The 55324-nt window shown below is 63.7% G+C and carries 56 protein-coding genes, 1 tRNA gene and 1 pseudogene (2 of these 58 running past the window's edge); 12 read left to right on the forward strand and 46 right to left on the reverse strand.

The genetic code is table 11. The features are described from left to right. The 21 genes from PJ259_RS08920 to PJ259_RS09020 all read right to left on the reverse strand — a co-directional run. Positions 1-157 carry the beginning of a glycosyltransferase gene (locus tag PJ259_RS08920; protein WP_271655504.1) on the reverse strand. It extends 3779 nt beyond the left edge of the window, so the window shows 157 of its 3936 coding nt (coding positions 1-157); the start codon lies at positions 155-157; its stop codon lies off the left edge, out of view. After that, positions 154-1185 (reverse strand): hypothetical protein, encoded by a 1032-nt coding sequence (locus tag PJ259_RS08925; protein WP_271655505.1) that lies wholly within the window; start codon positions 1183-1185, stop codon positions 154-156. The genes PJ259_RS08920 and PJ259_RS08925 overlap by 4 nt, the downstream gene beginning before the upstream one ends. Positions 1186-1310: 125 nt before the next feature. Next, positions 1311-2375: a pseudaminic acid synthase gene (gene pseI, locus PJ259_RS08930; protein ID WP_271655506.1), complete on the reverse strand. Its 1065-nt coding sequence runs from the start codon at positions 2373-2375 to the stop codon at positions 1311-1313. Next, on the reverse strand, positions 2372-3862 hold the full coding sequence (gene pseG / locus PJ259_RS08935) for a UDP-2,4-diacetamido-2,4,6-trideoxy-beta-L-altropyranose hydrolase (protein ID WP_271655507.1): 1491 nt from the start codon (positions 3860-3862) through the stop codon (positions 2372-2374). The genes pseI and pseG overlap by 4 nt, the downstream gene beginning before the upstream one ends. Next, a complete protein-coding gene (pseF, locus tag PJ259_RS08940; RefSeq protein WP_271655508.1) occupies positions 3850-4566 on the reverse strand; it encodes a pseudaminic acid cytidylyltransferase in 717 nt (238 codons plus the stop codon). Before pseF ends, pseG begins: the two co-directional genes overlap by 13 nt. After that, the gene (locus PJ259_RS08945; protein WP_271655509.1) at positions 4563-5183 is read right to left on the reverse strand and encodes a pseudaminic acid biosynthesis-associated methylase; all 621 of its coding nucleotides are present in this window, start codon (positions 5181-5183) and stop codon (positions 4563-4565) included. Before PJ259_RS08945 ends, pseF begins: the two co-directional genes overlap by 4 nt. A gap of 11 nt (positions 5184-5194) precedes the next feature. Continuing rightward, positions 5195-6346, reverse strand: a complete 1152-nt coding sequence (pseC, locus tag PJ259_RS08950) for a UDP-4-amino-4,6-dideoxy-N-acetyl-beta-L-altrosamine transaminase (protein ID WP_271655510.1) — start codon at positions 6344-6346, stop codon at positions 5195-5197. Then, complete coding sequence (gene pseB / locus PJ259_RS08955; protein ID WP_271655511.1) at positions 6343-7338, reverse strand: UDP-N-acetylglucosamine 4,6-dehydratase (inverting); 996 nt, start codon at positions 7336-7338, stop codon at positions 6343-6345. The genes pseC and pseB overlap by 4 nt, the downstream gene beginning before the upstream one ends. 119 nt (positions 7339-7457) lie before the next feature. Next, positions 7458-8756 (reverse strand): flagellar hook-associated protein FlgL, encoded by a 1299-nt coding sequence (gene flgL, locus PJ259_RS08960; protein WP_271655512.1) that lies wholly within the window; start codon positions 8754-8756, stop codon positions 7458-7460. An 11-nt stretch (positions 8757-8767) separates the two neighbouring features. Beyond that, the gene (flgK, locus tag PJ259_RS08965; RefSeq protein WP_271655513.1) at positions 8768-10807 is read right to left on the reverse strand and encodes a flagellar hook-associated protein FlgK; all 2040 of its coding nucleotides are present in this window, start codon (positions 10805-10807) and stop codon (positions 8768-8770) included. Positions 10808-10815: 8 nt separating this feature from the next. Next, entirely contained in the window at positions 10816-12033 is a 1218-nt protein-coding gene (gene flgJ / locus PJ259_RS08970; RefSeq protein ID WP_271655514.1) for a flagellar assembly peptidoglycan hydrolase FlgJ, read from the reverse strand. A gap of 12 nt (positions 12034-12045) precedes the next feature. Continuing rightward, complete coding sequence (locus tag PJ259_RS08975) at positions 12046-13146, reverse strand: flagellar basal body P-ring protein FlgI (RefSeq protein WP_017642015.1); 1101 nt, start codon at positions 13144-13146, stop codon at positions 12046-12048. A gap of 11 nt (positions 13147-13157) precedes the next feature. Further along, the gene (gene flgH, locus PJ259_RS08980) at positions 13158-13853 is read right to left on the reverse strand and encodes a flagellar basal body L-ring protein FlgH (RefSeq protein ID WP_059315608.1); all 696 of its coding nucleotides are present in this window, start codon (positions 13851-13853) and stop codon (positions 13158-13160) included. 21 nt (positions 13854-13874) lie between these two features. Continuing rightward, a complete protein-coding gene (gene flgG, locus PJ259_RS08985; protein WP_017642013.1) occupies positions 13875-14660 on the reverse strand; it encodes a flagellar basal-body rod protein FlgG in 786 nt (261 codons plus the stop codon). A gap of 46 nt (positions 14661-14706) precedes the next feature. Further along, positions 14707-15450, reverse strand: a complete 744-nt coding sequence (locus PJ259_RS08990) for a flagellar basal body rod protein FlgF (RefSeq protein ID WP_017642012.1) — start codon at positions 15448-15450, stop codon at positions 14707-14709. 169 nt (positions 15451-15619) lie between these two features. Further along, positions 15620-17143 carry a flagellar hook protein FlgE gene (locus PJ259_RS08995; RefSeq protein ID WP_271655515.1) on the reverse strand — a complete coding sequence of 508 codons (1524 nt, stop codon included), beginning with the start codon at positions 17141-17143 and terminating at the stop codon, positions 15620-15622. Between the two features lie 26 nt (positions 17144-17169). Then, a complete protein-coding gene (gene flgD / locus PJ259_RS09000) occupies positions 17170-17880 on the reverse strand; it encodes a flagellar hook assembly protein FlgD (RefSeq protein WP_059315610.1) in 711 nt (236 codons plus the stop codon). A 12-nt stretch (positions 17881-17892) separates the two neighbouring features. Beyond that, positions 17893-18330 (reverse strand): flagellar basal body rod protein FlgC, encoded by a 438-nt coding sequence (gene flgC, locus PJ259_RS09005; RefSeq protein WP_017642009.1) that lies wholly within the window; start codon positions 18328-18330, stop codon positions 17893-17895. 2 nt (positions 18331-18332) lie between these two features. Next, entirely contained in the window at positions 18333-18755 is a 423-nt protein-coding gene (gene flgB, locus PJ259_RS09010; protein WP_271655516.1) for a flagellar basal body rod protein FlgB, read from the reverse strand. Between the two features lie 224 nt (positions 18756-18979). After that, positions 18980-19807, reverse strand: coding sequence for a protein-glutamate O-methyltransferase CheR (gene cheR / locus PJ259_RS09015; RefSeq protein ID WP_026083954.1), 828 nt, complete (start codon positions 19805-19807; stop codon positions 18980-18982). A gap of 42 nt (positions 19808-19849) precedes the next feature. Next, the gene (locus tag PJ259_RS09020; protein ID WP_271655517.1) at positions 19850-20782 is read right to left on the reverse strand and encodes a chemotaxis protein CheV; all 933 of its coding nucleotides are present in this window, start codon (positions 20780-20782) and stop codon (positions 19850-19852) included. A 98-nt stretch (positions 20783-20880) separates the two neighbouring features. Here PJ259_RS09020 and flgA point away from each other — a divergent pair, with 98 nt between their 5' ends. The 4 genes from flgA to PJ259_RS09040 all read left to right on the forward strand — a co-directional run bounded on the left by flgA (position 20881) and on the right by PJ259_RS09040 (position 23432). Continuing rightward, positions 20881-21609, forward strand: a complete 729-nt coding sequence (flgA, locus tag PJ259_RS09025; protein ID WP_442964893.1) for a flagellar basal body P-ring formation chaperone FlgA — start codon at positions 20881-20883, stop codon at positions 21607-21609. 160 nt (positions 21610-21769) lie between these two features. Then, positions 21770-22078, forward strand: coding sequence for a flagellar biosynthesis anti-sigma factor FlgM (gene flgM, locus PJ259_RS09030; RefSeq protein WP_059315614.1), 309 nt, complete (start codon positions 21770-21772; stop codon positions 22076-22078). A gap of 60 nt (positions 22079-22138) precedes the next feature. Beyond that, complete coding sequence (locus PJ259_RS09035; protein WP_059315615.1) at positions 22139-22606, forward strand: flagella synthesis protein FlgN; 468 nt, start codon at positions 22139-22141, stop codon at positions 22604-22606. A gap of 91 nt (positions 22607-22697) precedes the next feature. Further along, positions 22698-23432, forward strand: coding sequence for a flagellar brake protein (locus tag PJ259_RS09040; RefSeq protein WP_271655519.1), 735 nt, complete (start codon positions 22698-22700; stop codon positions 23430-23432). Positions 23433-23471: 39 nt separating this feature from the next. On the opposite strand, the gene PJ259_RS09045 is transcribed toward PJ259_RS09040, so the two are convergent. From PJ259_RS09045 to PJ259_RS09085, 9 genes are all read right to left on the reverse strand, one after another. Beyond that, complete coding sequence (locus PJ259_RS09045; RefSeq protein WP_271655520.1) at positions 23472-24827, reverse strand: MFS transporter; 1356 nt, start codon at positions 24825-24827, stop codon at positions 23472-23474. A 44-nt stretch (positions 24828-24871) separates the two neighbouring features. Continuing rightward, positions 24872-25720 carry a glycosyltransferase family 2 protein gene (locus tag PJ259_RS09050; protein ID WP_271655521.1) on the reverse strand — a complete coding sequence of 283 codons (849 nt, stop codon included), beginning with the start codon at positions 25718-25720 and terminating at the stop codon, positions 24872-24874. 13 nt (positions 25721-25733) lie between these two features. Then, on the reverse strand, positions 25734-26090 hold the full coding sequence (locus PJ259_RS09055; protein WP_007160456.1) for an SMR family transporter: 357 nt from the start codon (positions 26088-26090) through the stop codon (positions 25734-25736). Continuing rightward, the gene (locus PJ259_RS09060; RefSeq protein WP_271655522.1) at positions 26087-26920 is read right to left on the reverse strand and encodes a sugar phosphate isomerase/epimerase family protein; all 834 of its coding nucleotides are present in this window, start codon (positions 26918-26920) and stop codon (positions 26087-26089) included. Before PJ259_RS09060 ends, PJ259_RS09055 begins: the two co-directional genes overlap by 4 nt. Then, positions 26920-27708, reverse strand: coding sequence for a hypothetical protein (locus PJ259_RS09065; protein ID WP_059316919.1), 789 nt, complete (start codon positions 27706-27708; stop codon positions 26920-26922). Before PJ259_RS09065 ends, PJ259_RS09060 begins: the two co-directional genes overlap by 1 nt. Before the next feature lie 5 nt (positions 27709-27713). Then, positions 27714-29345 carry a hypothetical protein gene (locus PJ259_RS09070; protein WP_271655523.1) on the reverse strand — a complete coding sequence of 544 codons (1632 nt, stop codon included), beginning with the start codon at positions 29343-29345 and terminating at the stop codon, positions 27714-27716. Then, on the reverse strand, positions 29326-30390 hold the full coding sequence (locus PJ259_RS09075; RefSeq protein ID WP_434774621.1) for an FAD-dependent oxidoreductase: 1065 nt from the start codon (positions 30388-30390) through the stop codon (positions 29326-29328). The genes PJ259_RS09070 and PJ259_RS09075 overlap by 20 nt, the downstream gene beginning before the upstream one ends. A 47-nt stretch (positions 30391-30437) precedes the next feature. Then, complete coding sequence (locus tag PJ259_RS09080; protein WP_271655525.1) at positions 30438-31460, reverse strand: glycosyltransferase; 1023 nt, start codon at positions 31458-31460, stop codon at positions 30438-30440. A 242-nt stretch (positions 31461-31702) separates the two neighbouring features. Beyond that, positions 31703-31779, reverse strand: a tRNA-Arg gene (locus tag PJ259_RS09085). A 261-nt stretch (positions 31780-32040) separates the two neighbouring features. Here PJ259_RS09085 and PJ259_RS09090 point away from each other — a divergent pair. Then, positions 32041-32355: an Arc family DNA-binding protein gene (locus tag PJ259_RS09090; protein ID WP_007160462.1), complete on the forward strand. Its 315-nt coding sequence runs from the start codon at positions 32041-32043 to the stop codon at positions 32353-32355. A 51-nt stretch (positions 32356-32406) separates the two neighbouring features. Here the strand turns inward: PJ259_RS09090 and mgtE are convergent, their stop codons facing one another. Then, on the reverse strand, positions 32407-33852 hold the full coding sequence (mgtE, locus tag PJ259_RS09095) for a magnesium transporter (RefSeq protein ID WP_423815048.1): 1446 nt from the start codon (positions 33850-33852) through the stop codon (positions 32407-32409). Between the two features lie 288 nt (positions 33853-34140). Here mgtE and PJ259_RS09100 point away from each other — a divergent pair, with 288 nt between their 5' ends. After that, positions 34141-34617, forward strand: a complete 477-nt coding sequence (locus PJ259_RS09100) for a DUF4124 domain-containing protein (protein WP_271655526.1) — start codon at positions 34141-34143, stop codon at positions 34615-34617. Positions 34618-34640: 23 nt separating this feature from the next. Here PJ259_RS09100 and pheA read toward each other — a convergent pair whose 3' ends face one another. The 4 genes from pheA to mtnA all read right to left on the reverse strand — a co-directional run bounded on the left by pheA (position 34641) and on the right by mtnA (position 40961). After that, positions 34641-35735, reverse strand: coding sequence for a prephenate dehydratase (pheA, locus tag PJ259_RS09105; RefSeq protein ID WP_059315624.1), 1095 nt, complete (start codon positions 35733-35735; stop codon positions 34641-34643). Between the two features lie 2 nt (positions 35736-35737). Continuing rightward, positions 35738-36823 (reverse strand): 3-phosphoserine/phosphohydroxythreonine transaminase, encoded by a 1086-nt coding sequence (serC, locus tag PJ259_RS09110; RefSeq protein WP_271655527.1) that lies wholly within the window; start codon positions 36821-36823, stop codon positions 35738-35740. After that, positions 36823-39654 carry a DNA gyrase subunit A gene (gyrA, locus tag PJ259_RS09115; protein WP_059315626.1) on the reverse strand — a complete coding sequence of 944 codons (2832 nt, stop codon included), beginning with the start codon at positions 39652-39654 and terminating at the stop codon, positions 36823-36825. Before gyrA ends, serC begins: the two co-directional genes overlap by 1 nt. 233 nt (positions 39655-39887) lie before the next feature. After that, positions 39888-40961 (reverse strand): S-methyl-5-thioribose-1-phosphate isomerase, encoded by a 1074-nt coding sequence (mtnA, locus tag PJ259_RS09120; RefSeq protein ID WP_271655528.1) that lies wholly within the window; start codon positions 40959-40961, stop codon positions 39888-39890. A gap of 118 nt (positions 40962-41079) precedes the next feature. On the opposite strand from mtnA, the gene PJ259_RS09125 reads away from it, so the two are divergent. The 4 genes from PJ259_RS09125 to PJ259_RS09140 are packed head-to-tail and all read left to right on the forward strand — an operon-like array spanning position 41080 to position 44558. Then, the gene (locus tag PJ259_RS09125; protein ID WP_271655529.1) at positions 41080-42405 is read left to right on the forward strand and encodes a TRZ/ATZ family hydrolase; all 1326 of its coding nucleotides are present in this window, start codon (positions 41080-41082) and stop codon (positions 42403-42405) included. A 33-nt stretch (positions 42406-42438) separates the two neighbouring features. After that, entirely contained in the window at positions 42439-43137 is a 699-nt protein-coding gene (ubiG, locus tag PJ259_RS09130; protein ID WP_059315629.1) for a bifunctional 2-polyprenyl-6-hydroxyphenol methylase/3-demethylubiquinol 3-O-methyltransferase UbiG, read from the forward strand. Between the two features lie 3 nt (positions 43138-43140). Then, on the forward strand, positions 43141-43812 hold the full coding sequence (mupP, locus tag PJ259_RS09135) for an N-acetylmuramic acid 6-phosphate phosphatase MupP (RefSeq protein ID WP_160923419.1): 672 nt from the start codon (positions 43141-43143) through the stop codon (positions 43810-43812). Between the two features lie 8 nt (positions 43813-43820). Next, positions 43821-44558, forward strand: a complete 738-nt coding sequence (locus tag PJ259_RS09140; protein WP_271655530.1) for a YciK family oxidoreductase — start codon at positions 43821-43823, stop codon at positions 44556-44558. Positions 44559-44567: 9 nt separating this feature from the next. Here PJ259_RS09140 and PJ259_RS22885 read toward each other — a convergent pair whose 3' ends face one another. From PJ259_RS22885 to selD, 5 genes and pseudogenes are all read right to left on the reverse strand, one after another. Continuing rightward, complete coding sequence (locus PJ259_RS22885; protein WP_442964894.1) at positions 44568-45431, reverse strand: methyl-accepting chemotaxis protein; 864 nt, start codon at positions 45429-45431, stop codon at positions 44568-44570. 21 nt (positions 45432-45452) lie between these two features. Further along, positions 45453-46520, reverse strand: a pseudogene (locus PJ259_RS22890) (HAMP domain-containing protein); the annotation flags it as partial. Positions 46521-46668: 148 nt separating this feature from the next. Next, positions 46669-46959 carry a hypothetical protein gene (locus tag PJ259_RS09150; RefSeq protein WP_007160474.1) on the reverse strand — a complete coding sequence of 97 codons (291 nt, stop codon included), beginning with the start codon at positions 46957-46959 and terminating at the stop codon, positions 46669-46671. Between the two features lie 78 nt (positions 46960-47037). Continuing rightward, on the reverse strand, positions 47038-48138 hold the full coding sequence (gene mnmH / locus PJ259_RS09155; protein WP_271655532.1) for a tRNA 2-selenouridine(34) synthase MnmH: 1101 nt from the start codon (positions 48136-48138) through the stop codon (positions 47038-47040). Further along, complete coding sequence (selD, locus tag PJ259_RS09160; RefSeq protein ID WP_271655533.1) at positions 48138-49172, reverse strand: selenide, water dikinase SelD; 1035 nt, start codon at positions 49170-49172, stop codon at positions 48138-48140. The genes mnmH and selD overlap by 1 nt, the downstream gene beginning before the upstream one ends. 343 nt (positions 49173-49515) lie before the next feature. Here selD and PJ259_RS09165 point away from each other — a divergent pair, with 343 nt between their 5' ends. Then, complete coding sequence (locus PJ259_RS09165) at positions 49516-50706, forward strand: CynX/NimT family MFS transporter (protein ID WP_237140527.1); 1191 nt, start codon at positions 49516-49518, stop codon at positions 50704-50706. Here PJ259_RS09165 and PJ259_RS09170 read toward each other — a convergent pair. From PJ259_RS09170 to PJ259_RS09195, 6 genes are all read right to left on the reverse strand, one after another. Next, on the reverse strand, positions 50703-51398 hold the full coding sequence (locus PJ259_RS09170; RefSeq protein ID WP_271655534.1) for a DUF4892 domain-containing protein: 696 nt from the start codon (positions 51396-51398) through the stop codon (positions 50703-50705). The genes PJ259_RS09165 and PJ259_RS09170 overlap by 4 nt on opposite strands. Positions 51399-51518: 120 nt before the next feature. Then, on the reverse strand, positions 51519-52400 hold the full coding sequence (locus PJ259_RS09175) for an alpha/beta fold hydrolase (RefSeq protein ID WP_271655535.1): 882 nt from the start codon (positions 52398-52400) through the stop codon (positions 51519-51521). A 28-nt stretch (positions 52401-52428) separates the two neighbouring features. Next, positions 52429-52872: a hotdog fold thioesterase gene (locus tag PJ259_RS09180; protein WP_271655536.1), complete on the reverse strand. Its 444-nt coding sequence runs from the start codon at positions 52870-52872 to the stop codon at positions 52429-52431. Positions 52873-52892: 20 nt separating this feature from the next. Then, positions 52893-53348: a phosphohistidine phosphatase SixA gene (gene sixA / locus PJ259_RS09185; protein ID WP_271655537.1), complete on the reverse strand. Its 456-nt coding sequence runs from the start codon at positions 53346-53348 to the stop codon at positions 52893-52895. Then, on the reverse strand, positions 53345-53644 hold the full coding sequence (locus PJ259_RS09190) for a DUF4389 domain-containing protein (protein WP_059315638.1): 300 nt from the start codon (positions 53642-53644) through the stop codon (positions 53345-53347). The genes sixA and PJ259_RS09190 overlap by 4 nt, the downstream gene beginning before the upstream one ends. A 31-nt stretch (positions 53645-53675) precedes the next feature. Beyond that, the gene (locus PJ259_RS09195) at positions 53676-54710 is read right to left on the reverse strand and encodes an NAD(P)H-dependent glycerol-3-phosphate dehydrogenase (protein WP_271655538.1); all 1035 of its coding nucleotides are present in this window, start codon (positions 54708-54710) and stop codon (positions 53676-53678) included. 376 nt (positions 54711-55086) lie between these two features. Here PJ259_RS09195 and fabA point away from each other — a divergent pair, with 376 nt between their 5' ends. Then, positions 55087-55324: the start of a 3-hydroxyacyl-[acyl-carrier-protein] dehydratase FabA gene (gene fabA, locus PJ259_RS09200; protein ID WP_007160484.1), read on the forward strand. 278 nt of this gene lie beyond the right edge of the window; the window shows 238 of its 516 coding nt (coding positions 1-238); its start codon is at positions 55087-55089; its stop codon lies off the right edge, out of view.

The raw sequence follows: 55324 nt of genomic DNA on the forward strand, positions 1-55324 counted from the left end.
AGACTTTGCTGCCGGCCTCGTCCACCACGTCCAGCAGGCCTTGGGACACATAAGGCGACAGGGTGAGGAGAGTCAGGGGACCGTGCCGGCTGAAGAACTCTCGCAGCACCGGCAATTGGTTATCCCAGAGGAAGGCAACGATGGCAGGGGCTTTCACGAGGGCGTTCTCCGTGCCGGAAAATACTGCCGCAGTAGCGGCGTCATCAGGGAATAGTCGAGGCCACGCAACAGTTCCTCCTGCTCGCCAGAGCCATGTGCCCAGGCTTCCAGGATCATCATGGCCTGCTGATCGATCGCTTCGGCGGCCTGCCACTCCTGCAATTGTCGCACCGCTGGCGTAGGCAGCAGGGCCAGCCAGTCCAGCTGCGGATAATGCCGCTGCAATACCTCACCGAGCATGAGCAACACCTGCTGGGCACGAAGAGAGGCGGTGACTTCGGCCTGACTCGCTGCCAGCACCTGTGTACCTGGCACCAGGCTCAGGTGATCGCGCAAGGCTTGGTCGCGCTGGGCTAGCTGCTGCAATACCGCGCCGGGATCTACCGGCACGGCGCATTTTTCCGCAGCGATTAGGCAGCGCCCGCTGGCCCGCGGTGCCAGCCTGGCGAAGACCTCCTGCTCCAGACGCAACGCCCAGGCCAACAGTGGCTCATCGCTGGCGAGCCAGGACAGTAGACGGCGCCACTTGTGTCTGTGATTCACACCGCGATAGAGCCAGGCGTTGTCCCAGAGCCCGGCATAGGGTTCGACGGCAATGACCGCAAGGCCCTGCGCGCTCAACTGGCTGATCAGTTCGCTGACACTGCAGTACGGCGTTCGCGGATCCTTAGCTGCCAGTCGCCGTCCGAAACTCTGCCAGTGCTCTGCAGGACGTACATCTAGGACCAGTCGACCGCCCTCTTCCAGGGCCGCGGCATACTCACGCCAGCGCTGCTCGGCCGGCACTTCGACCGGCAGCGCGGCATAGGCTTGCAGGTTATGGGTTGTGGGTATGGATAACTGCTCGGCGCTCAGCCGCCAGGGTTCGCTACCGGGATGCAGGTAGCGCAGAGCGAAGGCATCTTCCACCTGTTGCCGCAGCCGATCGATACCCGCATTACCAAATAGCCAGGGACCGTCGGAAAGTGGAAGGTCGGTCGTGGTCCAGTCCTGGAGTGACTGGCTGGGTACGTGTTGGAGGGTCATGGTTGACACCGTCTCCCAAAGAAAAAGGTTTCAGCCTCAGCCAGGCCGACGCCGGTATAGCGCCAGATCACTGCGCACCTTCACAGAATGGACGTCACCAGCAGGTCCTGGCGTAAACACAGGCACTACTGATCGCGCTCCTGGAGGTGATGCCAGTCCAGGGCCTGGCCCCGCTTGAGCGGTCCTCGAGCGACGCTATTCAGGACCCGCTCGAGGTGCCTGGGCGCCAGGCCCAGGCCGGGACGAATGGCACGGACATTGGCCTCGCTGAAGGACTCGCCGGCTGCCATGTCGCGTACCACATAGAGCGAGCGGCGGAAAACCAACGACTTGCGTTCGTCGGGCGTAGGTCCGTAGTGCACTTGCCCCAATGCCTGCCAGGCACGCTCGGTCTCCGCCACAAGGGCCTTGAGCTCGTCAGGCTCCAGCGAAAAACTCGCATCCACGCCGCCTTCCGCCCGGGACAGGGTGAAGTGTTTCTCGACCACGCTCGCGCCTAGCGCTACGGCGGCTACTGCCGCGCCTACGCCTGGCGTGTGATCGCTGAGTCCGATCTCGCAGCCGAACAACTCGCGCATGTGCGGAATGGTACGAAGGTGAGTATTGGCCGGACTGGCGGGATAGGTGCTGGTGCATTTAAGCAGGATCAGGTCACGACACCCGGCCGAACGGGCGGCCTCCACACATTCCTGCAGCTCGGCGAGGCTGGCCATGCCAGTGGAGATGATCAGCGGCTTGCCGGTTGCGGCGACGCGCCGAATCAGCGGTAGATCGACGTTCTCGAAGCTGGCGATCTTGTAGGCCGGGACGCCAAGGGACTCGAGGAAGTCCACAGAGGACGCATCGAAGGGTGTCGAGAACACCTCAAGGCCACGCTCGCGGGCGCGCCGGAAGATGGGCTCGTGCCATTCCCAGGGCGTATGGGCTTCACCGTAGAGCCGATAGAGCGAGGTCCCGGCCCAAAGGCTGGCCGGATCACCGATATGGAATTCGCCCTCGTCCAGATCCAGGGTCATGGTATCGGGTGTATAGGTCTGCAGCTTAAGGGCATGGGCCCCCGCGTCGGCTGCGGCGTCCACCAGAGCCAGTGCCCGGTCCAGGGACTGGTTATGGTTACCGCTCATTTCGGCTATGACGAAAGGCGGGGCGTCGCGCCCTACCGGCCGGTTACCAATACGCAAGGCAGTCATGATGAGATTCTCGGCAGAGAAAGCTGAAGTTGATGATCACGCAGCAGGAAACCTGCGCGCTGGAAAAGCTGAAGAGAGGCTAGGTTGCCTGGACGCACCTGTGCCTCTATGGATTCCAGATCGGTCCAATGACGCTGAACAGCCTGCTCGCCGCACCGCAGCAGGTGCTCTCCCCAACCCTGACCAAGGCGTTCGGGCAGTAGGTAGATAGAGACCTCGGCCCCCTGCCCCCGTTGACGGTCGTAGCGCAGTACGCCAACAGGCCCATCGAGCGTCTCGGCAATCAGCAGCAACCGCCGCTCAGGCTGGGCCAGCACCTGTCGCAGCCAGTCCTGATGCTGCTCCCAGCCGATAGGATCGGTATTGACGGAGGCCTGTCGCACCCGCTCGGCGTTGCGGCCACGAAAAAGCAACCGTGTATCCTCGAACGTCGCCGGACGCAGATGCAACTCCATACCCAACAGCGCCGTCGCTACACGGGTGGCGCCCCGGCCATCCACCAGCGTCCTGCCTCGGGCCGCTAGGCTCTGTCGGAGGCCTGGACTCGCCTGTAGCGTCTGCACGGCCGCACGATAGGCCGCGCCACTGACCTGCGCTGCATCGCCTAGGTACAGATGGGCCCCGGCAACCGCCAGGGCCTCGGCATTGGCGCGTTGATTGGGCGCCAGAGAGACGCAGAGACTGGGAATACCCAGGCAGGCCCGCTCCCAAGCCGTGCCGCCGCCGGCACCTATGCTCAGATCAGCTTTCCGTAGCAGGCCAGCGAAGTCTTCAACATGCTGCCAGAGCCGCCAGGTCGGACGTCCCCTGCAGCGTTCGACGAGTTCGGTCCAATGGGGATTGGCTGGCCCGGCGACGACATCCACCTGAAGCTCGGACAGGTCGGCAAGGGCAGTCAGAACCTTGAGGGTCTCCCCGGCCGCATCCACACCACCGAAGCTGACCAGGACACGCTTGATCGGGCCCTGGCACTCCGGACGTGGATTGGCGAAGGCCGGTCGCAAGAGGGCGAAACGAGGCCCCGCCAGAACATGTGCCACTTCCGGCAAGGCAATAGTCCGCATCTGCGCCGAGAGATTCTGGTCCAAAAACAGATCGACGGCATGGCGACGAGTATCCAGGTCATCAATGGCCATGACTCGCCGAGCTCGCAGACGTACGGCGGTCTCCCATTCGTGACCGAGCCCATAGTGATCCACCACGCACCAGGCAAAATCCAGCTCCGCTGGTAATGCCTTCCAGAGTGCCTCGATATCTTCCTGCCAGGGCAACGCTGCTTCAAAGTCGCTGCGTCGGTCCGGGACCGATAGCGCATGAGCTTCATAACCGCGGCTGGCGACCAGCGCCAGCAGGTCCCCCGGGCCGGAGCGACAGGCGAAATGTACCTTGCAACCCACCGCAGCCAGAGCGTCGGCCAGGGTGAGACAGCGCATAACATGGCCTGAGCCAAGCGACAGCGAGGCATCGCATCTGATCAGGATGTGCATGAGCGTTCCACGTCGGTCAGCAGAGCCTCATACAGCAGCTCAGCTCGCTGCCAATCATCGAGCGTATCGATGTCCTGCACCCGATGGCGCGGCAGGCGTACCGGCAACGAGTGCGGCGCATGCAGGGGCGCGCCCTGCTCCCAGGCTTCAGTGCGTCCCCAATAGAACTGGCCGGCATCGTGGAAGGCGGGTTCCAGATCCTGGGAACGGGTTTCATAGAATTCCGGATAGAGGGATTCGACACCACCATCCGCACGCAGGCGCAGGGCCCGCTGCACCGGCGAGGCAAAGTCGGTCACGGTGAAGGCATAGGCCTTGTCAGGATGCTCTTCGAGCAACTCCAGACCCCGCGCTAGATCCTCCGGGGTGACGAAGGGCGCGGTGGCGTACAGGCAGCAGGCGTAGGTAAAGACCTCGCCCTGCTCGCATAGAAAACCCACCGCATGCTGGATCACCTCGACGGTACCGGCATGGTCATCGGCCAAGGCGGCGGGACGCATGAAGGGTACTTCGGCGCCATACGCTCGTGCCACCTCGGCGATTTCGGCATCGTCGGTGCTGACGATCACCCGGGCGAACAGTCCGCTGTCCAGAGCGGCCCGGATGGAGTAAGCGATCATGGGCCGCCCATGGAACGTCTTGATGTTCTTGCGGGGGATGCGCTTGCTGCCACCGCGGGCCGGAATGATGGCGATGGCGGTCACGCCTGTTTCTCCAGCAGGAACCAGGAGATGTCATCGGCCGGGAACAGCGGGTCGCGGTGATAGGCGAAGCCATAGTCCAGCAGCCGCAGGTCGGCATGGCGGTCGAGCAGCTCACCGGCGAAGTCGCGCTTGAACAGTCGCTCGGCGTGGCCGCGATAGCTCACCTCCACCGGCGTCGGATTGTAGTACTCGGCAACCAGGATGAAGCGCTTGCTGGCCTGGTACAGCTTGTCGTAAGCGGCAGGCAGCAGATCCGGTGGCAAATGGATCAGCACACCCTTGGTGAAGGCCAGGTCGACGCTCGCAGTCACGGCATAGTCGAACAGCGAACCTTCCCAGATCTCGGCTACTTCCAGTGCCCGCGCCAGGGTACAGGCCTTGCCATTGAGCTCCACACCCTGCAGCTGGGCATGGGGCAACAGGGCCCGCAAGGCTTGCAGATTGAGGCCACGGTTGCTGCCCAGCTCGAGGACGCTGTCCAGGATGCCGGCACGGGCCAGGGCGCGGCCGAAGAAGGCCAGGCTGCTGGCCACGGCCGCAGCGCCGGCGTTGCGATCGACATAGGCGTCACCGAATTCACCCTGCCAGAAGCGCTCCTGGGCGGTCATCTCTCGCATTACTCTCTCCTCTAGTTCAACAGGGTGGCCAATGTTTGAACCACCCTATCCTGCTGCGCCTCGCTCAGGTCGGCGTACAGCGGCAGGCTCAGGGCCTGGGCGTAGTAACGCTCGGCCTCTGGAAAATCACCGGGCGCGAAACCCAGGGCGTGGTAATAGGGCTGCAGATGCACGGGAATGTAGTGCAGGTTGACGCCGATACCGGCGGCTCTCATCCCGGCGAAAACGTGAGCACGCTGGCCCCCATCCACCCGGATAGGAAAGAGGTGCCAGGCCGACTCGGCTCCGGCCTGGTCGCCGATGAGGCCGACCGGCACTTCTGCCAACAGCTCGCGATAGCGCTGAACCAGCGCGCGCCGGCGCGTGATGAAGGGCACCAGGCGCTCCAGTTGCGAGAGCCCCAGAGCGGCCTGGATATCGGTCATGCGATAGTTGAAACCCAGCTCCAGCTGCTCGTAGTACCAGCCACCCTGTGCCTGGTCCTGCAGCAGCCCCGGGTCGCGGGTGATGCCGTGGCTGCGCAGTCGCCGCAGGCGTTCTGCCAACGCGGCATCCTTGGTGGTGAGCAGCCCGCCTTCGCCAGTGGTGACGATCTTTACCGGGTGGAAGCTGAACACGGTGATGTCGGCCTGGGCACCGGAGCCCACGGGCTGGCCGGCATAACGTGCGCCTATGGCGTGAGAAGCGTCTTCGATCACCTTGAAGCCGTAGCGCCGCGCCAGGACCTGGATCGCGGCCATGTCGCAGCTCTGGCCGGCGAAGGCCACTGGAACCAGGATCTTCGGCAGGCGCCCTGCCCGCTCGGCAATGTCCAGCTTGGTAGCCAGCGCCGGGACGCTGAGATTGAGGGTGTGCGGATCGATATCGACGAAGTCGACATCGGCGCCGCAATAGCGCGCGCAGTTGGCGCTGGCGACAAAGGTATTGGGCGAGGTCCAGAGCAGATCGCCAGGGCCCAGATCCAGCGCCAGGCAGGCGATATGCAGGGCGGCCGTGGCATTGCATACGGCCACGCCATGCATCGCCTCACAACGCTGTGCCACCGCCTGCTCGAAGCGCTCGATCATCGGCCCCTGGGTCAGCCAGTCGGAGCGCAATACCGCAGTAACGGCCGCAATGTCCTCTTCGCTGATGGATTGCCGCCCGTAGGGGATGGCACTCATGGGCAGCGCTCGACCAGTTGGCGCAGCGCCACGACGTCCAGGTAGTCGGGATTGCTGTCGGACAGGTATTCGAAGCCTGGCTCGACCGGACGACCCTGCTCGCCCAGGCCATCACGGGAATAATCACAGGGCTGACTAAAACTCATCGCCGGGGTGATGACGTAGTGGCGCGCGAATTCCAGGGTATGGGGACTGTCATCCCGCGAGATCATCATCTCGTGCAGCTTTTCGCCTGGTCGGATGCCCACCTGGCGTTGCGGTAATTCCGGCGCCAGGGCAGTGGCCAGATCGACGATGCGCGCGGAAGGAATCTTGGGTACGAACAGCTCGCCGCCCTGCATGCGCTCGAAGCTGCGCATGACGAAGTCCACGCCCTCGTCGAGGGTGATCCAGAAGCGCGTCATGCGCGCGTCGGTGATCGGCAGATCCTCGGCACCCTTGGCGATCAGCTTACGAAACAGCGGCAGCACCGATCCGCGGGAGCCAACCACGTTGCCGTAGCGGACCACGGCGAAGGAGGTGTCGCGACTGCCAGCGATGTTGTTGGCGGCAACGAACAGCTTGTCCGACAGCAGCTTGGTGGCGCCGTAGAGATTGATCGGACTGGCCGCCTTGTCGGTGGACAGGGCGATGACCTTTTTCACACCGTTCTGCAACGCCGCGGCGATGATATTTTCCGCACCATTGACGTTGGTGCGGATGCATTCGGTGGGGTTGTATTCGGCGGCCGGCACCTGCTTGAGGGCGGCGGCGTGCACCACCAGATCGATGCCACGCATGGCCTGTTGCAGGCGCTGCTCATCGCGTACGTCGCCCAGGAAGTAGCGCATGCAAGGCGCGTCGAACTCCTGACTCATTTCGTACTGTTTGAGCTCGTCGCGGGAGAACACCACCACCCGCTTGGGTTGGTAGTCGCTCAACAGCCGCTTGACGAAGGCGCGACCGAAGGAACCGGTACCACCCGAGATGAAGATCGACAGGCCATCAAACATGTTGCTATTCCTTCGCGATGAGTCGAGCGGCCACCGCGGCGGAAAACCGTCGCGACCAGCCTATCGGAAGAGTAGCAGCAAAAAATCGGCCAATCTCGGTTGCGAGTCGGTAGGTTGTCTTACAGGTATTTGAACAGACTCAACTGCGCGATCTTCACGAAACTCTGCTGCGACGCCTGCAGCACCGTGTTCTGCAGGGCGTAGCGAGACAGGGCCTCAGGATAATCGAGATCCTGGAGATCGGACTGTACCGACTTGTTGACCAGGCTGACGTTGGCGATGAAATCACTGGTTGAGTCGATGACGTTGAGGCGCGCGCCGACCTTGCCACGTACCCCGTCGACCTGGGTGTAGGCCGTGTCCAGGTTGCTCAGGGCCACGGCGGCACTGTCACGGATCTGGTAAACCCCCTCGGTGCTGCTGTCGCCATTTTCCAATGCCTTGCGCAGGTCGGACACCACGTTGAGCAGGCTGCGCTTCTCGTTGGAGGTGTCGCGGGTGATCTTGAATTCGTCACCCGCAGCCGGGGCACCATTCATCTGCACCTTGACCCCACCGTAGCGGATGAACTTGCTGGCCTCCTGGGTGCTGTTCAGGCTGTCCGCCTTGAGCTGGCCGGCTGGCGGATTGGCCGGATCGTAGGCTGCCCATTCAGCCGCCGTGGGGGTCTTGGCCAGATCGTAGACGACATATTTCTTGTCATCGAGGAAGTGAATACCAATGCCATCACTGGCGACCGGCGGCGCGCTGGCCGGAAAGGTCGAGTCATAGGCACCCTTGTCCTCCACCAAGCCAAGCGAGATCCGTCCGGTACCCGTATTGGTCGCCACCTTGGTGGTATCCACCCGATTGGCGTTGAAATTGTTCTCGAAGGCGTCCTTGCCGCTGTCGCTGATGGGCACGAAGGTGGAGCTGGCGATCTGCACGCTGCGCTGGCCTTCGTCGCCGTTATAGCTGTAGGTGCCGTCGGCATTGCGCACATAGGGCTGGGTGTCGCCCATGGAGCCGGAGAACAGGTACTTGCCGCTGGCGTCCTTGCTGTTCATCAGGTTCATCAGCTCGTCTTCGCGCTGACCAACCTCCTTGGCCAGGGACGCGCGGTCGGTTGGGTCGAGGGCTCCGTTGCCAGCCTGGACCGCGATTTCGCGGATACGCGTCAGTACCGTCTCCACGGAGGTCAACATGGATTCCTGGGTGGTGAGGCTGTTCTTGGCCGCGGTCATGCCGGTGTTGTACTGACCGTTGAGCGCCTCTTCCTGGCTCAGTTGCAACAGCTTGATCGACGCTACCGGATCGTCCGCCGGAGTGAGGATCTTCTTGCCGGTGCTGATCTGCTCCTGGGAGCGACTGACATCGCCATAGTTGTTCTGCAGGCCGCTGATGCCGTTGTTGAACGCCTGGACGGTAGAGATGCGCATGGGCGGGTTCCTTATCTGAAGGCGCCGATCAAGGTGTCGAACAGCGACTGGGCGATCTTGATGACCTGCGCCGAGGCGCCGTAGTACTGCTGGAACTGGACGAGCTTGGCAGCCTCTTCATCCAGGTTCACCGCGGACAGGGAATCGCGATTGTCTTCCGACTGCTTGAGCACGGTCTCGCTGGCGGCCGAATCCACCCGCACCTGGGCAGTCAGGGTACCGACCCGCTCCACCAGGCCGCCGTAGGCATTGTTGTAGGTGGTACCGGTGGTGCCATAGCCGCCCATGGTGGTCTTGGTCTGCAAGGCCACCAGGTTCAGGGCATTGCGGTTGTCCGAGACAGCGCCACTGTTGGCGCCCAGGGTGAAGCTGTCACCATCCTGCGGGACGCCGCTGACGTTGAAGTCGTAGCTGTAGCTGTTGTTCGTGTTCGGGTCGGTGTATTGCAGCCGTAGCGTATTGGTCTGGCCCGAGGTCAGGCCGGTAGTGGACGGCGAGACGTAACTCAGGCTCGCACCGGTAGGCAGGGTCCCGGTCAGGTTGCCGGCGGCAGCACTGAAATTCAGCTTGATGCCGCCATTACCAAACAGCCGTCCCAGGTCAGCGGTACTGACCGGCGAAGGCGCATTCTTGAGATCGGGCTGGGTAATGGCCCCCGTACCGCGGTTGTTGGTGGTGCTGGCGGCCTTGGCGGTTCCGGCGAAGCCCAGTTGGCTGGACTGGCTCAGATCCACGCTCATCTGCGCCGCGCCGCGGCGAGTGGGTTGGAGGCTGAAGACGTCGCCCGCCTGGGCCTTGTTCAACTCGGACGCGGTGAACTGCACCTTGAAGCCCTGATCGGTGCCCTTGGCATCGGCGAAGGTCAGGGTGACCGGATCGGTCCCGCTCCGGGTTACGGAAATGCTGGTGCTGTCGCTGATGCGCAGCGCCTTGAAATTGGTGCCGTCGAAATCCAGCCGGTAGTCGCTTGGATTGAGCTTGGCGGTATCGGTGATGTTGAGTGTTGCGGTAGCCGAGCCGAAGTTGGTCGACCGCCCCATGACCCGCAGGCCGGTGCTCTGGCCACCGTTGACGTCGCTGAACAGCGCCGAACCGGCATTGCCCGCCAGGTCCAGGCCTTGCCCCAGCTGCTTGTTCAGGGTATCGGTCAGGGTCAGCGCCAATTGACCCAGGCTGTTGAAGGCATGGTCCAGCGCCGTGTCCCGGTAGGACAGCAGGCCCCCCATCTCACCGCCCCTGACCTGCGAAGTGATGATCTGCGAGGTACTGCCCGCCGTCAGGGTGACCTGATAGCGCGACGGATCGTCGTTGCCCGGCTGTGCGGCCAGGGTCGAGACGTTGCTGCCGACCACCAGTGGCTGACCGGTCCCCACGAAGAGATTCAGCGAGCCATCGTCCTGACTGATCACCTGCAGACCGACCATGCCGGACAGCTGCTTGATGGCCTGGTCGCGAGAATCGATCAGATCGTTGGGCGCTGCGCCCGCCGCCTTGGAGCGGGCAATGGCATCGTTCAGGCTGCCGACGCTCTTTGCCAGGGAATTGATCTGGCCGGTGAGTGCCGACAGCTGATCGTTGATCTGGCTATTCTGCTTGTCGATCTGGTCGTACAGGGTATTGAAGGACTTGCTCAGGCCCTGCGCCTGGGCGAGCACGGCCTCCCGCGCCGGGACCGAGGACGGATCCTGGGAGGCGGTCTGCAGGGTGGCGAAGAATTTCTGCATCGCCGGCGTGATACCGGTCGTGTTGTCGGACAGCAGGCCGTCGAGCTGGGAAATCTGGCTTTTGAAAGCCTGCAACTCGCTGTTCTGGCTGTTGGCCGTGCGGACCTGACTGGTGAGGAAATCGCTGGCGAGACGGCGCACATCCACCGTCTGGGAGCCGGAGCCCACATAGCCCGCTCCATTGAACTGGGCGATGTTGGTCTGCTGGATGGCCTCCTGCCGCGAATAGCCAGGCGTGTTGACGTTGGCGATGTTGTGGCCGGTAGTGGTCAGGGCGTTCTGCGTGGATCTCAGGCCCGACAGACCAATGGAAAGTAGATCAGCCATGGCTCACCTCAACCGCGGGACGGACTGGTGCCCAGGGAGGCGACCGTCTGATAGGTGTTCATGTTGCGGGCGATCTGGATCACCTTGCGTGCGTATTGCGGATCGGTGGCATAACCGGCCTGCTGCAACCCCTGCATGAAGCGCTCGGAATTGCCGTTGGTGGACAGCGCCTTGTCGTAGCGATCATTGCTCTGCAGGAAGTTCACGTAGTCGTGAAAGCTGTCGGCGAAGGAATCGTAGGTGCGAAACTTCGCGGTCTCGGTCACCGCCTTGCCGTTGACGAACTCCTGGGTCACCGCGGGAGCGCTGCCGCCATCCCAGCCGTGGGACTTGATGCCGAACAGGTTGTTGCTGTTGCTGCCATCGGCCTGCTTGACCATGTGCTTGCCCCAACCAGTTTCCAGCGCCGCCTGGGCGACCAGGTACTTGGGATCCACGCCCAGGCGCTTTGCCGCGGCCTCGGCCATGGGCATCATGGTGTCGACGAACTCCTGACGGGTACGGAAACGGGTCTTGCCGGTAGCGGCAGTGCTGTCCACGCTGGCGACGGCCTCGGTCGAAGCGGCCGGCTTGCCGGTTGGCGGCGTAGCCTGCTGGCGCCAGGCGCTCTGAGCGGCCGCGACTTCCTGGAAGCTCTGCTTGAGGGCAGCGCCCTGCTCAGCCGCGCCGGAAATGTTGGCGGCGGTACGCTCGGCCAGTCGCCCGGGCAAGGCAAGCCGGCGCGAATTGAGCGCGCTGGAATCGTCGCGCCCGGCGGCGACGGCATTCGCCGGCTTGAGGCCATGGCTCGCCACGTCGTTGAGCTTGGCATTGCGGCCAGCGGCCAGCTGGCCGTCGGTGGGCGCCGCCTGGCCAACCTGAGCGAAGGGATTGGGGCGGGCCGACGGCTGGGCGGTCTTGCTCAGCTGACGCTCCAGGACATTGGCCAGGCCGATACCGCCGCCATCCCGGGACAGGGAGACGGCCAACTGCTGGTCGTACATGTCCTGGTACTGCTTGGTGGTCTCGCTGGAAAAGGGGCTGTCCTTGTCCGCCAGCGCCTGGTTGGCGCTGCGCATGGACTTGAGCATCTGGTTCAGGAACAGCGACTCGAATTCGCCCGCGACTTTCTTGACGTTTTCCGCGCTGTCACGATCCTTACCCTTCATCTGGGCCAACCGATTCAGGTCGGTGAAGGCCCCCGAATCCTTGACGTTGCCGTAGTTGCCACCCAGACGAGATTCCATCGCCCGCTCTCCTTAGATTACGATCAGATCGGCCTGCAAGGCGCCGGCCTGTTTCAACGCTTCGAGAATGGCCACCAGGTCGCTGGGCGCCGCGCCCACCTGATTCACCGCTCTCACGATTTCGTCCAACGTGGTGCCCGGACCGAACTTGAACATCGGCTTGGCCTCCTGCTTGGCCTTGACGGTCGACTGGGGCGTCACCACCGTCTGCCCACCCGACAAGGGATTGGGCTGGCTTACCTGCGGGTCCTCGCTGATGGTCACGGTCAGGCTGCCCTGGGTCACCGCCGCTGGCGAGACCTTGACGTTCTGGCCGATGACGATGGTCCCGGTGCGGGAGTTGACGATGACCTTGGCCACCGCCTGCCCCGGATCCACCTCCATGTTCTCCAGGATCGAGATGTAGTCGACGCGCTGGCTGGGATCCACCGGCGCCGTGACGCGAATCGATCCGGCATCAACAGCTGATGCAACACCCGCGCCAAGTGTTTCGTTGATCTTGTCAACGATGCGTTTGGCGGTGGTGAAGTCGCTGCGATTCAGGTCCAGCGTGATGCTGTTGCCCTGGTCGAAGCCACTCGGCACCGGTCGCTCGACAGTGGCCCCATTGGGAATGCGCCCGGACGACGGAACGTTGACGGTGATCTTCGAACCGTCGCGGCCTTCGGCGTCAAAACCCCCGACCACCAGGTTGCCCTGGGCGATGGCGTAGATCTGGCCATCGATACCCTTGAGCGGCGAGAGAAGCAGGCTGCCGCCTCTCAGGCTCTTGGAGTTGCCGATGGAAGACACCGTGATGTCGATGGTCTGGCCGGGCTTGGAAAAGGCCGGCAGATCAGCATGGATAGATACCGCCGCGACGTTCTTCAGCTGCGCCGTGGTGCCCGGCGGCACCTTGATGCCGAACTGCGCCAGCATGTTGTTGAAGGTCTGCACGGTGAAGGGCGTCTGGGTGGTCTGGTCACCGGTACCGGGCAGCCCCACTACCAGGCCGTAGCCGATCAGCTGGTTGGTCCGCACGCCCTGGATGCTGGCGATGTCCTTCAGACGATCCGCCTGGGCCAGGGGCATGACCAGGGCCAGGGCGGCAGCGGCGATGAGGCTCTTGAACATGGCGCTTATCCTCAGAAGGGCATCAAGGGGCTGCCGAAGAGCTGGCTCAGCCAGCCCGGCTGACTGGCATCGGCGAAGGCGCCGGTGCCCGAATAGGTGATACGTGCATCGGCTACGCGGGTAGAGGACACGGTGTTGTCGGTGGCGATGTCGTCGGCGCGGACCATGCCCTGGATGCGCATGAGTTCGTTGCCGGTGTTGAGGGTCAACCACTTCTCGCCACGCACTACCAGGATGCCATTGGGCAGCACTTCGGCGATGGTCACGGTCAGCGAACCGGACAGGCTGTTGCCCTGGGCCGCCGTGGACTTGCCGGTGTTGGAGCGGTTACCGGAGAAACCGGCATCCAGACTCAAGTCGCCATCGGCCAGCGGATTGGGAATCTTCGGCTTGGCGCCAAACAGCGAAGTCAGCCCAAGGGTCGCCTTGGTGTTCTTCGCGATGTCGGAACTGGCGTTCTTGCTGGCCTGGGTCCGCTCCTGCAAGGTAATGGTGATGATGTCGCCGATGCGGAAAGCCTTGCGGTCGGTATAGAGATTCTGCTCGAACCCCGACTGGAAGATGGCGCCGTTGTTCTGTGCGGCTGGCACCGGGGTACGCGGCAGCACCGGGGCGTAGTAGGGATCGTCCGGCTTGGCGGCCGGGGCTACGCATCCTGCGAGTACGAGCGCTCCCAGGAGCGGGGCGACGGCGAATAGAGGTTTCATGGAGCGCGTCCTCACAGGGGATTAGAGCTGCTGGGTAACGAAGCCGAGCATCTGATCGGCGGTGGAAATGACCTTGGAGTTCATCTCGTAGGCGCGCTGGGTGGTGATCATGTTCACCAGCTCCTCGACCGTGCTCACGTTGGAGTTTTCCAGGGTGCTCTGCAGCACGGTGCCAAGGCCGTTCAAGCCTGGGGTACCGACCTGAGGCGCGCCGCTGGACGCGGTCTCGCTGAACAGGTTCTGGCCCACGGCCTGGAGGCCGCCCGGGTTGACGAACTGGGCGATCTGCAGGTTGCCTATGACCTGCGGCGCGGCCTGGCCGGCGGTGGTGACCGACACGGTGCCGTCTTCGCCGACGGTGAAGGTCTTGGTATCGGCAGGCAGCACGATGGCAGGCTGCAGGGCGAAGCCATTGGCGGTGACCAACTGGCCATCGGCATTGAGGTGAAAGGTGCCGTCACGGGTGTAGTTGATGGTCCCGTCGGGCATGGTCACCTGGAAGAAGCCATCGCCGTTGACAGCCATGTCCAGCGGCTGGTCGGTGGTCTGCAGCGAACCCTCGGTGAAGTTCTTCTGGGTGCCGACGATGCGCACACCGGTACCCAGCTGCAGACCGGAGGGAAGCTGGTTGTCCTGGGTGGACTGGGCACCGGGCTGACGGCGGATCTGGTACAGCAGGTCCTGGAATTCGGCGCGGTCGCGCTTGAAGCCCGTGGTGGACACGTTGGCCAGGTTGTTGGAGATGGTGGTGAGGTTCATGTCCTGGGCGGACAGACCGGTCTTGGCGACCCACAGTGACGACATCATGCTGGTATTCCTCGAAGTGCCGGTTTTACGTCGGCGCTAGCCGTTATCAGGAGAATTGCAAAACCTTTGCCATCGCCGCGTCGTTGTCTTCCGCGCTGCGCATCATCTTTACCTGCAGCTCGAACTGGCGGGACAGCGACAGGATCGAGGTCATCTCCTCCGCCGCATTGACGTTGCTTGACTCAACGAAGCCGGAGACCAGGGAGACGTTGGCATCCATGGGCGGCGCCGCCTGCCCCTGCTTCATGTGCAGCAGGCCATCGAGCCCCTTTTCCATCTGCTTGGTATCGGGGTTGACCAGCTTGATGCGATCGACCTGGGCCAGGGCGTTGGCCGCCTGACCGGAGCCGCGCACGGTGATGCTGCCGTCCTGACCGATTTCCACTTTGGAAGCGGGCGGCACGGCGATGGGACCGCCATTGCCGAGCACCGGCAAACCGCTGCCGGTCCGCAGCATGCCAAGGGGGTCGATCTGCAGGCTGGAGGTGCGCACATAGGCCTCCTTGCCGGAGGGATCCTGGACCGCGACGAAGCCCGGCCCCTGGATGGCCACGTCCAGGTCACGGCCCGTCTCCTGCAGCGCGCCAGGGGTGAAGTCCGTCGCCGGCCGCTCACTCATGGAGTAGACGCGCGACGGCATGGTCTCGCCGAACACCTGCATCGAGCGCGCCTGTTCGAGATCCTTGCGGAATCCCGAAGTCGAGACGTTGGCCAGGTTGTTGGCGTGGGCGCGCTGGGCCATCTCGTTCTGGCTGGCGCCGGTCATGGCGACGTACAGCAGCTTGTCCATCTGATCCTCCGACGGCGGCAGATTGCCGCCAAGCTTGCGTTCGGAGGTTCTTTAGCAAGCCCCGTTCCAAAAACTTAAAACCCTTTAAAATCAGTAGCCTGAAAATAGAAAAGCCTCCCGAGGGAGGCTTTTCCTGACGCCGAAGCGGCAAGCCGTCAGAGAAACGACATCAACGCAGGTTGATGATGGTCTGGGTAATGGCGTTCTCGGTCTCGATGGTCTTGGCGTTGGCCTGGTAGTTGCGCTGCGCCACGATCATGTCGACCAGCTCGGTGGAGATATCCACGTTGGACGCCTCCAGGGCACCGGACTGCAGCGAACCGAGGGTCCCGGCTCGGGGCGTTCCCACTACCGGCTGACCGGACTCCGCAGACTCGGTCCAGGAGGTCTTGCCCATGGGCGTCAAACCCTGGACGTTGGCGAAGTTGGCCAGGATCACCTGTCCCTGCACCTTGGACTGACCATTGGTGTAGCGAGCGAAGATCTGGCCGGTATCGTCGATTTCCAGGCCGGATAGCTGGCCAGTGGTGTAACCGTCCTGATTGACGCTGTTCACCGCGAAGGCAGTGGAGAATTGCGTCGAGCCCCGCGGATCGAAGGTGAAACCGCCAGTATTGCCCAGGGCACCGTTCCAGCTGTAGTTGGCCGGGTTGCCGCCATCGGAGATCGCCGGGATCCAGCCACTGCCGCTCGAACCGGTGGGATCGGCGGCGAAGGTGATGATGTTGGTCTTCGGATCGACCGAGACTCCCGACGAAGACGAGGTCACGCTGCTCAGCTTGCCAGCAGCATCGAAGGTCACGCCAAAGCTCTGCGGCTGGGTACCGTAGGCGGCCACGGCCGCAGCTACCGACGCCGGTGTCGCGCCAGCCGCCGCGGCAGCGTTGTTGGCGATGTTCTTCACCTGGGGCGTTGCCCCGGACATGTTGTTGACCGCATTGGCGACACTGTTGGCCGTGGCACCGGCAACCCCGGCTGCGGTGTTGGCGGTCTTGGTGGCAATACCGGGATCCAGCGGGTTGCGCCCGTCGATCAGCACCTGCATGGACCACTGGTTGGTCGCCGGCGCCGGCGCCTTGACGAAGTATTGCGACATGACGTGCGAGTTGCCCTGGCTGTCATAGATGTTCAGCGAGGTCGAGGAGTTGTAGGTCTTCGGATCCGAGGGATCGAAAGGCGTCAGCGTCGGCGGCGTACTGGTCGAGTTCAGGTTGAACTGCTGAGCGATCTGGGTAGTGGACTTGGGTGCCTGGCTGGCAGTCTCGACACGCAGGTCGCTGCGCACGCCGGGCTGCAGCAGCCCCTGCGCATTGGTGGTGTAGCCCTGCAGCTTGTAGCCATTGTTATCGACGATGAAACCGTTCTTGTCGGTACCGAAGTAACCTGCCCGGGTGTACTGGACGGCGCCGTTGTTGCTGGTCATGAAGAAGCCGTTGCCATTGATGCCCATGTCCAGGGCATTCTGGGTGGAGTCGATGGTGCCCTGGTTGAACAGTTGCCCAACGTTGCCCAGCAGCACACCGCTACCTTGGGCATTCTTGCCAGTGCCCAGTACGGAGGCCGCATAGAGATCCTGGAACTCCGCCCGTGACTGCTTGAAGCCGACGGTGCTGGCGTTGGCGATGTTGTTGCCGGTGATGTTGAGGTCACTGGACGCGGCCTTGATGCCGCTCAAACCGATATTGAAAGACATGCTGGATTCCTCTTGTGTGCCGCGCCTTACTGGCCGACCGCCTGGACTTTGGAGATACCGATGCTGCCGACGCCGGCAAGGTTGAGTGTCATTTCGCCGCCGTTCTGCCCCAGCGTCACGCTGTCGACATTGGCCGGCAAACTGGTTTTCATGGCCTCGGTCTTGCCATCCACACTGGCCTGGGCCTCGAAGCGATAAGTACCGGCATCCAGCTTCTTGCCGCTGGCATCGGTACCGTCCCAGGTGAAGTTCACCAGACCACTGGTTTGCTGCCCCAGATTCAAGCGGTTCACCTGGTTGCCAGTGGTGTCATAGACGTTGACCCAGACGTTCGGGCTGGACGCCGTCAGGTTGAGCGCGCCCTTGAAGTCCTCGCTGGTATCCACCTTGACCTTGTCGCTATCGACGATCACCTTGCGGCCGACCAGGGTAGAAGCCTGCAGTGCTTGGGAGGACTGACTACCGGAGAGGATCGAGCCGACGCTGGTGTTGAGGTTGGTGATGCCCTCGACGGTACTGAACTGCGCCAGCTGGGCGATGAATTCGCCGTTGCCCTGGGGCTCCAGCGGATTCTGGTTGTTCATCTGGGCGACCATCAGCTTGAGGAACTCGTCCTTGCCGAGCTTGCCGCCCTTCTTGCCGTCGCTGGCAGTCGTCTCAGCGGTAGTGCCTGTCTTGTTGATCGAGTACTTGTCGAGTACCGATTGAGCGGTGGAGTTGGTCGTACTGATGGCCATGGCGCCGATTCCTTACTGACCGAGGGTCAGTACCTTCTGCATCATCTGTTTAGCGGTATTCATCATTTCCGCGTTGGTCTGGAAGGCGCGACTGGCCGAAATCATGTCGGCCATCTCCTCCACTACGTTCACATTGGGGTAATAGACGTAGCCTTCCTTGTCCGCCATGGGATGATTGGGCTCGTAGCGCTTCTGCACCTCGCTCGGATCCTCGACGATACCCTTGACCTCTACCCCGACACCGGCCTGGCCCTGGTCGTCGAACAGCGAAGCACCGCCCTGGGCCGCGTTGAACTGGGCAGCGAACACCGGATGCCGCGCCTTGTAGGTCTGGTCGACGCTGGAGGAGACGGAGTCGGCGTTGGCCATGTTGCTGGCCACGGTGTTGAGGCGAACGTTCTGGGCGCTCATCCCGCTACCGGCGATGTTGAACAGCGAACTCAGGGACATGGCTATTCTCCGCGCAGGGCCGACATCAGCCCCTTGAACTTGCTATTGAGCAGGGTGAAGCTGGCCTGGAAATTCATCGCGTTCTCGGCGTAGTTGGCCTGCTCGACCTGGGCATCCACGGTGTTCTGGTCCACCGACGGCTGGGTAGGGATACGATATTTCAGCGCGGCATCACCCATGCCCATGTCGAAACCCTCGGCGGCGATATGGCGGCTGTTGGTGGTTTCCAGCTGATAGTGTCCGGAAGCCCCGGAGGCATTCTTGGCCGCCTGCTCCGCCAGCACAGCACTGAAGTCCAGATCCCGCGCCTTGTAGCCTGGGGTATCGGCATTGGCGATGTTGTTGCCCAACACCTCGGCGCGCTGAGAACGGAAGTTCAGCGCCTGCTCGTGCAACCCGAGTGCTTTGTCGAAACTGATGCTCATGTCGAGAGACCTTTGACGTGGCTTGCAAGCGATTTAGCAAGGCCCGTGCCAGTCTCTAAAACCCTTCTAAATCAAGGGTTCCATTCAGAGCGGCAGTCAGAATGGCCGCAAGCGGCAAGGTTTTTCCGCCGCCGTTGCCGGCTACGGGAGCCAGGGCGGCAAAACTTTGGCGCAAAAAGAAAGGGCAGACCTGGGTCTGCCCTTGGGGATGTCCATACAATGGCCTACTTGGCCTTGTAGATGATGCCCGGATTGCACTGCACCATCTGATAGAGATCCGGCAAGCCGTTGAGGGCTTCGGACGCACCCAGGAACAGATAGCCGCCCGGCTTGAGGGTGGCATGGATGCGGGTGAGGATGTCCTTCTTCACGTCAGCGGAGAAGTAGATCAGCACGTTGCGGCAGAACACCATGTCGAACTTGCCGAGGCTGGCGTAGCTGTCCAATAGATTCAGAGCGCGAAATTCGATCCGACTGCGAATCGCCGGCTTGACCGCCCAACGATTTGGCTGCAACACGTCGAAGTAGCGCTGCAGGCGTTCCTGGGACAGACCGCGACCAATCGCCAGCGAATCGTATTCACCGGACTTCGCCGCAGTGAGAATGGCGCCCGAGAGATCGGTCGCCACGATCTGCATACCGCCACGCCCCTGCCCTGCCGCGCTGCGCTCGAATTCGTCCATGGTCATGGACAGCGAATAGGGCTCCTGCCCCGAGGAGCAGGCCGCCGACCAGACCCGCAGGCGCTGGCCGAAGGTATTCTTCGTCAACTCCGGCAAGAGGCGGTTCTTGAGTACCTCGAAGGGATAGGTGTCGCGAAACCAGAGGGTTTCGTTGGTCGTCATCGCATCGATGACCTTTTCCCGCAAGCCGCCACGGGGCTGCATCTGGATGCGCTGCACCAACTCCGACAACGTCTTGATCCCCTCGGTCTCCATCAGCTTGTTGAGCCGACTGGAGACAAGGTACTGCTTGTTGTCACCGAGCAGGATCCCGCTGGATTTCTCGAGGAAATCACGAAAAAGCACAAAATCCGCGTTGACTGCTGACACTGCCGCTCCGCCTTCTGGATACCGGGATAGAGACGCCTTCACCTAGTGACTGTCGACCGCATTGATGCGCTCGGCTACCCGGGAGGCAAGATCATCGGGACGGAACTTGGCCAGGAAGTCGTCCGCGCCGACCTTCTTGACCATCGCCTGGTTGAAGACGCCGGACAAGGAGGTATGCAGCAGTATATGCACTTTCTGCATTCGCGGATCATGACGGATTTCCGCCGTGAGGGTGTAGCCATCCATTTCCGGCATCTCGATGTCGGAAATGATCATCAGCAGCTCCTCTTCCGGACGCTTGCCTTCGTCGACCATACCCTGCAGGTAATTCAGCGCCTGACGACCGTCATTGAGCGAGATCACCTCTACCCCGACGGTTTCCAGGCAGCGACTCACCTGCTTGCGCGCCACCGAGGAGTCGTCGACGATCAATACCCGCTTGGTGATGGCCTTGGCCTGTACCACGTCGCTAATCACGCCGGCCGATACGGTCTCGACGGACGGTGCCACCTCGGAAAGGATCTTTTCCACGTCGATGATCTCGACGAGCTGATTGTCGACCCGGGTGACGGCGGTCAGGTAGTGATCACGGCCGGTGCCCTTGGGCGGCGGATTGATGCCTTCCCAGTTCATGTTGACGATCCGCTCCACCGAACGCACCAGGAAGCCCTGCACCTTGGTGTTGTACTCGGTGATGATCACGAAGCAGTTGTTGATGTCTTCCAGGCCACGACGACCGGTGGCCATGGCCAGGTCGATGATGGGGAAGGTGCCGCCACGGATGCTGGCCACGCCGCGCACCACCGGGCTCGATTTCGGCATCACGGTGAGCTTGGGGCACTGCAGCACCTCCTTCACCTTGAAGACGTTGATACCGTAGAGCTGCGAGCCGTCCAGGCGGAACAGCAGTAGCTCCAGACGGTTCTGGCCCACCAGTTGGGTACGTTGGTTGACTGCGTCCAATACACCAGCCATTTGGCGACTCCTCTCGTTGCCTCGGACCGGTTGGAAAACTCGGCACAGGGCTTGCTTAGATGTGACTCATGAAGATCGAAGCGACGTGTTTCCGACCTATGAAAACCTCTTGCCGCTGGGCTGCGAATCTCATGTTGATCCTGGCATGCCTGGGCGGAAAGGCCTATGCAGAAGGCGACTACACCTCATCTGACGAACTTATCGGCGCTGTCGAAAGTTTTCTTGAGGAGCGCGTGCAGGAATATTTACTGGACACCCATTCCGACGCCCGCCATGAAACCCAGATCAACTCCCTTGATCCCCGCCTGCGCCTCGCCGCCTGCGACAAACCTCTGACGCTGTCGCAACAGGGCACTCCTGCGCCGGTGGGCCGGATCAACGTCAAGGTACGGTGTGAAGGCAGCAGCCCCTGGACGGTGTTCGTGCCAGCCCAGATCAAGCTCTATCGCCCCGTAGTCGTCACCTTGCAGCCCCTTCTACGCGGCACGGTGCTGGACACGAGCAACGTAGCCCTGGTCGAACGGGACGTCGGGACGCTGACACAGGGCTACCTCACCAGCCTGGAACAGGTAATCGGGACCCAGCTGAAACGTCAGGTGGTCAGCGAGCAGGTGCTGGCGCCCTCCTTTATCGAGCAGGCCGAACTCATTCGCAAGGGCGAACAGGTGGTCATCAATGCCCGCAGCGCCTCCTTCAGTATTCGCATGCAGGGTGAAGCCCTGTCCAATGGCGCCAAGGACGAAGAGATTCGGGTACGGAATCTGAGCTCCAACCGGGTGATTCGCGGTCGGGTGGTCGATCAGGGACAGGTGGAGGTAGCGCTTTAGCGGAGGAGTCAAAAGGAGTACCTTGAGCGTCAGCATCCTGAACCTCTGCGCCCCATCCTGTCGAAGGATGTGAACCGGCGCACAGGTCTACGGCTAAAGTTTCGGCGGGGTACGCCGATAAGCCGGGTATGCGAACGAGACGACACGAGGATCTCCACTCATGGCTCTAGATATCAATCGCCTGAATTCGTCCTCTACTGCGGGCATAGGCAATACCAAGGCCGCGTCCACCAAGGATGTGTCCACGGCTCAAACCAGCGACGTCAAGGCTACCAAGAGCACCGCCTCCGGCGAGTCGGTCAGCTTGAGCGCCGAAGCCAAGCAACTGAGCTCCCTGACGGCTGGGCTCAAGGATCTGCCGGTGGTCGACAGCGACAAGGTCAGCCGCCTGAAACAGGCCATCGCCGATGGCTCCTACAAGGTCGACAGCCAGAAGGTGGCCGACAAGCTGATGGCGTTCGAGTCCTGACGCCCGGTTCGGCATGGCCTTCCTGACGATCGCAACTAAGGTTCGAACGGAAAACGCGCCATGCCCAATGCTACCTTGCTCGACATCACTCGCCACGACATCGACCTGAGCGAGCAACTGCTGGCTTTGATCGAGCAGGAATTCCAGGCCCTGAGCGAGCGTCAGCTCGAACGGCTGGAGTCGCTGCTGGACACCAAGCAGATCCTGCTCAAGCAGCTCGATCAGCATGCCCAGCAGCGTACCGCCCTGCTCCAGGCCCATGGCCTGCAGGTCGATCTGCAGGGGCTGCAGGCCTATGCGTCCAGACAGCCCGATGGGGAAGAGCTACTGGCGGCTTCCAACCAGCTCGCGCAGCTCATGGAGCAGTGCAAGATCCGCAACGTGCGTAATGGCCAGATCATCCAGGCCAATCGCTTCGTGGTCGGCAAACTGCTCAACGTGCTGCAGGGCACTTCGGCTCCCACTTTGTACAATCGGCGCGGCAGCCAGACCGGTGGCGGTTATCAGCGCCCGCTGAGTTCGGCTTGATCACCGTCGTTTTTCCCGCACTGGCGTTTTCCGCTGTACAGATGGCCGTTAGCCATTATGCTTGCTGACCGCTGTCTACAGGAGTTCTCAGGTGCAAGGTGCCTCTGCTAGCCAAAACGCCCCCCAGCCACCCCAGGTGTACCGTTCCAAAGGAGAAATCCTGGCGTGCTTGCGGCCTGCGCAACAGCAGCACATCCCGCTGCGGATCACGTTCAGCCGACAGGATCAGCAATTCCAGAGTTTCGTCGTCGAGATCGACGAGACCAAGGGCCTGATCGCCTTGGACGAATTCATTCCGCGCGAGGCGGAGCGACTGCTCGAGCAAGGTAGGCCCTTTCGCGTGGACAGCTTTCATGAAGGCATTCGGGTGACCTGGCAGATCGATCGCCCCGTGCAATTCAGCGAGCTCGACGGCAACCGCTGCTACTGGGTCGAGCTGCCCAGCGAACTGACCTACCACCAGCGGCGCAATGCCTATCGGGTCAAGCTGCTCCTGACCCAGCCGGCCACGGCAGAACTGAGTCAGATAAACAGCCAAGTACAGCTACGTGGCCAGTTGATCGACCTGTCAGCTACCGGCTGCAAGCTGCGTTTTCCTGGCAACGTCACCCACCTGCTGCAACCGGGGCAACTGGTACAGAGCTTTACCGCCGAACTGCCAATCGGAGCCATCAACACCCCGATAAATATTCGCCATGTGGCCTGCACGGAGCGCATGGAACACAGCGAGGTCGGCGTCAGCTTCCACAATCTGGGCGGCGCCGCTCAACGCCAGATCGAACGCCTCGTCTACCAGCTGCAGCGAGAGAACCGCCGGTTCGAATGACCAGCCGGGCGCCCAGGACTGCTGGACGCCCCCCACCTCTCAGGTCGCCTTGGATTCAGGCGGGTTCTCCGGGAACTCGATCTCTTCCTGCAAAGGCGCCCCCTCCTCGGCAGGCTCCTCCTCTACGACCGGCTCAGTGTGCATCTGGTCATGCACCACCTGGCTATCGACCCGTGGATCCAGCGCGGCCACCAGGGGCGAGCTGGTCGATCCCTCGGGCATGGGCACGTGGCTCAGCGGCGCCTCCTCGACCAGATGCTTACCGGTAACTGCATTCGGACGGATCCGCCAGATCAAAATCCCGCCGCAGAGTACGACGAAGGCATAGAGCATGTTGGGTCCGACCAGATTCATCAAGCCGCCCACCAAAAGTGGCCCGATACAGGCACCGACGCCGAAGGTCACCAGCAGCATGGCGCTCAGTGAAACCCGCCGCTCACCTTCGATGTGATCGTTGGAGAGCGCTACCGCCAGGGGATAGAGCACGAATTGCAGCAGACTGACGATAAGGCCCAGAGGTAGCAACACTATCGGCGGCACCTTAGGCAGTACGGCCAATGGCAAGGCCGCGATGGTCAGGGCGATAGCGATACCTCGAATCAGCCAGCTGCGATCATGACGATCCGACAGCCAACCGATCGGCCACTGAGCGATCAGACCGGCGAAGATGCAGCACGCCATGAACAGACCGATGCGTTCGGTGGGCAGTCCCTGGGCGCTGGCATAGAGCGGGGCCAGGCCATAGAAGGAGCCGATCACCAATCCGGCTACCAGGGTGGTGGTCAAGGACTGCGGAATTCGCTGGATGAAGAAGGTCGGTTCCAGTGGCGCCGGCTTGAGCGGCGCCGGGTGGATCTTGCCGGTGACCGCCACCGGCACCAGACAGAGCGCATAGCAGATGGCGACCAGCATCAGCTTGTCGACGCCGAGATCGGGCGAGACCACCAGTACCACCTGCCCCAGCGCCAAGCCGAGATAGGAAGCTGTCATGTAGCCGGAAAAAACCTTGCCCCGCTCGCCGGGCCCGGCCTGCTCATTGAGCCAGCTCTCCAGCACCATGTACTGGCACATCATGCCCATGCCGATGAGCACCCTCAGCGCCAGCCACACGGGCAGCCAGGGCAACAGCCCTATGCCCAGCACCGCGGCGCCGACAACACCTGCGCAGGTCACATAGGCCCGGATATGGCCGACCTTGGCGATCAGCCGGTGCCCGAGCTTGCCGCCTATCACCAGCCCCGCGTAATAGGCGGCGGTCAAAGCGCCTACCCAAAGCCCTTGGACCTGATCGGCAGCCAGCCGCAGCCCCAGATAGGTACTCAGCAGACCCGTTCCGATCAACATCAACAGCGTCGCGAAATAGAGCCCGCGAAACGCCGACAGCACACGCACCATTGCCTACTCCATCGTCTCTTGCACATCAGGCAAGCGCGACGGGATCAGCTTCGTCGTTGCGCTGCCAGCTGGGCATCCGCGCCCAGGCGTGGGTTGTAGTGGCCTGCACAGGCCTTCATCAGTACCTGCAGCACCGACAGATTACCTCTGACGCTGCTGATCTTGGTGGGTACCTCGCCCTTCGGATAGCGCCGCACGGTAGGGAGTTCCACGCAGCGATAACCCAATTTGGGTACCCGATAGGAAAGATAGGCCAACAACTCGTAGGTGCTGAACTCATCGCGGAACGGCGCGACACGCGGATCCAGCAGCATGGCCCGGCTGTAGGCGCGGAATCCCTGGGTGGTATCGGTCCAGTGGAAGCCGGACGCCAGGCTCAGCATGGGCGCGTGGATGAAGCGGATGGCGAAGTCGCGGGACTTGGGCGTGTTCTCGGCCACGCCACCGGCCAGAAAGCGCGAGGCCTGGACGAAGTCGTAGCCCTGCTCGATGGCCTCGATGAAGCGCGGGATGGCATCGGGATCATCCTTGTCGTTGCCGTCGATGGTCACGATGCCGGTATAACCCTCATCGAGCACGAAGGCATAGGCGCAGCGCAGCTGGGCGCTGAGCTTGCCTGGCGCGGTCTTGACCAGCAGCCCGCGGACGCCCAGTTCCTGCAACCGTTGCGGCTCCAGCGAGCCATCGGTGCTGCCACCGTCGACGATGATGACATCGGCGATGTCGGCGATCTTCACCGCCGCCATGCGCCGCAGGAGATTGAGGATCCGCTCGCCTTCGTTGATGACCGGAATCACCACGCAATGCGGACGGCTGCGACCATTCCAGAAGGTCGTCGAATAGCTGGGTACCTGCCAGAGGGCACGCTCGGTGGCGGGAATTGCAGTAGTCATAGGTCCTCCAGATTCAACCGACACGGGCCGTGATGAGGGCGACACCGGCGATGATCAGGACGATGCCTGCCGCCGTGGTCCAGGGAAAGGCTTCGCGAAAGATCACCACCGACAGCAGGGCGACGCTGGCGATGGCCCCGGCGGTGAGTACCGGGTGCGCCACGTTCAGCGGCAGCTTGGCCAGCGCGGCGGCGTAAAGCAGGAAAGCCAGCCCATACATGAAAAGGCCAAGCCAGAACGGCCAGTTGGCCAGGGCACCCATGGGATCGCTCAGGCTGGGAAAACGCCGCGGCGGCAGCATGGCGAGCTTTACCAGCACGCTTGCCGAAGCATTGGAGGCGATGCCCAGGATCAGGATCAGCCACTTCATGCCGCGACCTCCGGCAGATCACGATAGGCCCGGATCGCGGTCTGGACGCCACGTTCCAGCGCCGCCAGGTTGGAGCCCTGCTTCGCCGGCAGCATCTCGATGCTGACCACCTGCTCCGGCAGACGCCGGGTCAGGGCGAAGGCGATACCTTCGTGGTTGGTGCCACCCTCCCCCAGGGTCACCAGATCCGGCTCGCTCGCGTGGACGTGGCCGATCAGCTCGGCATGCTCTTCGAGCACGCGCGCGGCATCTTCCTCGTTGATGGTCAGGGCACCGGTATCGAGTTGCATGAGGATCGCCGGGTGGTCCACCGCCCGCACCACGGCGGCCGTGGAATCGCTGTCGATCATGAAATTGGCGCCATAGCGCGGCGGATTCGGCTCCAGGCAGATCTGGACGCTACGGGCCGCAGCCACATCGCCCAGACGTCGGAAGAAGTCACGCGCCTGTGCCAGAGCCTCCTCGTCGCTCAGTCCGGTGCGATCCCGATTGCGCGGCGAACCGAACACCAGACGCGTCGCCCCCAGGCCTTCGGCGACCCGGCAGACCCCCTCCAGCTGGGCCAGCAGCGCACGCTGGACGTCGTCGCTACCAAAGACGTTGAGTCCCGTGGTGCCGAACAACAGCGCCTGCATGCCGGTGATCTCGATACCCCGGGCCTGCCATTCCTGGCGTACCCGCTGGATGTCCTGCGCGGTCGCCGTCTTGGGATCGGCGAAATACTTTCCGGGGGCGATATCGATGGCGTCCACCCGGTGCTGCTGCAAGATCTCGGCGACCATGGCGTCGTCGGCAGGATCCCAGGCGATATTAGAAATGGCGATGCGCATCACTGACCCTCCGCCTTGATGACCGGAGGTTCCGATTGCGCATAGGCTCGTACCGCGAGCAAGGTGTCGCGCGCGCTGTACTGATAGCCATCCCGGCCGCCGAAGACTTCGGCGTGCACACTGCGGAAATCGTAGCGCGCGGGCGTGCCCTCCAGCGTATTGCCGAAGTCGCGGCCGAAGCCCTGGCTGGCGATGTCCGCCACGCTGATGGGCTCGGCGGTCAGGTGCACCAGCTCCAGGCCGGCTGCCTGGGCGGTCTGGATGTCATAACCGAGATTGACCATCGGATAGAACTGGAAGACCCCACGGCTTTCCACCGCGTGCAGGTTGTTGTCGTTGAGCAGGTCGTAGATCACGTTCTTGCGCAGCCCCGGGCCGACCAGGCCGGGCAGGCGGACGATCAGCGCCTTGGGAAAATGCTCGCGGACGAATTGCTCCAGGCGATAGCGATTGGCGCCATAGGCGTGAAGTCCTTCTTCGTCCACCACGGTGGTTTCATCCACCCCGAGCGGCTGCTTGAAGACATCCACGGTGCTGATCAGCACGAAGGAATCACACTGGATCCGTGAAAGATGACCGATCAGTCCCTCGATCTTCTGCCGATCCGCCTCGGGATCGCGATTGGCGATCCACTTCTGCGCCGGGGCACCGGCACAGATCACTTGCCCATAGGGCTGATCGCCAATCTGCTCGATGTTGGTCGAGCGAAACAGCGCACCGAAGGCCTTCTGCTTGAGCAGTGTCGACCCCACGAAGCCGCTGTACCCTATCAATGCATCGGTCTTCATGTTGCTCACCCCTTGGTCTTGAATCTCAGGCAATAATCCGGCTGGCACTCCTCGACGGGATAACGCTCGTCTAGGTAGGCCTTGAGCCGTGGAAACTTATCGTGCATGGAAAGGTTGTTCAGGTTGAACGACCAGAAGGTCGTGGAATACACCACGGCTGGCGGATCGGCGTGTTGCAGGTCGCTGATCAGGTCCGCTTCGTAGGGCGGCGTGGCATAGACGGGATAGATGTACTTGGTGCAGGCCGGCAGGTCGGTAACGCCATTGATGACCCCGTTGTTGGCCAGGTCGAAGACGCAGTGGGCGCCGCTTTCCAGCAGACGGCGCGAAGCCCATTGCACCCCGGGCGTCGCCAGCGCGGCGTCATCCGGCAAGGCAGCCAGTTCCGGCACCCAGGCAAGCCCCTGGGCCCACACCCGCTCGACCGGCGACTTGTAGAGGTTGAACCCGGCCAGCAGCACCAGCAGCGCTGCCAGCGCCGGCAGCAGCAGCCGACGGCTGAACGCCAGCAGCGCACCCGCCAGCAGCACCGCGAAGAACGGCGAGGGATTGAGCCCGACCAGGCCGAGCAATACGGCGGCGGCAATAGCGACCGCTGCTGCCCGGGGATGCGCTGAGAGATCCCAGCCGCCGTTGCGGGCCAGGCGGTGACGCCGGGCGGCATATAGCAGGCTCAGCAAGGGCACCCAGAAACCCATCTGGATGTGCTGGAAGTCCGCCCGGTTGACCCCGATCTTGAAAAAGATGGCGAGCAGCACGGCCAGGGCCCCGATCAGCGGCAGATCCTCGCTCCAGCGCCACGGCCAGGGCAGGCAGCGGATCAACGCAAAGCCTGCCAAGGCCGTAGGCACCGCCAGCAGCAGACTCAGGGCAAGGGGCCTCGCAGTAAGGCCATAGCCCCATTGGGACGAGGTTTCCAGCAGGAAGGTCAGGTTCTTGACGTAGTCGGTCAGCGCGAAGAAATCGGTACCAAAGCCCAGCCAGGCAACGGTCCCCGCGAAAATCAGGATCGATAGTAGATGCCGCCGTTGCAGCAACAAGGCGAGTACTACCGCTGAGCCGATCGCCAGGACGCCGGCGATGCCACGGTCATAGGACCAGAACACATTGAAGCCTGCCGCCAGCCCCAACAGCACCTCGCAGATCAGGCGCTGCGGTGTGCTCGTCACCTTGCGGTGCAGGCAGAACAGGAACAGCGACAGCAGCAGGAAGAGATCGCGATAGCCCACGACCTGGGTCGCCAGGGCGCCGACGGCGACCAGCAGGATCAGCCGGGCACGGCCCCTGGGTAGCGGGCACAGCAGCACCGCCGTTCCCCACAGCAGCAGCGCCGCTCCGGTATTGCACAGCCCATAGAGGATCTGGGTCACCAGGAAAGTGTGCTGGGCACCGAACCAGCTTTGCGCCAGCCATACCGGGATGAAGTCCAGGCCACCGTGGATGGTGAAGGCGTGGGCGCCCGGCTGGCTGTGCAGCAGGGTCGGCAGGGTGGCGAAATACTCCCCCTGGTGGAAGGGATCGAGAATGACGCCCTTGCCGAACAGAAAGAAGTTGATGACGGAAAAGATCAGAACGCTGATGAAGCCGGCGACGCCGGACACCCCCCTGGGTGACGCTTCAGTGGAAGGGTTCAGCATCGAGGCGCTCCAGGGCATCGAAAATGTTGTCGATCTTGCCACCCAGCATCGAATAGCAACCGGGCAATTGGGAATGTTGCTCGAACAGGATGGGACGACCGTCGTCCCCTTCGTTCTTCATCAGGATGGTCTTTACCTCGAACAGCGAGTCCCGGTATTCCACGCGCGCCGCAGCCGACATGTAGCGGGCCACATCACGCACCATCCAGTCCGCGCGCGAGGCACGGTCATAGTCGTCGAGCAGCGCATAGGGATCGGTGCCGTTGGCGTCTTCCCAGTTCAGGTGCGGCGTATAGCGCACGTGGGACAGGGTATGCAGTCCGCGAGCGGGAAAGGGCATCATGGAAAAGAACGGACCGTCCATGACCGTCACGCCGAGATCGCGCAGCTCGGGCGGCATTTCCACCAGGGCCATCTCGGTGATCTCGTGGCGCAGGCGTGTGGTGGTACCCGGGAAATCGCCGCCGTATTGATTGAGGCCACTGTAGGTGCAGTTGAAGAGATAGCGGCAGTGCAGGTCTTCCTGCCCGCCAGCGTCGTTCACCACCTCGACACCTAGGCCACCCGTGTCGGCACGGATCGCCGTCACACGGCTCTTGAAGCGCAACTCGACCCCAGCGGCATCGAGTTCACGACTCACTTCGTCCGCCAATACCGCGGAATTGAAGGCGTATTCCTCGGTGAGATACACCGACTCGATCAACCTGTCGTCGAACAGCCGGGTCAACTCCTTGGGCGCCGGCTCGAGGGAGGCTTCGATGCCCTGACAAAAGCGCTCAAACTGCTTTGCCGTGACCTTGGAGTTGTTGCGGGCGATGGCATACAACTTGGTGAAATCTCGCACCACCACATCAGGGTAGTCGCGCAGGAAGCGCGGCAGATTGACCCGACTGCGAAAGGCCGTGACGAAACTACGGGGATAGTGGTAACCGTTATGAACACGCGCCTGATTGTTGTAAGAGGCACGTTTTAACAGCCCCTCCTCTCGCTCGATCAGAGTGACTTTCGCAAAGCCTCGCGTGCGCATCAGATACAGGGCGGTCATGGCCCCATAAAAACCACCGCCAATGACGATCGCATCTCTCATGATCGTCAGGCCATGCCGGATTGAGTTGCCGGTCTTGCGGCATTGCCGCCCTGCACCACTTCGACATTGAGCTTGTCACGCCGGGTCATCACTGCACTCGTGAACTCTTGAGCGACGTGATAGAGCGGGCCTTCATTGACTCGATGGGTCAACTGCAGGACATATTCGCCAAGCACCAGCAGTACCAGCGATATGAGAAAGAACATGCCGGACTGCTGTAATGAAATCGTCACCCAACCAGGCGCTACATCATCCTTGAACAAGCCGATCGCTATCACATAGAGGGAATAGAGCAGATTGGACAGTGCGCCCATGATGGACAGGAAACTGACCATGCGCATGGGTTTGCGGGTGGAGGACACCAGCAACCGTGCCCCGCGATCGAAACTACCGGACAGTCGCTTGGGCTTGGTACTGCGCGGCGGCATGCTGTATTCGAGATTGATGCGCGAGAAGCCTGCCGTGGCTGGCAGATGGCGATAGGTCAGCGCCGGCGCCGGATGCCGCAGGATATAGTTGATGACCTTCTTGCTGAGCATCCGGTATTGGGGAGCGTCCTTGGCCAGGTCGACTCCATTGAATTGCTTGTAAAGACTGTTGAAGCCCCGGGAGCAGAGACTGTAGGAGAGTGTCTGCCGAACTTTCTGCTGGTTGTTGGCAAATACCACGTCGACCCCATCTGCGGCCTGCTGCAACATATCGGGCAGGAAGGCGATGTCGTCGGTCTCCGGATCTATGACGACCGCGAAGTCTCCCAAGGCGTTTTCCAGGCCCACCCAGGCAGCAGTGTCGGAGTCCACTTCCTTCGTCAGGGCATATACCTGGAGGTTGGGCAGTCCACTGACACTGGTCAGTTGCTTTAATCGAGCTACGCTGTCATCAGAGGAGGCGTTGTCGACGATGATAAGTTCGTAGTCACTCACCAAGGGACCGATGACAGTGGCAGCGCGCTCCAAGGCGTCCTGCAACTCGGTCGCCTGGTTACGAACGACGAACACGACTGAAAGTAGGACGGGATAAAAGGCCATGACGAACCTCCAGAGGCGTTCCAGATTCTTGCAATGCAGACGGTTAGCCATCGGAGAGTACAGATAAATTCAGCGGGTTTTGTTCCGCTGCGCTAGGCTGTGATCACAGCCACAAATCGCTATCTGGAGAGCCTGGAAGTCGAACAAGGTCGCTGTTTTTGCCCTATCCTCCGAAACTGCTGTAACGGTTCGGCAAGGGCACTTGGAGAGTCGGACAGCGAGGAAAGGACTAGAAAGGAATCTGGTGTCCCAGAGTGGGGTCGAACCACCAACCTTCCCCTTAGGAGGGGGATGCTCTATCCAATTGAGCTACTGGGACAGGAAAGGGCGCTTATGGTAACGAGCAGCAGAAGGTTTGTCATGTTTCGGTTCGCATCGGCCAGAACGATGGGTTGGGACCGGCGGGCACAGGAAGTTCTTCAGCGGCTTTGCAATTTAGGTGGTACGTCGGTAAATTGACGTCAATAAAAATTGATACCTAGGGACAGGTCGTTACAGAGTCCAAGGTGCCGTGAGTGCTAGCGGAACGAGACGAGGGCTTATGCCTTCACTGATATTTGACTCCAGATGAAGTACCTCAATGACCCAGGCCATTAGATCCTACTCAAGCCGTACCGCTGATAAATTCGTCGTGCGTCTGCCCGAGGGCATGCGAGAGCGCATTGCAGATGTGGCCCGCAACCATCATCGCAGCATGAACTCCGAAATCATCGCGCGCCTAGAGCAGAGCCTGCAGCAAGAGGGCGCCCTTGGCGACGAACCTGGTTTACGCCTGGACAGCCCGGAGATCACCGCCAGCGAGCGGGAATTGCTGCAGCGTTTTCGTCAACTGTCAGGCCGACAGCAAAACGCCTTGATCTCGCTGATCGCCCACGACATCGACGCCGCTTCCTGACGGCGTCCAGGCTGCCCTGCGTCCGAGCAGCCTGTTGCAGCCCGCCCTGCCCTACATCAGGAACAGGGTGGCAAGCCCCAAGAAGATGAAGAAGCCGCCACTATCGGTCACGGCGGTGATCAGTACGCTCGACCCCATCGCAGGGTCGCGACCGAAACGCTGCAAGGTCATGGGAATGAGCACGCCCATGAAAGCAGCCAGCAGTAGATTAAGGGTCATGGCGCCCATCATCACCAGGCCCAGCGACCAGCTGCTGTAGAGATAGAAGGCTACCAACCCTATCACCCCACCCCAGATGACGCCGTTGCACAGGGCGACGCCCATTTCCTTGCGCAACAACCGGGTAGTACTGGTGACGCTGATCTGTCCCAGGGCCATGGCCCTCACGATCATGGTGATGGCCTGATTGCCGGAGTTGCCACCGATACCTGCCACGATGGGCATGAGCGCGGCCAGTGCCACCAGCTTTTCGATCGAGTCCTCGAACAGGCCGATGACACGCGAGGCGATGAAGGCAGTGATGAGGTTGGTGGCCAGCCAAGTCCAGCGGTTGCCTACCGATTTCCACACCGAGGCGAAGACGTCTTCGTCTTCACGCAGACCGGCCATGTTGAGGACTTCGCTTTCGCTTTCCTCACGAATCAGGTCGACCATTTCATCGATGGTGAGACGCCCGATCAGCCTGCCGCTCTTGTCCACCACGGGCGCGGAAACCAGGTTGTAACGCTCGAACGCCTGGGCGGCGTCATAGGCATCGCCGTCCGGATGAAAGGCCACCGCCTCCTTGGCCATGACCTCGACCACGAGCTTTTCCGGATCGTTGACCAGCAGCCGCTTGATCGGCAACACGCCCTTGAGGATGCTGTCGTTATCGACGACGAACAGCTTGTCGGTATGGTCGGGAAGCTCTTTGAGGCGGCGCAGGTAGCGCAACACCACTTCCAGAGCGACATCATCGCGGATGGTCACCATCTCGAAGTCCATCAGCGCGCCGACCTGGTCCTCTTCATAGGACAGGGCGGAACGCACCCGCTCGCGCTGCTGGGCGTCGAGGGCGTCCATGAGCTCGTGAACGACGTCGCGCGGCAGATCCGGTGCGAGATCGGCGAGCTCGTCAGCATCGAGCTGACCGGCGACCGCGAGAATTTCCTGATCATCCATGTCGGCGATCAGTGTCTCTCGGACAGCGTCCGAGACCTCGAGCAGGATTTCACCGTCGCGCTCGGTCTTGACCAGACCCCAGACGGTCAGACGATCTTCTTGCGGCAGGGCTTCCAGGATGAAGGCCACGTCGGCCGGGTGCAGCTCGTCCAGCCGGGCACGCAGCTCTTCGAGGCCTTCTTGGGGGATATCGGCGGGGGAAACGGGGCCGCGGTCCTGACCTTCACGGGCCTCGACAGCAAGGTCGTAGCGCTCCAGCAACTCGACGACCTGGGCGAGCCGCTCTTGCAGCGTCTCGTGGGGCTTTCTGATTTCTGCTTCGTTCACTACGGTCATAGCGCACTCCGGCCCGCCGGCGGAGCGCACCGACGAACCCTATCTCAACAACGGGACGAAAAAGGCGATTGAGTGTTGACTGGGTAAGTCCATAAGGGGGATGACCACTGCCCCGGCGGGGCTGACGGCGGGGATGATACACCGGACCGGTTGCAGGTGCGAACGCAAAAGGTTTTCAAAACAGCTATTTGCAAGGGCTTTGGCAGGGCATCAGGGCCACCCTTTCGGCCCTCGTCCGCCGACCCTTACTTCGCTAAGCTTGAGTGCCTACGTCAAGGAGGACGTCTCATGAAGAAGCTGCTCGCGCTCGGTCTGCTGCTGGGCTGCACCACCGCGCAATCGGCCACGGTATATCGCTGCGAAGATGCCACTGGCCACCTCACCTTTTCCGCCAGCGGGTGCCCCTCGGGCAGCGATAGCAGCCTGCAGCGCGCCGACAATGCTCGTCCGGGCGGCGCCAAACCCAAGCTGATGGCGAAGCCGAAAGCCTCCCAACCCAAAGCTGCCGTGCGTGAGCCGACGGTGGTGGCGGCCAAAACGGATGGTTGCGGCGACTTGCTCACTAGTAGCGAAAAGCGCCAGGCGATCATCCGGGGGCAGGTGAAGATCGGCATGAGCCGGGCGGACGTGGAGAACGCCCTGGGGCAGCCGCAGCGGATTTCCCAACTGGATACCCTGACCCGCTATCACTACGAGGCGCGCCGAGGCAAGGAACGCTCGCGCCTGGTGACCTTCGACGAGCACGGCTGCGTGCGTCGACGCTGACGCACGCAGCTGGCCAGGGCGCGTCAGAGCACGGCGCGGGGGTAGGAGCCGAGGACCTTGAGTGCCACGGCGCCCGTGGACAGCCGCTCCAGGACGTCGCGGATCAGCGGATCGGCCTGGTGACCGAGGAAGTCGATGAAGAAGACGTAGGTCCACTTGCCGCTGCGCGACGGCCGCGTCTCGATCCGGCTGAGATCGATGTTGTTGGCATGGAACGGCAGCAGCAACTCGTGCAGGGCACCGGGCTTGTTCTGCATGGAGACGATGATGGAGGTCTTGTCGTCGCCACTGGGCGGCACGTCCTGGTTGCCGATGATGAGGAAGCGCGTGGAGTTGTCCGGGCGGTCCTCGATCTTTTGCTGCACGGGGGTCAGGCCATAGAGCGAGGCCGCCATGTCACCGGCGATGGCCGCGCTGTTCCACTCCCCCTTCACCCGCCGCGCCGCCTCGGCGTTGCTGGCCACCGCCACCCGCTCGACGCTCGGGTAGTAGGAGTCCAGCCACTTGCGGCACTGGGCCAGGGATTGGGCGTGGGAATAGATGCGGGTGATGCTGTCGGGCTTGGTGTTCTCGCCAATCAGCAGGTGGTGGTGGATGCGCAACTCCACCTCGCCGCAGATGGACAGGTTGTGCTCGAGAAAACTGTCCAGGGTGTGGTTGACCGCACCCTCGGTGGAGTTTTCCACCGGCACCACGCCGAAGTTGGAGGCACCGGCGGCGACCTCGCGGAAGACTTCGTCGATGGCCGCCATGGGCCGTGTCACTACGGCCTTGCCGAAGTGCTTGAGCGCCGCGGCCTGGGAGAAGGTACCCTCCGGGCCAAGGTAGGCCACGTGCAGCGGCTCTTCCAGAGCCAGGCAGCAGGACATGATCTCGCGAAACAACCGCGCCATGTCCTCGTCACGGACCGGACCGCCGTTACGCTCCATCACCCGCTTGAGGACCTGGGCCTCGCGCTCGGGCCGATAGAACACGGGCTTCTCGCCCTCCGCCAGCGTCTTCATCTTGACCCGCGCCACGTCCTGGGCGCAGCGGGCGCGTTCGCTGATCAGCTCCTGGATGCGTTCGTCCAGACTGTCGATGCGCAGGCGCAGGGCCTTGAGCTCGTGTTCCGACATGATCAGCCGTGCTCCTTCTCGAATTCGGCCAGATAGGTCACCAGCGCCTGGACGGCTTCCAGGGTGACGGCATTGTAGATGGAGGCGCGCATGCCACCCACCGAACGGTGCCCCTGCAGATACAGCAGGCCGCGTTCTTCGGCGCCCGTGAGGAAGGCCTTGTCCAGACGCTCGTCAGCCAGGCGGAAGGGCACGTTCATCCAGGAACGGTCGTTCTTGGCGATGGGATTGCTATAGAAATCGCTGTTGTCGATGAAGCCGTACAACAGGTCCTTCTTCTCGCGATTCAGGCGCTCCATGGCGGGCAGGCCGCCCTGCTCCTTGAGCCACTTGAACACCAGCCCGGACAGGTACCAGGAGAAGGTGGCCGGGGTGTTGTACATGGAGCCGTTGTCGGCCTCGACCTTGTAGTCGAGCAGCGTCGGGCAGGCGGCGCGGGCGCGACCGAGCAGGTCTTCGCGAACGATGACGACCACCAGGCCGCTGGGCCCGATGTTCTTCTGGGCGCCGGCGTAGATCAGGCCGAAGCGCGAGACGTCCAGCGGACGCGAGAGGATATCGGAAGAGGCATCCGCTACCAGGGGCACGTCACCGACCTCCGGAATCCAGTCGAACTCCAGGCCGCCGATGGTCTCGTTGGGCGTGTAGTGGACGTAGGCCGCGTCCTTGGACAGCTGCCATTCGTGCTGCCCGGGAATGGCGAAGTAGTCGTAGCCCTTGGCACTGGCGGCGACGTTGACGGTGCCGTAGTGCTGCGCCTGCTCGATGGCCTTGCGCGACCAGATGCCGGTGTCGATGTAGTCGGCGGTGCCGCCTTCTGGCATCAGGTTCATCGCCAGCTGGGCGAATTGCAGACTGGCTCCGCCCTGCAGGAACAGCACCTTGTAGTTGCTGGGCACGCCCAGCAACTCGCGCAGGTCGGCCTCGGCCTGGCTCGAGATGGCGGTGAAGTCCTCACCGCGGTGACTCATCTCCATGACCGACAGGCCACGGCCCTGCCAATCCAGCAGATCGGCCTGGGCCTGGCGCAACACAGCTTCAGGCAGGGCCGCCGGGCCGGCGCAGAAGTTGTAGGCACGCTTGCTCATCACTCGTCATCCTCGTTGGGAAGGTCATCGCTCGGCACGTCGCTGGCACCGGGCAGTACATCGTCCTGATCAGGCTCGTGACTGTCGACCGGCAGCTCCTTATCGAGCAGCTCGTCGTCCAGTTCGGCTTCGTGATCCAGCAGCTCGTCGTCCACCGAAGGCTCCTGCACCCGCTCCAGGCCTACCAGCTTCTCGCCTTTGCCGAGCTTGATCAGGGTAACGCCCTGGGTGTTCCGGCCGGTCCGGGAGATGCCCTCCACCGGGGTCCGTACCAGGGTGCCCTGGTCGGAGATCAGCATGATCTCCTCGCCGTCCAGCACCTGGATGGCACCGATCAGGGGACCGTTGCGCTCGTTGATGACCATGGCGATCACGCCCTGGCCACCTCGACCGCGCTGCGGGTACTCGGCCATGGCGGTACGCTTGCCGAAGCCGTTGAGGCTGGCGGTGAGGATCTCGGCGCCCGGCTCGGGGATCAGCATGGAAATCAGGCGCTGGCTCTCGGCCAGGCGCATGCCGCGTACACCGCGGGCGGTACGGCCCATGGTGCGCACATGGCGCTCCTTGAAGCGGATGACCTTGCCACCGTCGGAGAACAGCATGACTTCGCGGGCACCATCGGTGATGGCGGCGGCGATCAGGCTGTCGCCCTCCTCCAGCTTCAGCGCGATCAGACCATTGCTGCGCGGACGGCTGAACTGCACCAGCGGGGTCTTCTTCACGGTACCGTTGCGGGTGGCCATGAAGATGTAGGCACCGGTGGCTTCGTCTTCGCCGGCATCGATGACCTCGCCCTCTTCGCCTTCGCTCTCGACGTCGTCCTCCACCAGCACCGCGTCTTCTATGTCGAGGTTGTCGTCCTGCTCGCCCAGGTCCTCGTCACCGGCGGGCGCCTGCTGGCGCACGGCTTCCAGATCGACCGGCAGCATGGCGGTGATGCGCTCACCTTCGGCCAGCGGCAGGAGGTTGACCAGCGGACGACCCCGGGCGGCGCGGGAGGCTTCCGGAATCTCGTAGGTACGCTTCCAGTAGACCTTGCCCAGGCTGGAGAACAGCAGCAGGGTGGTATGGCTGTTGGCGACCAGCAGGTGTTCGATGTAGTCCTCGTCCTTGACCGCCGAGGCCGAGCGGCCACGACCACCACGGCGCTGGGCCTGATAGGCGTGCAGCGGCTGGGACTTGGCGTAGCCGCCATGGGAAATGGTGACGACGCGGTCTTCCTCGGTGATGAGGTCGGCGATGGTCAGGTCCACATGGGAGGCGACGATTTCGGTGCGACGCTTGTCGCCGAACTCCGCCTTGACCTTTTCCAGCTCTTCGCGGATGACTTCCATCAGCCGCTCGGGATTGGTCAGGATGCGGATCAGCTCGCCGATCTGCAGCAGGATCTCCTGGTACTCGGCGATGAGCTTTTCGTGCTCCAGGCCGGTCAGGCGGTGCAGACGCAGGTCGAGGATCGCCTGGGCCTGTTCGGGCGAGAGGTGATACTTGCCCTCGTGCAGACCGTACTGCTCGGGCAGCTCGTCCGGGCGGCAGGAATCAGCACCGGCGCGCTCGACCATCTCGCGTACCGCACTGGATTCCCAGGGCGTGGCGATCAGGCGCTCCTTGGCTTCCGCCGGGGTCGGCGAGCTCTTGATCAGCTCGATGACCGGATCGATGTTGGACAGGGCGACCGCCTGGCCTTCGAGAATATGGCCACGCTCACGCGCCTTGCGCAGTTCGTAGACGGTCCGCCGGGTCACCACTTCGCGACGATGGCGGATGAAGGCTTCCAGCAGTTCCTTGAGATTCAGGGTGCGTGGCTGGCCGTCGAGCAGGGCCACCACGTTGATGCCGAACACCGTCTGCAGCTGGGTCTGGGCATAGAGGTTGTTGAGCACCACCTCGGGGGTTTCACCACGACGCAGCTCGATGACCACGCGCATGCCGTCCTTGTCGGACTCGTCGCGCAGCTCGGTGATGCCTTCGATCTTCTTGTCCTTCACCAGCTCAGCGATCTTCTCGATCAGCCGCGCCTTGTTGAGCTGGTAAGGCAGCTCGGTGATGACGATCTGCTGGCGATTGGCGCTCTTGTCGATGTCCTCGACTTCGGCGCGGGCCCGCACATAGATGCGGCCCCGACCGGTACGGTAGGCCTCGATGATGCCGGCACGACCATTGATGATGCCCGCGGTCGGGAAGTCCGGACCGGGGATGTACTGCATCAGGTCATCGACGGTCAGCTCACTGTTCTCGATCAGCGCCAGGCAGCCATCGATCACCTCGCCCAGGTTGTGCGGCGGGATGTTGGTGGCCATGCCGACCGCGATACCGCTGGAACCGTTGACCAGCAGGTTGGGGATGCGCGTGGGCATCACCGCGGGGATCTGCTCGGTGCCGTCGTAGTTGGGCACCCAGTCGACGGTTTCCTTGTCCAGGTCGGCCAAGAGCTCGTGGGCCAGCTTGGACATCCGCACTTCGGTGTAGCGCATGGCCGCGGCGTTGTCGCCGTCCACCGAACCGAAGTTGCCCTGACCGTCCACCAGCATGTAGCGCAGCGAGAACGGCTGCGCCATCCGCACGATGGTGTCGTAGACGGCCGTGTCGCCGTGGGGGTGGTATTTACCGATGACGTCACCCACCACACGGGCGGACTTCTTGTACGGCTTGTTCCAGTCGTTGCCCAGTTCGCTCATGGCGTAGAGCACGCGCCGGTGCACCGGCTTGAGACCGTCGCGCACATCCGGCAGGGCCCGGCCGACGATGACGCTCATCGCGTAGTCGAGATACGACTGCCGCAGTTCGTCTTCGATATTGACCGGGAGGATTTCTTTGGCCAGTTCACCCATGAGAAGCCTGGTTCCTTCTGATCTGAAAAGCGCTAGGGCTCGTCCGCACGTCGGCCGAGCCTGATATAGGAGAGGCGAAAGCCCGTCTGGCGGCGTCTGTCACCGGCGGCGCAAAAGGCGCTCCAACCGGTTTTCAGCACTGCATCACCGCCTGCCGAGGGCTTTCGAACAAAGCCTGTGCAAAGAGCGAAATTCTAACACATTCAGGGATGTATCCGCCCCTCACGATCGCCTCAATGCAGGCGCCGCCGATTCATCAGCTCGGCCATCTTCTTGGCGTCCGGCCGCTCCACCACGCCCCGCTCGGTGACGATGGCATCGATGAGGTCGGCCGGGGTCACGTCGAACACCGGATTGAAGGCGTCGACGTCGGCGGCGATCCGTTGGCCACCGGCTTCCAACAACTCGTGACCGGCGCGCTCCTCGATGGGGATGTCGTCGCCCGAGGCCAGATTCATGTCGATGGTGGAGCTGGGCGCCACCACCATGAAGCGCACCCCGTGGTGCATGGCGATCACCGCCAGGTTGTAAGTGCCGATCTTGTTGGCCACGTCGCCGTTGGCGGTGATGCGATCGGCGCCGACGATCACCCAGGCGACGTTGCGCGTCTTCATCAGGTGCGCAGCGGCAGCATCGACATTGAGGCTGACCGGGATCCCCTCCCCGGCCAACTCCCAGGCGGTCAGTCGCGAGCCCTGCAGCCAGGGTCGGGTTTCGTCGGCATGCACGCACTCCACCAGGCCGTCCAGGTGCGCCGCGCGCAGCACGCCCAGGGCGGTGCCGAAGCCGCCGGTGGCCAGGGCACCAGTGTTGCAGTGGGTCAGGAAGGTCTGCTTGCTGGCGTCATGCTTGCGAATCAGCTCGACACCCAGTTGGGCCATGGTCAGGTTGGCTTCGCGATCGCTCAGGTGGATGGCCACCGCCTCGGCTTCCAGCGCCGCCAGGGCCCCCTCGCCGGCCGTACGGGTCAGGCGCTCGCGCATCCGGTTGAGCGCCCAGAACAGATTGACCGCGGTGGGCCGCGACGCCGCCAGCAGCTCGAAGTCGGCCGTGAGGGTCTCTTGCCAGTCCTCACCCGCCGCGGCGCGCTGACGGGCGCCCAGCACCACCCCGTAGGCGGCACTGATACCGATGGCCGGCGCGCCGCGCACCAGCATGTCACGGATGGCCTGGGCCACCTCGGCGGCGCTGTAACAGGCGACCCAGTGTTCGCGCAGCGGCAACAGGCGCTGGTCGAGCAGGTGCAGGGCACCGTCCCGCCATTCGATCGCCTTGATCTTTTCCGCCGCCAGCAGACGCTCTCGCATGATCTCTCCTCGACCTGAATCTGTAGCCCGCCAGTATACCGGCATCCGCGCGCGGATTTAGCGGTAGCCCCGCAAGGACCGCTATACTGCCGGCTCGCCTCTCTTGGAACCGCCGCAGATGCCGACCCCCGCACCCCTGGACCTCTTGTTGCTCCCCAGCTGGATCGTGCCGGTGGAGCCGGCCGGGGTGGTCCTGCGCGATTACGCCCTGGGCGTGCGCAACGGTTGCATCGCCCTGCTCGCCCCGCGCGTCGAGGCCCTGCGCCAGCCGGCGAAGGAGACCCTGGAGCTGCCGGGCAAGGTACTGATCCCTGGCCTGATCAATGCCCACGGCCACGCCGCCATGACGCTGTTTCGCGGCATGGCCGACGACCTGCCGCTGCAGACCTGGCTGCAGGATCACATCTGGCCCGCCGAAGGCCGCTGGGTCGACGAGGACTTCGTCCGCGACGGCACCACCCTGGCCATCGCCGAGCAGATCCGGGGCGGCATCACCTGCTTCTCGGACATGTACTTCTATCCCCAGGTGGCCTGCGAGGCGATCCATCGCACCGGGGTACGCGCCCAGGTCTGCCTGCCGATCCTCGACTTCCCGATTCCCGGCGCCCGCACGGCGGACGACATGATCCGTCGTGGCCTGGAGCTGTTCGACGACATGAAGCTGCACGAGCGCATCAGCGTGGCCTTCGGTCCCCATGCGCCCTATACCGTCGCCGACGCCAAGCTCGAAGAGATCCTGGTGCTGGCCGAGCAGTTGCAGGCACCGATCCAGATGCACGTCCACGAGACCGCCTTGGAGGTGGAGCAAGCCCTGGAGCAGACCGGCGAGCGGCCGCTCAGCCGGCTGCGGCGCCTAGGCTTGCTCGGTCCGCGTTTCCAGGCCGTGCACATGACCCAGGTGGACGACGAGGATCTGGAAAACCTGGTCGAAACCAACAGCCACGTCATCCACAGCCCCGAGTCCAACCTCAAGCTGGCCAGCGGCTTCTGCCCGGTGGAGCGCCTGTGGCAGGCCGGCGTCAACGTGGCCATCGGCACCGATGGCGCGGCCAGCAACAACGATCTCGACCTGCTTGGCGAGACCCGCACCGCGGCCCTGCTGGCCAAGGCTGTCGCCGGCTCGGCCACGGCCCTGGACGCCCATCGCGCCCTGCGCATGGCCACCCTGAACGGCGCCCGCGCCCTGGGTCTCGATCGCTGCCTGGGTTCGCTGGAAGTCGGCAAGGCCGCCGATCTGACCGCCGTCGACCTCAGCGGCCTTGCCCAGCAGCCGCTCTACGACCCCGTTTCCCAACTCATCTATGCCACCGGCCGGGACCGCGTCAGCGACGTCTGGGTCGGCGGCGTGCCGCTGCTGCGCCAGAGCGAACTCGTGCGCCTGGACGAGGCCGAACTCATAGCCAATGCGCAGCAGTGGGCCACCCGTATCCAGCAGGGCGCCTGATGCGCCCCGCCTCCCTTGCCTCTGGAGAACACCATGTCCAATGTCGATAACGCCGAGATCGCCAAGTTCGAGGCCCTCGCCTACCGCTGGTGGGATCGCGAAAGCGAATTCAAGCCGCTGCACGACATCAACCCGCTGCGCGTCAACTGGATCGATCAGCACGCCGGCCTGGCCGGTAAGAAGGTGCTGGACGTGGGTTGCGGTGGCGGCATCCTCAGCGAGGCCATGGCCCAGCGCGGCGCCCAGGTGACCGGCATCGACATGGCCGAGGCGCCCCTGGCGGTGGCGCGCCTGCACCAGCTGGAGTCCGGCGTGCCGGTGGAATACATCCAGGAGACCACCGAGGACCACGCGCGCAAGCATGCGGGCACCTATGACATCGTGACCTGCCTGGAAATGCTCGAACACGTGCCGGATCCCTCCTCGGTGATCAAGGCCTGCCACGACCTGGTCAAGCCGGGCGGCCAGGTGTTCTTCTCCACCATAAACCGCAATCCCAAGGCCTATCTCTTCGCCATCGTCGGCGCCGAGTACGTGCTGCGCCTGCTGCCACGCGGTACCCACGATTTCCGCAAGTTCATCCGCCCCTCGGAACTGGGTGCCTGGGCGCGCGCCGCCGGCCTCAACCTGCGCGATGTCATCGGCCTCACCTACAACCCGCTGACCAAGAGATACAAACTGGAAGGCGATGTGACGGTGAACTACATGGTGCGCACCCAGCGCGAGGACTAGGCCATGCGTCTGCAAGCGGTCCTCTTCGACATGGACGGTACCCTGCTGGACACGGCGCCGGACTTCATCGCCATCCTCCAGGCCATGCGCCAGGACAGAGGCCTTGCGCCCGCTGACGAGCCCCGCCTGCGTGGCGTCATCTCCGGTGGCGCCAAGGCCATGATCCTGGCCGGCTTCGAGGTCGACCCCCTGGGCGCCGAGCTCGAGCCCCTGCGCCTGGAGTTTCTCGAACGCTACCAGGAGCATTGTGCGGACCACACCCGGCTGTTCGAGGGCATGGACGAGATCCTGCGCGACCTGGACGCCGCCCGACTGCGCTGGGGCGTGGTGACCAACAAGCCGGTGCGCTTCGCCGAACCCATCATGCAGCGCCTGGGCCTGGCCGACCGTTCGGCCTGCCTGATCTGCCCCGATCACGTCGCGCGTAGCAAGCCGGACCCGGAGATGGTTCTGCTGGCCTGCCGGCAACTGGATATCGATCCCCAGACCGCCCTGTTCATCGGTGACGATCTGCGCGATATCGAGTCCGGTCGTGCGGCCGGCAGCAAGACAGTGGCGGCCCGCTACGGCTACATCCACCCGGACGACCACCCCGAGCACTGGGGCGCCGACGCCATCATCGACCACCCGCTGGAACTGCGCGCCCTGCTCGACCGCGCGCTGTGCGGCTGCTAGAGGTTCAGATGTTCGACTACCAGGCTCCCGCCGAGCTATTGAAAGACCGCGTCATCCTGATCACCGGCGCCAATCGCGGCATAGGCGCCGCCCTGGCCCGCGGCTGTGCCGCCCTGGGCGCCCGGGTGATTCTCCAAGGCCGCGATACGGCAGCGCTGGATCAGGTGCGTGACGAGATCCAGGCCAGTGGTGGCCAGGCGGCCGAGACGCTGGTGCTGGATCTCGAGCAAGCCGATGCAGCCGCCTATGCCGCGTTGGCAGCACGACTGCAGCAGCGCCATGGGCGCCTGGATGGCCTGGTCCACAACGCCGGACTGCTGGGCCCGCGAGTCTTGCTGGAAGAGACGCCTGCGCCAGCCCTGGCCCAGGTGCTGCAGGTCAACGTCCAGGCCGGCTTCGCCCTGACCCAGGCACTGCTACCGCTGCTCAAGGCTGCGGACCAGGCCTCGGTGATCTTCACGTCCAGCAGTGTCGGTCGCAAGGGGCGTGCCGGCTGGGGAGCCTATTCGGTGTCCAAGTTTGCCACCGAAGGCCTGATGCAGGTCTGGGCCGAGGAGCTCGCGGACGCTGGTATCCGGGTCAACAGCGTCAATCCCGGCGGTACCCGTACCGCCATGCGCGCGGCGGCCTATCCGGACGAGGACCCTGCCCGGGTGCCCGCGCCGGAAGACATCCTGCCGGTCTACCTCTATCTGCTCGGCCCGGCCAGCCAGGGCACCACCGGCCAGGCGCTCAACGCCCAATAGCGGATTCGGTCAGACGTGGAAGCGCTGCACCAGCCGTGAGAGTTCATCGCCCAGCTCGGCCAGCTCCCGGCTGGCCGAAGCCGTCGCCGCCATCGCCTGGCTGGACTGATCGGCGCCGTCGCGAATGCGCGTCACATTGACCGCCACCTCTTCGGCCACCCCGCTCTGCTGCACCGCTGCCGCGGCGATCTGCTGATTCTTCTGCTGGATGCTGGCCACCGCCGTGGCGATACCGACAAAGGCGCGCCGGGTCTCACCCGCACTGTCCAGCGTCCCGGCCAGCAAGGTCTCGCTCTGCTGCATCCGCTCGACGGCTTCGCCACTGCCCTTCTGCAACACCACGATAAGCTGCTCGATCTCGATGCTCGACTGCTGGGTACGGCGCGCCAGCGCCCGGACCTCGTCGGCCACCACGGCGAAACCGCGCCCCTGGTCGCCCGCCCGGGCCGCTTCGATGGCGGCGTTGAGCGCCAGGAGGTTGGTCTGCTCGGCCACTGCCTTGATCACGTCGAGCACACTGCTGATCGCCTGGCTGTCACGGGAGACGTTGTGCAGTCGTTCCGCCGCGGCCTGGACGTCCACCCCGAGGGTCTCGATGCCAGCCAGGCTGCGACCTATCACCGCCTGGCCATCGTTGACCTGGCGCTCGGCCTGGTCGCCAGCGCCAGCGGCGGCTTCGGCATCCGCGGCGACCCCCTGGGCCGTCGCCGCCAGTTCGGCCATGGCGGCCGCCACCTGGTCGGTTTCCTCCCGCTGGCGCGTCACCCCCTGCTGAGCGTCGCGGGCCTGCTCGGCCAGGGCCGCAGCGGACTGCCCCAGACGGCCAATGCCGTTCTGCAATTGCAGCACCATGCCGCGCAACGCCGCCACCATGCTCGCGCTGGAGCGTTGCAACTGGCCGATCTCGTCGCCGCGATCCACGATCAATTCGACATCCAGCTGGCCCTGGGCAATGCGCTCGGCGGCGGCGATCACCTTGCGCAACGGCCGGACGATGGCCAGGGTGATGATCAACGCGGCCAGGGCGCCCACCACCAGCGCCAGCAGGGCGACGCCGCCAATGGTCAGCAGGCGCTTGGTCATCATCGCCTGCAGTTCGGCTTCCTGTTGCCCATAGAGCGCATCGACCCGCTGCACGGCGGTCTCGGCCAGGCTGGTCATCCGCGCGCCCGCGGTCTGCTCCTGGGCCAGGGCGGCGGCATAGTCACCCAGGCGACGGATGAATTCCTTGATATTGGTGGAGACGTCCTGGATGACCGAGGAATAGGCTGGATCGCTCAGCTGTGGCTCCACCTTGGCCAGCAGGTCAAGCGCGGCGCTGGCCGAGGGCAAGGGCTGATCGTCCACCGTGGTCTTGCTCGCCCGTGCCTGGGCTTCGTCGAGGCTCTTGAGCATCAGGCGATAGAGTTCGCCCACTTGCTGCGACAGGTTCAGGAGTTCCGCGCCCTGCTTGCCCTCGGATTCCTTCAGTGCGTAGGCGCCGTCATCCAGCAGGCCGGATTGAAGAATATCCAGGCTGTTGGCGGCACCCTCCACCAGAAAGGCGGCACCTTCCATGGCCAGACGGCGCGAGGTGTTGAGGCGCTCGAAGTCGGCGAAGGCTGTGCCATAGGCCTTGGTGGCCTCACGGGCAGCATCGAGGTCCGCCGCGTGGGCAGTGCCCAGCTCAGTAGCGAGCTGACCCAGCCTGTCGAGCACAGCCGGCAAGGCCTGCCGCAGGTGTTCGGCCTGGGCCGCCTCGCCAGTCAGGCGAAAGCCCTGCTCCAGGGCGCGAACCTGCATGACCTGCCGATTGATCGCGGCCATGTCGCGTAGCGAGCCGAAGCGATGCTCCACATCCTTGAGCGCGAGGCCGCCCTGGAGGGCCACCACCAGGGTCAGCAGCAGTACCAGGCCGAAGCCCACGGCAAGCTTGGTGGCGGTTCGCCAATTGGCCAGGCGGTAGCGCGCAATCCCTTTCATACGATACCCCAACAAGATGACAGCTACCGACGCTGTCGTCCGCAAAAGCCGACTCTTGAGGGGGTGAAAGACAAAACGCCGCTATTCGTCGTGCCCGGCTACGTGCACGTCGCTTTGGATCAGGACGCACACCTGGCCGGGTGATCGATCAACGACCGGCGCGGGACTCGCGAATATAGAAGCGCGCCTTTTCGGCGTTCTTCACACAACCGGTGTAGGCCTCGACCTGCTGCTGGGTCTTGGCGGTGGACAGCAGGGCCAGCGCCTTGGAATAACTCACCGTGCCGGAAAAGCCTTCGGCCTTGGCCAGGTCGAGTTCCTGCCAGGCAGACCGGGTCTGGGCCGCGCAGCTGTCGCGATTGACTACCTTGCCCGAGCACCCTGCGAGCACCACGGCGGCCAGGGTGGCGGCCAGGACCGGAACCAGTTTCGCTTTCATCTCTCTTTCTCCTTGCGACCTGCAACCAGCCGAAACGGCCGGATAACCGCAGCGTAGACCGCCAGCGGCCGGCGCTGTTCAGCGCCGAGCGCGTAAAAACTCCACCACCTCGGCCTGGTCGCCGCTGAAGATCACCCGGGACGCCTTGCTCTCGCGCTGATAGGCGTACATGGGGTCGTAGTATTCCGCCAGCAGCCCCTCGATCCAGCCCCGGTGCGCGGCAACGTCGCCCGAACGCTCCTGTTCGGCCAGAGCGGCCTCGAGAATAGCCGACAGGCGCTGGAAGCGTTCGCCGCCCAGGCGCTTGGCGATGCCGGAGAGGCTCTTGCGCAGCTGCTCGGCGAACAGTGCGAAGCCCTGCTCCGGCCCGTGCAGGCCAATGAATTCCGCCGCCAGATCGATGACATAGTCGCGCAAGATGCGTTCGATACGGTTTTCTCGGCTGTCTTCCAGCCAGACCAGCGGAAACTGCTGCATGCCCTGGTGCAACTCCAGCGGTAGCGAGCAGCGGCCGACCAGGCGCGACTCGTCTTCCAACACGAAGTGCGGCTGCCCGGCGTGGCGTCGCCGCAGCAGGTCGATGGCCAGGCGATTCTCGAAATCGATCTGGCCCGGCTGCGGCGTGGCGCGTTTGCCAAAGCTCGACCCCCGGTGGTTGGCATGGCCTTCGAGATCGACGGCATTGTCGAGCTGAGTCACCACTTCCGTCTTGCCCGTGCCGGTCATGCCACCGACCACTACGAAGCCGCATTCGGCCAGGGCCTGCTGCAGCGTCTCGATGAGCAAGGTCCGCATGGCCTTGTAGCCACCCACCACGCGGGGATAGGCGATACCGCCTTCGCTGCGCAGCCATTCCTGACTGATCTGCGAGCGCAGGCCGCCGCGGAAGCAATAGAGGTAGCCCTCCGGATGCGCCTGGGCGAAATCGGCCCAGGCCTGGATGCGTTCCTCCTTCACCGCACCGGACACCAGCTGATGCCCCAGCTGCAGCGCCGCCTGCTGGCCCTGCTGCTTGTAGCGGGTACCGACGCGCTGGCGTTCCAGGTCATTCATCAGCGGCAGGTTGATCGCCTGGGGAAAGGCGCCCTTGGCAAATTCCACGGGGGCGCGGACATCGATCAGGGGGACATCGCTCAGGAACAGCGCCCGCAGATCGCGGGCATCCTCACGCTGGCTCATCAGGCCACCTCGACCGCATGGGCACGACGATCCACCAGCCGGCCTATGGGTTGCAGCACCAGGCCCAGCTCCATGGCCACGGCGAGAAATTCCGCCTCCCCTTCGGGGGCCACGGCCACCAGCAACCCGCCACTGGTCTGGGGATCGCACAGCAGCTGGCGACGCGCCTCGTCCAGCGGGGCGATGCGGCTGCCGTAGCTGTCGAAGTTACGCTCGGTTCCACCGGGCACGCAGCCCTGCTGGAGGTAGAAGTCCACCCCGTCGAGACGGGGAATGGCGGCGAAGTCGAGTTCGGCGGTCAGGCCGCTGCCATCGGCCATCTCCACCAGGTGGCCAAGCAGGCCGAAACCGGTGACGTCGGTCATCGCCGTCACCCCGGCCAGGCGCCCGAAGCGGCTGCCGGGACGATTGAGCTGGCACATGGTATCCCGCGCCAGATGGCGATCCTCGGGCCGCAGCAGGGCGCGCTTCTCGGCCGTGGTGAGGATGCCGATGCCCAGCGGCTTGGTCAGATAGAGGCGACTGCCCAGGGTCGCGGTGTCATTGCGCTTGAGGTGACGCTTTTCCACGATCCCGGTCACCGCCAGGCCGAAGATCGGCTCGGGCGCATCGATGGAATGGCCACCAGCCAGGGGAATGCCGGCCTCGTCGCACACTCGCCGTCCCCCGGCGATGACCTCTCGCGCCACTTCCGGCGGCAGCACATTGACCGGCCAACCGAGGATGGCGATGGCCAGCAGCGGATCGCCACCCATGGCATAGATGTCACTGATGGCATTGGTGGCCGCGATCCGGCCGAAATCGAAGGGATCATCGACGATGGGCATGAAGAAGTCGGTGGTGGACACCACCCCGCGCTCTTCATCTAGACCATAGACCGCGGCGTCGTCGCGCGAGGCATTGCCCACCCACAGCCGCGGGTCCAGATGCTGGGCGCCACTGCCGGCCAGGATGGTTTCCAGGGTCTTGGGGGCGATCTTGCAACCACAACCGGCGCCGTGGCTGTATTGGGTGAGGCGAATGGGGTCGGTCATCGTTACTCCGGTTCAGCGGTGGCGCTCGTTCGACAGGCAGCGCGAAGGGGCGTAATAGTAGCAAATGCCCGTCCGCTGGCGGGGATGGCCTCGCCTAACAGATCGCCCGCCAAAGCAAAAGGGCTGTTTTTTGAGGGTAATCCACAGTTGCTGTGGATAACCTCGTGGAAAACCTTCCGCTGACGCCGGACAAGTGAGCGGCGGTGCGGCAATGGACAAACTGGCGATTTTTTAGCCGGTCCACCCAACTATTTTTTCCCGGCAGAGGGTAGCGAACAGAAGCGCCATGCGTTATGGCCAGAGTGCGCTAGGATTGCCGGTTTCCCCAGTCATAGCAGCACTCATGTCTTCTCCAGCGATTTCACCCTCTACCGCCTGGCAGCGCGGCTTGTTGCTCGCCAGTCTCATGCTCATCGCCCTCAACTTGCGGCCAGCGCTATCCAGCCTGTCGCCCCTGCTGCGGCAGATCGAAAGCAGCACGGGCCTGTCCAGCAGTGCCATCGGCCTGCTCACTACCCTACCGGTACTCTGCCTGGGGCTGTTCGCGCCCCTGGCGCCACGCCTGGCCCGTCGCTGGGGCAGCGAGCGCACCCTGGGCGCCATTCTCGCCCTGCTCGCCGTGGGCATCGTCCTGCGCAGTCTCCTGCCGCCCGCCGGCCTGTTTCTCGGCAGCCTGATTGCCGGCGCCTGCATCGGTATCCTGGGCGTGCTCCTGCCGTCCCTGGTCAAGCGCGACTTCCCGGCCCAGGCCGGTCAGCTGATGGGGCTCTACACCATGATGCTGTGCATCGGCGCCGCCCTGGCCGCTGGCGCGACCGCGCCTCTGGCGGAGGCCTTCGACGGCCACTGGCAACCTGCCCTGGCCATTTGGGCACTGGTCGCCGTGGTGGCCCTGCTGGTCTGGCTGCCGCAGCTGCGTCAGCCGCCCCTGGCAGCCGCGCATCGAAGCCAGGGCAGCTCCCTGTGGCGCAATCGCCTGGCCTGGCAGATCACCCTCTATATGGGTCTGCAATCGTCGCTGGCCTACATCGTCTTCGGTTGGCTGCCCACCCTGCTGATGGACCGGGGCCTGGGCATGGTGCAGGCCGGCTTGATGCTGTCCGGCTCGGTGATGACTCAACTGGTCAGCGCCCTCACCGCGCCCTGGCTGGCAACGCGTGGCAACGACCAGCGCCTGGCCATCGTGGTGGCCATGACCCTGACCCTCGCGGGCCTGCTGGGCTGCCTCTATGCTCCCCTGGGCAGTCTCTGGCTGTGGGCGGTAGTGCTCGGCCTTGGCCAGGGGGCCACCTTCAGCCTGGCGCTCGCCCTCCTGGTACTGCGCTCCCGCGATGCGGAAACCGCTGGCCGACTGTCCGGCATGGCTCAGGGCGCAGGATACAGCCTGGCTTCCCTGGGCCCGTTGCTGGTGGGCATCATCCACGACGCTACCCACGGCTGGGCGCCCATGGGCGTGTTGTTTACCGTGATCGCCGTGCTGGCAACGCTGTTCGGCCTGGGCGCGGGTCGCACCCGCTACGTCAACGACGTCTAGCGGCGATAGAGACCTGCCGCCCGGCCATCATCGGTCTGTAGTCGCGGCGCGCGAATGCCCGCGTCGCGCAAGGCGTTCTGCCAGGCCACGGCCTGGTCGCCGCCGAGGGTCACGGCCACATCGCCATTGAGTGCCAGGGCCGCGGCGAATCGCGCGATCCAGGGCTGCGCCGGCTCCTTGGCCAGGGCAGGCAACAGCAACTGGCCGTCGCGCTGCAATTCCTTGAGCAGGGTGGCGGCGGTCGGCAACAGCTCCGGTAATGGCTGGCTCGCCTGCAACCGCTCTGCGTGCAGATAGCTGCGGCGATTGCCGCGGGTGATGCCATAGAGCGTCAGTACCGTCCGAGGCTCCGCGAGTTGCAGCACCAGCAGGCCCTGCTGATCGTCAGGTCCATAGAGCATGGCTTCGCCCAGCAGGCTGTTGGCGATGACGCTGCTGGCGCCACAATCACGCCCCTCGCACCAGTAGAGCAGCGTCGCGCCTTGTTGCTGCAGGCGCTGGCGTTCGCTGTCGAGTCGTGCCAGCGGCGGATGCCCACTGGCCAGCTCGAAGGTCTGGGTCTGGAGTTCGCCCTCTACCTGCAGCGAATCTTCCAGCCGCAGGCGGCCACCGATGCGGCTGGCCGGCCCCAGCGGATAGAGGCGTTCAGTGGTCGCCGGCCCCGTCTCCCGAACGAGCTGGGCGTGATCCATGGGGGCGATTTCAGGTAGCACCGCTGCCTGCGCGGCGCCAACGGACAGTAGCAGGCCAATCAGCAGGGATCGCTGGACGAAAGTGGCGCGAGGGTAAAACGGATGGCTAGGCATCCCGCATTATTCGCCGGGCCCGATGCTGGCGGCAAAGAAGGCATTGAAACAATCTGCGACGGCCTGGGCGCCCTGGGCGTCATCCAGATGCAGATGGTGCCCGCCTGGCAGCTCGTGGAGGCGAAAGCACGGCTGCTCGCGTGCCAGTCTCATGGCCTCGGCATGAGGCGCCACGAGACCGCCTGCGGCCACCACCAGCGCCGTCGGGCAACGCACGGCGCTCAGGCAGGCCGCGGCCTGCTCCGGGGTGAATCGGATTCGACTGGGTAGCCGCAGCCGGGGATCGGAGCGCCAGGTGTAGCCACCGGGCACGGCCATCAGCCCGCGCTCGGCGAGGAGTTCGGCAGCTTCGCGACTGACCGTCAGAGCCCCCTTCAAGCGCGCTGCCACGGCCTCTTCCACCGTGGCATAGACCGGCTTGCGGCGATTGGGCAGCTCAAGCTCGGCGAGCAATGCCTTGCCCAGCTTCTCCGGCACCTCCGCCGCTGGCGTGGTGTAGGGCAGCAGGCCATCGATCAGCGCCAACCGTTCGATGTGATCCGGCAGGGCCGCAGCGGCGATGACGCCCACAATGGCACCCATGGAGTGCCCGAGCAGGCCGAAGCGGGTCCAGCCCAGTTGCCGCGCTGCGGCGAGCACATCCAGCACATAGTCCTGGATCGCGTAACCGACCCCGGCCGGCCGATGCGCCGACAGGCCATGCCCCGGCAGGTCCAGGGCGACGATACGCAGGCCGTGCAGCCGAGGCGCGAGCTGGGCGAAAGTCATGGCGTTGTCCAGCCAGCCATGCAGCGCCAGCACCGGATAGCCATCCTCCGGACCGAACACCCGCGCGCTCAGCTCCACATGGGCGAGTTCCAGGCGCAATTCCTGTACCTGGGCCGTCATGGCCGCACCTCCGCCGACCGCACGCCGTTCATGTCGAAGGGTGGTCCCGCTGCAGCGGGACCACGGCCACGGTCAGCCGCGACACGCAGGTCAGACGGCCCTCTTCGTCGTTCAGGCGGATGTCCCAGACATGGCTACTGCGCCCCAGATGCAGGGGGCGAGCGACTGCCGTCACCCGGCCGGCACGTACGCCGCGCAGGTGATTGGCGTTGATTTCCTGACCCACGCAGTAATAGCGCGAGCGATCCACGCAGAGCATGCTGGCGATGGAGCCCACCGTCTCGGCCAGAGCCACCGAGGCGCCCCCGTGCAACAGTCCCATGGGCTGATGGGTACGCCTGTCCACCACCATGCTGGCCGTCAGGCTGCTGTCGTCCCAGGCCTCGATGCGCATGTCCAGGTGTTCGCCGAGGGTGTTCTCGAGCTGACGCCCGAGTTCCGCAGGATCCGGGAGGGTCTGCCAGATGCTCATGTTCTTTCCTTGAAAGGGCGTCAGCCGTCGAAGCGACTGACCAGATCGAAGCCGCCGGCCAACGGCAGCGGCGCTTCCAGACACAGCAGAGAGGCAGTGCCCATGGGCACCGGCGCCTGCCGGTGACCGTGCAGCAGCCAGCCGGCCAGCTCACCGACGAAGGGATTGTGCGTGACCAGCAGCAGCTCTTCCACGCCCAGTCGCTCCAGCTCCGCCAGGGCCCGCTCGGGTTCGCCGTCGGGCGTCGCCCACTTACAGACAGACACATCACCCGCCCAGGCCAGTTGCTGTTGCACCAGGGCGGCCGTCTGCCGCGCCCGCACATAGGGACTGGTAAGAAGGCGTTGCAGCCCACTGCAATGCAACTGTTCCGCGCTACGCAGGACCGCCGCGCGGCCTGCAGCCGTCAGCTCGCGCTGTTCATCGCTGGACGCGCGTGCCTCGGCTTCGCCATGCCGCAGCAGCCAGAGCTTCATGGCGCGGTGGCGGAGCGGTCGTCGGGCTGCTCCGCGGCTGGCCAATCGGCGAAGGGCCAGGGTTTGACCTCGCTGGCGAAGGTGCCGAAGCGCACGATCTGCGCCAGATAGGCGCCCAAGGCGGCCCCGAACGCGGTCAAGCCGGGATTGGCCTCGCCCTTGATCAGGCGCACCACCAGCTGTACCAGCACCACCACCGCCAGCACGTACTGCGCACCCAGCCAGACGAACAGGAACAGCAGCATCCAGATCAGGCGCAGGCCTAGCAGCTCGCGGGAATGCACGGGTTGGGACATGGAAATTCCTCTTTTCAGACAGTGTAGCGGCTCAGAGCCTGCTCGGGATCTCGGCGGCGTCCGCCACATCGACATCGGTCTTGGGCTCACCGCCCATCAGGGCCTCGATCACTTGCCCCAGGCTGCGGCCCTGGAACAGGATCGCATAGAGGCCATTGACCAGGGGCATGTAGACGCCCAGCTCGTCCGCTTTTTCCTTGAGCACACGCAGGGTGTTGACGCCCTCGGCGGTCTCGCCGATCTGCGCCACGGCTTCCTCCAGACTGAGCCCACGACCCAAGGCGTGCCCCACCCGGTAATTGCGGCTCTTCTCCGAGGAGCAGGTCACGATCAGATCCCCTACCCCGGCCAGGCCCAGGTAGGTGATGGGATTGGCGCCACGCTGTACGGCGAAGCGGGTCATCTCGGCCAGGGCACGGGTGATCAGCATGCTGCGGGTGTTCTCGCCCATCGCCAGAGCCGCGGCCATGCCGGCGATGATGGCATAGACGTTCTTCAGGGCGCCGGCCAACTCCACGCCAAGGCGGTCGGCGCTGGCGTAGACGCGGAAGGTGCGCCCGTGCAACGCCGCCTGGACCCGACGACAGACCTCTTCATCCTCGCTGGCCACCACGGTGGCGGTGAGCTGGTGCTCGGCGATCTCACGGGCCAGGTTGGGGCCGGAGATGATGCCGATGCGCGCCCGCGGCACGATCTCCGCAAGGATTTCGCTCATCAGCATGAAGGAGTGTGCCTCGATACCCTTGGTGGTGCTGACCAGGAAACGCCCCTCCAGTTGCTGGGCGATGGGCGCCAGCGCCTGGCGCAGCGCGCTCGACGGCAGCGCTACCAGGATCAGCTCGCAGTCGGCGATGGCGCCCTGCAGGTCGCTGGTGGCCTCGACCGCAGCATGTACCTTGATACCCTTCAGATAGCGCGGATTCTCGCGTTCGCGGCGGATGGTCTCGGCCTGGTGCGGATCACGCATCCACAGGCGTACCGGCAGACCGTTCTCGGCGACCAGGTTGGCCAGGGCGGTACCGAAGCTGCCGCCGCCCAGAACGGCGATGGGGGATTGGACTGTCATCGAAACTCTCGTCTTCACCGCGGTCGTGCGGCCTCGTCGGCAGTATACGGTAGCCGCGCGAACGCCTTAGCGCCTGTTCACGATCTGCTTCGTTTCGGCCGAACGGTGTTGAAAACGGCTGAGAAATACCTATTTAGCACCGGTAAACCTCTCTTTCACAGCCCTGCTCGCTTCGCTGGCCCAAGACCCGCGACACCCTGAACGGCCTCCCAGGATGGAGAATTGACTGCGGAAAGTGCACAATGGCCCGTTAACGAGCGGGGTGCTGGCCTGTGACTTTACCGATGCCCCGACAGTCTATTGCTACACGAAGCCATACCCAGAGCGACCATTGGAGTCGCCAGAGCCTGGATCTAGGCCAGCTACAGGAGCTTGCATGACCAAACAACACGCCTTTACCTACGAAGACTTGCTGCGCTGCAGCCGTGGCGAGCTCTTCGGGCCGGGCAATGCCCAATTGCCCGCACCGAATATGCTGATGATCGATCGGATCACGCATATCAGTGAGGTAGGCGGGAAATACGGCAAGGGCGAACTGGTGGCGGAACTCGATATCCGTCCCGACCTCTGGTTCTTCGGTTGTCATTTCGAGGGTGATCCGGTAATGCCGGGCT

The sequence above is a fragment of the Pseudomonas sp. JBR1 genome (assembly GCF_028198185.1).
Taxonomy (GTDB): Bacteria; Pseudomonadota; Gammaproteobacteria; order Pseudomonadales; family Pseudomonadaceae; genus Chryseomonas; species Chryseomonas oryzihabitans_E.

What these genes read in the sequence shown, in the direction of transcription:
- PJ259_RS08925 (WP_271655505.1), bottom strand. Translation starts at nt 1,185, where the DNA reads ATGACCCTCCAACACGTACCCAGCCAGTCACTCCAGGACTGGACCACG.
- pseI (WP_271655506.1), bottom strand. Translation starts at nt 2,375, where the DNA reads ATGACTGCCTTGCGTATTGGTAACCGGCCGGTAGGGCGCGACGCCCCG.
- pseG (WP_271655507.1), bottom strand. Translation starts at nt 3,862, where the DNA reads ATGCACATCCTGATCAGATGCGATGCCTCGCTGTCGCTTGGCTCAGGC.
- PJ259_RS08945 (WP_271655509.1), bottom strand. Translation starts at nt 5,183, where the DNA reads ATGCGAGAGATGACCGCCCAGGAGCGCTTCTGGCAGGGTGAATTCGGT.
- pseC (WP_271655510.1), bottom strand. Translation starts at nt 6,346, where the DNA reads ATGAGTGCCATCCCCTACGGGCGGCAATCCATCAGCGAAGAGGACATT.
- pseB (WP_271655511.1), bottom strand. Translation starts at nt 7,338, where the DNA reads ATGTTTGATGGCCTGTCGATCTTCATCTCGGGTGGTACCGGTTCCTTC.
- flgL (WP_271655512.1), bottom strand. Translation starts at nt 8,756, where the DNA reads ATGCGCATCTCTACCGTCCAGGCGTTCAACAACGGCATCAGCGGCCTG.
- flgK (WP_271655513.1), bottom strand. Translation starts at nt 10,807, where the DNA reads ATGGCTGATCTACTTTCCATTGGTCTGTCGGGCCTGAGATCCACGCAG.
- flgJ (WP_271655514.1), bottom strand. Translation starts at nt 12,033, where the DNA reads ATGGAATCTCGTCTGGGTGGCAACTACGGCAACGTCAAGGATTCGGGG.
- PJ259_RS08975 (WP_017642015.1), bottom strand. Translation starts at nt 13,146, where the DNA reads ATGTTCAAGAGCCTCATCGCCGCTGCCGCCCTGGCCCTGGTCATGCCC.
- flgH (WP_059315608.1), bottom strand. Translation starts at nt 13,853, where the DNA reads ATGAAACCTCTATTCGCCGTCGCCCCGCTCCTGGGAGCGCTCGTACTC.
- flgG (WP_017642013.1), bottom strand. Translation starts at nt 14,660, where the DNA reads ATGATGTCGTCACTGTGGGTCGCCAAGACCGGTCTGTCCGCCCAGGAC.
- PJ259_RS08990 (WP_017642012.1), bottom strand. Translation starts at nt 15,450, where the DNA reads ATGGACAAGCTGCTGTACGTCGCCATGACCGGCGCCAGCCAGAACGAG.
- PJ259_RS08995 (WP_271655515.1), bottom strand. Translation starts at nt 17,143, where the DNA reads ATGTCTTTCAATATCGGTTTGAGCGGCATCAAGGCCGCGTCCAGTGAC.
- flgD (WP_059315610.1), bottom strand. Translation starts at nt 17,880, where the DNA reads ATGGCCATCAGTACGACCAACTCCACCGCTCAATCGGTACTCGACAAG.
- flgC (WP_017642009.1), bottom strand. Translation starts at nt 18,330, where the DNA reads ATGTCCCTGAGTTCGCTGTTCAACATCGCCGGTAGCGGGATGAGCGCC.
- flgB (WP_271655516.1), bottom strand. Translation starts at nt 18,755, where the DNA reads ATGAGCATCAGTTTCGACAAAGCACTCGGGTTGCACGAGCAGGCGCTG.
- PJ259_RS09020 (WP_271655517.1), bottom strand. Translation starts at nt 20,782, where the DNA reads ATGGCTGGTGTATTGGACGCAGTCAACCAACGTACCCAACTGGTGGGC.
- flgA (WP_442964893.1), top strand. Translation starts at nt 20,881, where the DNA reads ATGAAAACCTCTTGCCGCTGGGCTGCGAATCTCATGTTGATCCTGGCA.
- flgM (WP_059315614.1), top strand. Translation starts at nt 21,770, where the DNA reads ATGGCTCTAGATATCAATCGCCTGAATTCGTCCTCTACTGCGGGCATA.
- PJ259_RS09035 (WP_059315615.1), top strand. Translation starts at nt 22,139, where the DNA reads ATGCCCAATGCTACCTTGCTCGACATCACTCGCCACGACATCGACCTG.
- PJ259_RS09045 (WP_271655520.1), bottom strand. Translation starts at nt 24,827, where the DNA reads ATGGTGCGTGTGCTGTCGGCGTTTCGCGGGCTCTATTTCGCGACGCTG.
- PJ259_RS09050 (WP_271655521.1), bottom strand. Translation starts at nt 25,720, where the DNA reads ATGACTACTGCAATTCCCGCCACCGAGCGTGCCCTCTGGCAGGTACCC.
- PJ259_RS09055 (WP_007160456.1), bottom strand. Translation starts at nt 26,090, where the DNA reads ATGAAGTGGCTGATCCTGATCCTGGGCATCGCCTCCAATGCTTCGGCA.
- PJ259_RS09060 (WP_271655522.1), bottom strand. Translation starts at nt 26,920, where the DNA reads ATGCGCATCGCCATTTCTAATATCGCCTGGGATCCTGCCGACGACGCC.
- PJ259_RS09065 (WP_059316919.1), bottom strand. Translation starts at nt 27,708, where the DNA reads ATGAAGACCGATGCATTGATAGGGTACAGCGGCTTCGTGGGGTCGACA.
- PJ259_RS09070 (WP_271655523.1), bottom strand. Translation starts at nt 29,345, where the DNA reads ATGCTGAACCCTTCCACTGAAGCGTCACCCAGGGGGGTGTCCGGCGTC.
- PJ259_RS09075 (WP_434774621.1), bottom strand. Translation starts at nt 30,390, where the DNA reads ATGACCGCCCTGTATCTGATGCGCACGCGAGGCTTTGCGAAAGTCACT.
- PJ259_RS09080 (WP_271655525.1), bottom strand. Translation starts at nt 31,460, where the DNA reads ATGGCCTTTTATCCCGTCCTACTTTCAGTCGTGTTCGTCGTTCGTAAC.
- PJ259_RS09090 (WP_007160462.1), top strand. Translation starts at nt 32,041, where the DNA reads ATGACCCAGGCCATTAGATCCTACTCAAGCCGTACCGCTGATAAATTC.
- mgtE (WP_423815048.1), bottom strand. Translation starts at nt 33,852, where the DNA reads ATGACCGTAGTGAACGAAGCAGAAATCAGAAAGCCCCACGAGACGCTG.
- PJ259_RS09100 (WP_271655526.1), top strand. Translation starts at nt 34,141, where the DNA reads ATGAAGAAGCTGCTCGCGCTCGGTCTGCTGCTGGGCTGCACCACCGCG.
- pheA (WP_059315624.1), bottom strand. Translation starts at nt 35,735, where the DNA reads ATGTCGGAACACGAGCTCAAGGCCCTGCGCCTGCGCATCGACAGTCTG.
- serC (WP_271655527.1), bottom strand. Translation starts at nt 36,823, where the DNA reads ATGAGCAAGCGTGCCTACAACTTCTGCGCCGGCCCGGCGGCCCTGCCT.
- gyrA (WP_059315626.1), bottom strand. Translation starts at nt 39,654, where the DNA reads ATGGGTGAACTGGCCAAAGAAATCCTCCCGGTCAATATCGAAGACGAA.
- mtnA (WP_271655528.1), bottom strand. Translation starts at nt 40,961, where the DNA reads ATGCGAGAGCGTCTGCTGGCGGCGGAAAAGATCAAGGCGATCGAATGG.
- PJ259_RS09125 (WP_271655529.1), top strand. Translation starts at nt 41,080, where the DNA reads ATGCCGACCCCCGCACCCCTGGACCTCTTGTTGCTCCCCAGCTGGATC.
- ubiG (WP_059315629.1), top strand. Translation starts at nt 42,439, where the DNA reads ATGTCCAATGTCGATAACGCCGAGATCGCCAAGTTCGAGGCCCTCGCC.
- mupP (WP_160923419.1), top strand. Translation starts at nt 43,141, where the DNA reads ATGCGTCTGCAAGCGGTCCTCTTCGACATGGACGGTACCCTGCTGGAC.
- PJ259_RS09140 (WP_271655530.1), top strand. Translation starts at nt 43,821, where the DNA reads ATGTTCGACTACCAGGCTCCCGCCGAGCTATTGAAAGACCGCGTCATC.
- PJ259_RS22885 (WP_442964894.1), bottom strand. Translation starts at nt 45,431, where the DNA reads ATGGTGGCGGCGTTGCGCGGCATGGTGCTGCAATTGCAGAACGGCATT.
- PJ259_RS09150 (WP_007160474.1), bottom strand. Translation starts at nt 46,959, where the DNA reads ATGAAAGCGAAACTGGTTCCGGTCCTGGCCGCCACCCTGGCCGCCGTG.
- mnmH (WP_271655532.1), bottom strand. Translation starts at nt 48,138, where the DNA reads ATGAGCCAGCGTGAGGATGCCCGCGATCTGCGGGCGCTGTTCCTGAGC.
- selD (WP_271655533.1), bottom strand. Translation starts at nt 49,172, where the DNA reads ATGACCGACCCCATTCGCCTCACCCAATACAGCCACGGCGCCGGTTGT.
- PJ259_RS09165 (WP_237140527.1), top strand. Translation starts at nt 49,516, where the DNA reads ATGTCTTCTCCAGCGATTTCACCCTCTACCGCCTGGCAGCGCGGCTTG.
- PJ259_RS09170 (WP_271655534.1), bottom strand. Translation starts at nt 51,398, where the DNA reads ATGGATCACGCCCAGCTCGTTCGGGAGACGGGGCCGGCGACCACTGAA.
- PJ259_RS09175 (WP_271655535.1), bottom strand. Translation starts at nt 52,400, where the DNA reads ATGACGGCCCAGGTACAGGAATTGCGCCTGGAACTCGCCCATGTGGAG.
- PJ259_RS09180 (WP_271655536.1), bottom strand. Translation starts at nt 52,872, where the DNA reads ATGAGCATCTGGCAGACCCTCCCGGATCCTGCGGAACTCGGGCGTCAG.
- sixA (WP_271655537.1), bottom strand. Translation starts at nt 53,348, where the DNA reads ATGAAGCTCTGGCTGCTGCGGCATGGCGAAGCCGAGGCACGCGCGTCC.
- PJ259_RS09190 (WP_059315638.1), bottom strand. Translation starts at nt 53,644, where the DNA reads ATGTCCCAACCCGTGCATTCCCGCGAGCTGCTAGGCCTGCGCCTGATC.
- PJ259_RS09195 (WP_271655538.1), bottom strand. Translation starts at nt 54,710, where the DNA reads ATGACAGTCCAATCCCCCATCGCCGTTCTGGGCGGCGGCAGCTTCGGT.